This is a genomic window from Priestia koreensis, assembly GCF_001274935.1.
Lineage (GTDB): Bacteria > Bacillota > Bacilli > Bacillales > Bacillaceae_H > Bacillus_AG > Bacillus_AG koreensis.
On record NZ_LILC01000010.1, the window covers coordinates 1 to 57,671 of the forward strand.

Here is a 57,671-nt window from a genome sequence, read left to right on the forward strand (position 1 = left end):
TCGATCGAGGACTTAACCAAATGCTTTTCCTTAACAATTGTTATCTAGTTTTGAAAGAATAACTTTCTTTCAAAAAACACTTGCATTTTTCGTAGAAAAGTGTATAATATATATGTCTGGTGATTATGGCAGAGAGGTCACACCCGTTCCCATACCGAACACGGAAGTTAAGCTCTCGAGCGCCGATGGTAGTTGGGGGCTTCCCCCTGTGAGAGTAGGACATCGCCAGGCGGTATATTCCACAGTAGCTCAGTGGTAGAGCTATCGGCTGTTAACCGATCGGTCGCAGGTTCGAGTCCTGCCTGTGGAGCCATTTGGAGAGCTGTCCGAGTGGCCGAAGGAGCACGATTGGAAATCGTGTAGGCGGTGAACGCCGTCTCAAGGGTTCAAATCCCTTGCTCTCCGCCATATTTGATGGCCCGTTGGTCAAGCGGTTAAGACACCGCCCTTTCACGGCGGTAACACGGGTTCGAATCCCGTACGGGTCACTTTATAAAGAATGCAACAATCGTTTTGGAGGATTAGCTCAGCTGGGAGAGCACCTGCCTTACAAGCAGGGGGTCGGCGGTTCGATCCCGTCATCCTCCACCATGACACTCTTATGTGTCGATCATATTATCGCGGGGTGGAGCAGTCTGGTAGCTCGTCGGGCTCATAACCCGAAGGTCGCAGGTTCAAATCCTGTCCCCGCAACCAAATATACATAATGGTCCCGTGGTGTAGCGGTTAACATGCCTGCCTGTCACGCAGGAGATCGCCGGTTCGATCCCGGTCGGGACCGCCATTTAATTTAATATAGTACATCCTAATATGGCTTGGTAGCTCAGTCGGTAGAGCNTAATATAGTACATCCTAATATGGCTTGGTAGCTCAGTCGGTAGAGCAAAGGACTGAAAATCCTTGTGTCGGCGGTTCGATTCCGTCCCAAGCCACCATTCTAACAAAGCCGGTGTAGCTCAACTGGTAGAGCAACTGACTTGTAATCAGTAGGTTGGGGGTTCAAGTCCTCTTGCCGGCACCAGTTAGATCAGATTTTGTGGAGGGGTAGCGAAGAGGCTAAACGCGGCGGACTGTAAATCCGCTCCCTCAGGGTTCGGCGGTTCGAATCCGTCCCCCTCCACCATTTATAGGGGCATAGTTTAACGGTAGAACAGAGGTCTCCAAAACCTCCGGTGTGGGTTCGATTCCTACTGCCCCTGCCAATTAATTTTAAATTTTTTCTTATAATGGCGGCTGTGGTGAAGTGGTTAACACACCAGATTGTGGCTCTGGCATTCGTGGGTTCGATTCCCATCAGTCGCCCCATATAATTTTATAAAATACGTCAAATGTGATATTGGGCTATAGCCAAGCGGTAAGGCAACGGACTTTGACTCCGTCATTCGTTGGTTCGAATCCAGCTAGCCCAGCCATTGCGGAAGTAGTTCAGTGGTAGAACACCACCTTGCCAAGGTGGGGGTCGCGGGTTCGAATCCCGTCTTCCGCTTTCATTTTTATTTGTCAAGGCGGCATAGCCAAGTGGTAAGGCCAAGGTCTGCAAAACCTTTACTCACCGGTTCGAATCCGGTTGCCGCCTCCATTTATCTGCCCTGCCGGGGTGGTGGAATTGGCAGACACACAGGACTTAAAATCCTGCGGTAGGTGACTACCGTGCCGGTTCAAGTCCGGCCCTCGGCACCATATATATTTCTTGCTTACGCCGGTGTGGCGGAATTGGCAGACGCGCACGACTCAAAATCGTGTTCCTTCTGGAGTGTCGGTTCGACCCCGACCACCGGTATCGAGAAATTTTCTCTAGTATCATCTAACATAATAATTGCGGGTGTAGTTTAATGGTAAAACCTCAGCCTTCCAAGCTGATGTCGTGAGTTCGATTCTCATCACCCGCTCCATACATAATTTTAATCACAACGCAGTGGTTCGTTTAACAAAACGGGTCATTGCGTTTTTTATTTTCACTGCTACTTAAGTAGATTAAATAATTTAAATTTTCAGTTATAATTTAGAGGACTTTTCATCATTAATTAGAATACATATTTCTAGTGTAGGTAAATGGTCGTATACTACTTATCTATGCTTCATTATATTTTATTCTGTGGGGGAATAGCGGATGAGGGTTTTTAGTTTATTCAAGGCAGAAATGGCAGCATTAGTGGCAAAGAAATGGCTGTTAATCTCTGTTATTGTTGCCTTGCTTGTGCCGGTCGTTTATGGGGGAATACTACTATCGCCAAGTTGGGGTCCATACGACAATTTGTCCAACTTGCCAGTAGCAGTAGTGAACAACGATCAGGGAGCAGAGACAGATGGAGAAATGATCAATGCAGGAAAGGATCTAGTTTCAAACTTGCAAGAGGGAAAGAATCTTGGATGGAACTTTGTTGATTCTGATGAAGCGAAAAGTGGTTTAAAAAGCTTGAAGTACTACATGGTCATTGAGATACCAAAAGATTTCTCTAAAAAGGTAACCTCTGTGCTTTCAACAAATCCTCAAAAGCCCGAATTGAAGTATGTACAGAATGAAGGATTAAACTTTATGGCAGCACAGGTAACTAAGAGTGCAACAGAGCAGATTAGAGAAAAGCTCTCCAATCAAATTACAGAGAAATATGTTAAGAACATGTTTGGCAGCTTAAAGGACGTATCTAACGGATTTCAGACGGCCGCTGACGGTTCAGTGAAACTAAATGGAGGAACCGCTGATTTATTCCAAGGCACGACCACAATTTTGGAATCGCTTACAAATAAATCAGGTGAGATTTCCAAGCTTGCTACGGGTACTAAGGAGCTTGAAAAAGGAACAGGACAGATGTATCAGTCCTTGTCTAGTAAACAAAACGATATTACAAAGTTAGCTAATGGTTCTGCACAGCTTAACAATGGTCTTGAGCAAATGTTACAGTCATTGACCGCTAAGCAAGGAGATATCAAAAAGCTTGCTGACGGTACAAGTGAACTTGAAAAAGGAACTGACCAAATGCTGCAGTCATTGACCGCTAAGCAAGAAGATATCAAACGCCTTGCTGACGGCTCACAGGCTCTTAAAAATGGAACAGGAGAGCTCTTAACTTCTCTAAAAGGAGGTTCAGGAAATATCCAAGCGTTAGCCTCAGGGTCTCAAGCAATAAATGAGGGAACGAAATTACTACTTAACTCTTTAAAAGAAAATGAGCAGGGCGTGAATGATTTGGCATCTGGCTCAAAATTGCTGAACGAAAAGGTACCTGCATTAAAAAAAGGAACCTCTGATGTTTTAAAAGGCTTGCAACAAACGCAAGGAGCTCTGAAAGAAAAAGTATTACCTGTAACTCAGCAAGTTGCATCTGGAATTGGTGAGGTTGCCATGCAGTCGCAAGTGCTTGGAGATAATCTAAAACAATTATCCGCGGATCTCCAGGTGTTTTTTAAAGCGCATCCTGAATTGCAGGGAGACCCTAGTTTCCAAAAGATTGTAGGGACAGGGAATGCTTTATCTGTTGCTGCAAATAATCCGGATAACAAAGCAAAGTTAGAAAGATTAAAACAAGGCGCAAATGGTATAGCTGCAGCGCTTACTGAACACGAAGTTCCTAGTGATTCATCAGTTGCAGATGGATTAAAAAAGCTAGTTCAAGGCCAAAAATCAATTGATGATGGTGTGGGGGCTTTGAATGAAAAAATCCCACAACTAACAGCAGGGACTGAAAAAGTTGCAGCCGGTTGGAACACGATGGTAGATAAAGTTGGTGAGCTTCAGTCAGGAACTGCAAAGATCGCGGCTGGAAACGACGTTGTAAATAAAGGCTGGGGGTCGATGGTGGACGGAATGGCAAAGCTTGATTCTGGGGCAGGGCTTGTATCGGCTGGTAATGCATCAGTTAATGAAGGATGGCAAACCTTAAAAGGGGCCACTGCTAAAATTCATGACGGTCAAGTTAAGGTAAGAGATGGAAATGCAGATGTTAATACTGGATGGAAGAAGCTTACGGATGGGACAATTAAGCTTCATGATGGGTCTGGTCAAGTCAGTAATGGAAATGCAGACGTAGCGAAAGGATGGAAAGTACTTACAGAAGGTGCCAACACAATTCATTCGGGAACGATGCAAGTAAGTGAGGGAAATGAAAAAGTAAACAAGGGCTGGGGAGATTTAACTTCAGGTGTCACCCGCTTAAATGATGGTGCCCAAAAACTGAATGATGGTTCATTTGAGCTTGCTTCTGGATTGAAAGATGGAGCAGCGAAAACAAGTAGTCTAAAAGATCTTGATGAGAAGAATTACAATATGTTTGCTTCACCAGTGGAATTAAAAAGCGAAAAGATTTTTAATTTCCCACATTATCGTGATTCAACATCTCCTTATGTATTAACTCTTGCGTTATTTGTAGGCATTTTAATCATGTCAATGTTTATGAATTTTAAAAGACCACAGGGCGTTTCAGTAGCAGCTTGGTTTGGTGCAAAATTTATGAATTTGTCCGTTTTCGCCATTACACAAGCTCTGTTGCTTTCAATTGTTGCTATGGTGTTATCGATAAATGTTGAAAACCCAACAGGATTTGTACTATTCACTATTTTTGTAAGTATTGTATTCTCCGCAATTGTGAGTTTCTTTGCATCACTTGGCATCATCGGAAGATTTCTTGGTCTCGCATTCGTGGTACTTCAGCTTTCCATTACGGGTGCGAACTTGCCAATCGATATGCTCCCAGCCAACATGAGGGCTTTGAGCGAATTCCTTCCATTTACGTACAGTATTGCAGGTTTTAAATCTGTACTTAATTTAGATGCTCCAGGAACCGCATTATATAACGCAAGTGTTCTTGGTATCTACCTTGCCATATTTGCTGTTCTCGCATTGATCGTGATCATGGTAAGTGGCAGACGATATAAGGTAGAAGAAAACGTACCTGGTGAATTCAGAGCATAAAAAGTAATGAAATAGAGCTTCTTATTATTTGAGATTTAAAAATAAATTAAACTGGGATCATGTCTGTTTGAGCGTAGTACTTCATTTCAAATGAGTACTACGCTTTTATATTGTTTTTTATGATTTTCCCCCTCGGGCATTACATAGTGGTTCATTTTATAAAAAGGATCATGGCGGAGAGAGTTGCCCTCAAAGACGAAGAGACATAGGAAGCCGGATGCTCCCTACGTCTCTTTATTCTACGAGCTTATGTGTAGCTTCACCACCATGGATTTGGAGAAACATGTTCTCAAGAGAGGCCGTAAGCTTGTTTGCCTCGTCTCTATCAATAGAGGGAGGTAAATAGAGAATTTGGATTGCGTTCGTAGTTGTATGCTCAACGGGTGATCGATTGGAATCGACATAGGGACTTCCAAAGGCACCAATTTCGTCACGAGAAATAATTTTATTGCTTAGTGTGAGCTCCCGATTATTTAAACCCATATATGAATCACTATCCCCACCAATGTCAATTACAATGTCGCCTTTTAGATTGTTGAGGTCATAGATGCCAATTGGGATTTTGTATTGAAGTGAAAAAAAGTTATTAATGTCAACCGCAGAGTTAACGGTTGGTAGGTACGTTTGTTTTTGAATCCTACGGTATAGAGATTCTATAGAAGGACGATATTTGGATGGATCTGTACCTGATTGTTTAAATAGCTGTCTCCATTCAGCTATCTCTGGTACAGATGTAACGCTTTGGTCTTGAAGTTCAAAGAAGATAGATTCCTGGAATAAGCGTAATCGGCCTTGTATCATTTGTGGAGAAGTAGAAACGGTAATCCCTTGATATCGGATCACAGATACAATAAAATTAGGAATTAGTGTTTTAATATGATTAGTGAGTGAAATTTCCACTATTGAACATTCCTTTCTATTTTTGAAGATAAAGATACGAGTCTTTAAAAGGTAGTTAAGAGATATTATAAATGATTTAAAGAACGAAAACGAGGAAGGAGGTCGTAATATGAATATGTTGCAGTTGAAGCAACAGATTATTGACTACAGTAAGGAAATTGGGATAGATAAAATTGGCTTTGCGAGTGCTTCTCCGTTTATTGAATTGAAAGATCGTCTGTATCAGCAGCAGGAACTAAATTATCAGTCAGGGTTTGAAGAACCGGATATCAAAAAGAGAACTACCCCCGAGCTATTAGTACCAAAAGCGCGCTCTATTATTGCCATTGCACTGGCATACCCATCTAAAATGAAAGATGCACCTCGAAGTACAAAAAGTGAGCGAAGAGGTATTTTTTGTCGTGCTTCTTGGGGACGTGATTATCATGATGTATTAAGGGAGAAGCTAAAGCTGCTAGAAGAGTTTGTACAGGGAATGGTGCCTGATGTTATGACGAAGTCTATGGTAGACACAGGAGAGCTATCAGATCGAGCTGTAGCTGAAAGAGCCGGTATCGGTTGGAGTGCTAAGAATTGCTCGATCATTACTCCAGAGTTTGGTTCTTATGTTTATTTGGGGGAGATTGTAACAAACCTGCCGCTTGAGCCTGACAGCCCGATAGAAGATCGCTGCGGCACGTGTAATAAATGCGTCGAAGCCTGTCCAACTGATGCACTTGTAACCGGGGGTCAATTGAACTCTAATCGATGCATAGCATTTCTAACACAAACGAAAGGAATGCTTGCAGAGGAATTTCGAGATAAATTAGGGAATCGCTTGTATGGCTGTGATACGTGTCAAACTGTTTGTCCAGAAAATAAGGGAAAAGATTTGCATCTTCATCCTGAAATGGAGCCTGATCCTGAAGTTGCAAAGCCACTGTTGAAGCCGCTGCTCACGATTAGTAATCGTGATTTTAAAGAAACATATGGACATGTTTCAGGATCATGGAGAGGGAAAAAGCCGATTCAGCGCAATGCTATTATTGCATTAGCTCATTTTAAAGATGAAACAGCGGTACCTGATCTATTGAACCTTCTGAAAGATGATCCACGTCCCGTTATTAGAGGTACAGCTGCGTGGGCCTTGGCTAAAATTGCGCCTGCTCGTATTGAGGAGAAATTACAAGAAGCGACAGTAAAGGAAACAGACGAAGAGGTATTGCTTGAATTAGAAAAGGCATTAGCACGCTTGGAACAATAATAAAGTGTTAAAAGACAAACGCTTCATCATAGGTTATAAGAAAGCCTATGAAAGTGGTGAAGTCTTTTGCAAACGAAAAAAATTGTCCTGCATACGTTAGTTAGATCACGTGCAGAAGGTTATGTAAATGGCAATCTGCACCGCGATTTTTCGCCTTTTATTGAAAAGCAGGTGGAACAAAAGTGTAATCAAATGTCCAAGCGCGGGGCTGAAATTGTAAAGTGTTCGGCTAAGGGGTATGTTGATCATATTTCGAATGAATATGAGGAAACCACCGTTTACTATCATGTTGAAGTGGAGTCACTTGTAAAACAGCGTAGCTTCTTTTATATAGAAGAAACCGTTGAAAAGCGTAAAGCGTTATTTTACAAAGATACGCTATTGAAAGATGAAGAGATTTATCCTTTTTCTACGTCATTCGATAGTGAAGAGATGGATCGCTATGATTTCGATGAAGATGAGGATCGGTCCTTTAATTATGATCGGCGCGCAGCTGTTCAGTATGCGGAGAGATACTGGAATTCTCATAATCCGAGCTATACAAATTTTGATGTGAACTGCACGAACTACGTCTCGCAGTGTTTGCGAGCTGGTACTGCTCCGATGAGAGGATATCCAAATAAGGGTCAAGGCTGGTGGATGCAGACGAAAAATTGGAGCTATAGCTGGACGGTCGCAAACTCTTTTTACTGGTATTTAAATTCCTCAAAGACAGGATTAACGGCAACTAAGAAAACGGCAGCAAAAGATTTAATGATTGGTGATATCATTTGCTATGATTTTCAAGGAGATGGCAGGTGGGATCATTCAACCATTATTGTTGCCAAGGATGACGATGGTATGCCGCTTGTGAATGCCAATACGTATAATAGTCGCATGAGATATTGGGCATATGAGGACTCATCCGCATACACCCCAAACATGAAGTATGGTTTTTTCCATATTAATGGGTGATGAGAATTCTGTTGTTTTGCGCTGATCGTGATATAATGAAGAGTAGATTGTTTAGTTGAGGTGAAAAAATTGGGAATTCATGTAGTACTATATCAACCAGAAATCCCTGCAAATACGGGTAATATTGCAAGAACTTGTGCAGCAACGGATACGACTTTGCATTTGATTCGTCCGTTAGGCTTTTCAACAGACGATAAAATGTTGAAGAGAGCTGGGCTAGATTACTGGCAATATGTAAATATTCATTACCATGATTCATTAGAAGAAGTGTTTGAGAAGTATGCAGAAGGAAAGTTCTATTTTATTACGAAATTTGGTGAGCAAGCTCATAGCTCTTTCGATTATAGTAATCTAGAGGAAGATTATTTCTTCGTATTCGGTCGCGAAACAAAGGGGTTACCACCTGAAATTATCCAGAACAACATGGACAGATGCCTTCGTTTACCGATGAATGAGAATGTTCGATCACTAAATTTATCAAACACTGCAGCCATTTTAATTTACGAAGCGCTACGCCAACAAAATTATCCTGGCTTGAAATTTACAAATGACTAATAAAAAAAGCATCCAGCTGGATGCTTTTTTTATTTTCTTCCCGGTTTGTCGTTGTACCCTGCTGTGAAGATAGAAGATAAAAATGCAATACATACCCCTAAAAGTATAAGCGTCCTCATACCCATCCTCCTCAGTAAACGTTTCCAAAAAAATACTATAGCTTCATTATAGCGAATAAGAATGGACATGGGAATGATAAATCGTTAAATAACCATCACTATTTTCTAATACGTGAAAAAAATTAAAAAATAAGTTCTAAGTTATTACTTTGAGGAGGAAATATGGATTCTATTTTCTTTTTAGAGCAATAATCCCTTTTAATCCTATAGATTCGTAAGGATAAACAAATATATTTTAGAGGATTTAGGACAGATTTGAAATTAGAAAGCATGTTCACGTCATTTAGCGCATAAATTGTATTAATCTTGGTCGCTAGCATCACTAGTAGGGGGAGGTTCCTAAATGGATATTTTAAAGAAAATTGAACGATACCGTGAAGAAGAACATCGACTAAAATGGGAAGGTACTTTTGCTGAGTACTTAGAAATTGTGAGAGAACAGCCTTTGGTAGCTCAATCTGCACATTCTCGTATATATAATATGATTAATGATGCTGGAATTGAAGAGGTAGATGGTAAGAAGAAATACAATTTCTTTAGTGGCCAGATGTTTGGATTAGAGTCATCGCTAGAAAGACTAGTAGAAGAGTACTTTCATCCTTCAGCGAAACGATTAGATGTCAGAAAGCGTATTTTGCTTTTAATGGGACCTGTAAGTGGAGGGAAATCTACGCTTGTCACAATGATAAAACGAGGGTTAGAGGCATACTCATTAACAGATCGTGGTGCTGTTTTTGCGATCAAGGGCTGCCCAATGCATGAAGATCCACTTCATTTAATTCCGCAACATTTGCGAAGAGATTTTCACGAAGAGTATGGGGTGCGTGTCGAAGGAAACTTATCACCGCTTAACTTGATGCGTTTAGAAAAAGAATACGGCGGACGTATTGAAGATGTCATTGTAGAGCGAATCTTCTTCTCAGAAGATAAGCGAACAGGTATCGGTACGTTTAGTCCATCTGATCCTAAATCACAGGATATTGCGGATCTAACAGGAAGCATTGATTTCTCCACTATTGCTGAATATGGATCAGAATCTGATCCGCGTGCCTACCGTTTTGATGGAGAATTAAATAAAGCAAACCGAGGTCTGATGGAATTCCAAGAGATGCTAAAGTGTGACGAAAAATTCTTATGGCATCTTCTATCTTTAACGCAAGAAGGAAACTTCAAGGCTGGAAGATTTGCCCTTATAAGTGCTGATGAACTTGTTATTGCACATACGAACGAAACGGAGTATCGCTCGTTTATTTCCAATAAGAAAAACGAAGCATTACATTCCCGTATTATTGTTATGCCAGTTCCTTATAACTTAAAGGTAAAAGAAGAAGAGAAAATTTACGAAAAAATGATTCAGGAAAGCGATGTGTCTGGTGTTCATATTGCCCCTCATACGCTCAGAGTTGCTTCCATTTTTACGATTTTATCGAGATTAAAAGAGCCTAAAAAAGGTGATATCGACTTAATTAAGAAAATGAGATTGTACGATGGTGAAACGGTAGAGGGGTATAACACGGCAGACCTTGAAGAGCTGCAAAAGGAATACAATGATGAAGGGATGAGCGGCATTGATCCACGTTATGTCATCAACCGTATCTCTTCAACTATTATTCGAAAAGGCGTTACATCAATTAATGCGTTAGACGTACTTCGTTCCTTAAAAGAAGGATTGGATCAGCATGCATCAATTTCAAATGAAGACCGCGAGCGCTATTTAAACTATATCTCATTAGCACGTAAGGAATACGACGATATTGCGAAAAAAGAAGTTCAAAAAGCGTTTGTCTATTCATACGAAGAGTCTGCTAAAACGCTCATGGATAACTATCTTGATAACGTTGAAGCCTACTGCAACAAAAATAAGCTTCGTGATCCGTTAACAGGTGAAGAGATGAATCCAGATGAGAAACTCATGCGCTCAATTGAAGAACAAATCGGTATTTCAGAAAATGCGAAAAAAGCGTTCCGTGAAGAAATCTTAATTCGTATCTCAGCGTATGCTCGTAAAGGAATGCGTTTTGATTATAATTCACATGAGCGTTTACGTGAAGCAATTCAGAAAAAGCTGTTTGCTGATTTAAAAGATGTGGTTAAAATTACGACATCTACTAAAACACCAGATGAACAGCAGCTGAAAAAGGTAAATGAAGTTGTGGCGCGCTTAATCGATGAGCACGGCTACAATTCAACATCAGCTAATGATCTACTTCGTTATGTAGGAAGCTTATTGAATCGTTAATGATAAAAGTGAAACGGCATGCTCTCTAAAGCCGTTTCCTTTTTTTATCTTAGTGAGCTGTTTTATTTCAAGAAAAAGGGGGAATTTTATCAGTAGAGGTGATAAGGATGGGAAAAGAACGAGAAAAGGTAAACGGATCGATGGCAGAAGATTGGGAAGAGCTAAAAAAGCTAGGAAAAGAGATGGAGAACTTGAAGACGAACCAAGAGCTTCAAGAAGAAGGCGTACAGCCAGATCCAGTTCAGCATAAAGAAAAATGAATGATGTAATGGATGTAAAAAGTCGTTTTGTTTATTCTTGGCCGGAATAAGCATAACGACTTTTTGAATCTAAAGGGGAGCTTGTCCACACAAATAATTGTCAAAATTATTTGTCAATTATTTGGAGTTTGTGCATAGGATAGAGTAACCAACCTTTATTTTAAGAGAAATCGGGAAAATGTCCTTGATAGTATATTCTGTCAGGTAAGAAAAGGTGCCTGTCCAATATAAGTTTAGTAACCAGCACATAATTATAAGGAGGGGAAATAGTATGACTGGGGAAGATAATAATAGTTTTGCAATATCAAAGGAAGATTGGTCCCTCCATCGAAAAGGTCATGATGATCAAAAGCGCCATCAAGAAAAAATTCAGGAAGCCATCAAAAACAACCTGCCTGATTTAATAACGGAAGAAAGCATCGTAATGTCTAACGGAAAAGACGTTGTGAAAATTCCGATCAGATCTTTAGATGAGTATCGTATACGGTACAATTACGATAAAAATAAGCATGTTGGTCAAGGTGACGGTGACAGCAAAGTGGGAGACGTTGTCGCACGAGATGGTTCTTCAGGGCAGCCAGGTGCAGGAAAAGGGTCAGGAGCTGGTGATAAAGCTGGGGAAGATTATTACGAAGCAGAAGTTTCGCTCATGGAGCTTGAAGAAGCGTTGTTTTCACAGTTAGAGTTACCAAAGCTCAAAAGAAAAGAAAGTGATCAAAATATTGTCGAACATATTGAGTTTAATGATATTCGTCGAACGGGTCTGATGGGGAACATTGATAAGAAGCGTACGATGCTATCTGCTTATAAACGCAATGCCATGACAGGGAAAGCAAGTTTCTATCCAATCTATCCAGAAGATTTGAAGTTTAAAACGTGGAATGAAGTCGTCAAGCCGGAGTCAAAAGCTGTTGTTCTTGCAATGATGGATACGAGCGGATCAATGGGGATTTGGGAAAAGTATATGGCGAGAAGCTTTTTCTTTTGGATGACAAGGTTTTTAAGAACAAAATACGAAACGGTCGAAATTGAATTTATTGCTCATCATACAGAGGCAAAAGTCGTTTCAGAAGAAGATTTCTTTTCAAAGGGAGAAAGTGGAGGGACGATCTGTTCATCCGCATATCGAAAAGCGCTTGAAATTATTGATAAAAAATATTCACCAGACCGCTACAACATCTATCCATTCCATTTTTCCGATGGAGACAATTTAACCTCTGATAATGCCCGCTGCGTCAAGCTTGTAAATGAATTGATGAAAGTATCCAATATGTTTGGATACGGTGAAGTTAATCAATACAACAGACACTCAACTCTTATGTCCGCCTATAAAAATATCCAAGATGATCGATTTAGCTATTATATTTTAAAGCAAAAATCAGACGTTTTTAATGCAATGAAGAGCTTCTTCAAGCAAGAAGAAGAGAACGCAAGATTCGCCTAAAAGAAACAGGCACAGGAGACGCATCCTGTGCCTGTTTTATGTGAAAAATTTTTTACAGCAGAAGTAGTTAACTAGATGTCTTTACATGATAAGTAGCTTGTTATGTTTAACCATCATGTTAATTTCCAGTGATTAGGACATGCTTAACCCCCGAAATAATAAACGAATAAAGAGAAACGAAATGAATAGCTTTTTTGAAATGTGGCTCTGTTAAAGGTTAATGTTGATATTTCATTGATTTTTCTCTATCTAACTAATTCATTCAGTCCAATAATAAATCCTTCTTCAATTAACCTGCTCTGTTAGTAGAGGAAGACATTCAACACCAGACATTAAAAGAACCTAAAATATGAAAAATTTGGTGGTAAGTGTTCTTGTGGTAAAAAAAGGGTATAAAACATTGCATTATTACTTGAATTTTTTACATTAAATGGTTCGATCTGTCTATTTCTTTTATAACCAGTAGGGAGCTAATAGATTATTTAAAATGGTAATAAGTTTAAATGCCAGTTAAAGAGAGGGAAAAATGAAGAACTATAAAAGAGTTTTGTATACCTACTTACTTGCATCTATTGTGATGATCTTGGGCGCCTAGAAACGAGAAAAGGAAAAGTTATAGCTATTTTAGAAGAGGACCATGAGCGTGTACAAGTTGCAATCCCTAAAACTGCTACTTATAGAGTTTACGTGTACGCTAAGAAACATGGTGGAAGCGTAAATCTGAAATGGAAAACAATAAAATGATGGGTAAGAGGTGTTAATAGTATCAGCAGGAAAATATATGCGGCAAGCTCTTTGATTACAGCTGGTGAATCAAGGGTGGAAAATCATGAATCATTAAAAAGTCAAATAAGCTCCTTAAAGTCAGCGATGCAAAGAAACACCATAGCAATAAAGCATATAAAGTCCAAAAAGAGACTGAACAAAAAGCGCTGAATGATATTGAGAAAAAGAGAGAAGAAACGAAAGCTTATGTGACAAAAAAACAGCAAGAACAAATGAGATCTCAGGTAGCATACCAAGATTATAGCCCTTACGTAGCTCCTCAGATTCCGGGTAAGAACAATGCTAGTGTTTATAATGCCACTCCACTTCTACATCCCATCCTCTAGGACCGTTTACAAGTGCTCTAAAAGAACACAGTAAAGATACATTTATAATAGAGAACACTGAGGGTCACATTTATGCAAATGCTTTAGGTTTCGAAGTGAAGGTGGAAACATTAGCAGGTGGATCAGTTAAGGGCAGTAAGTCTGAATTTAAAATTCATTTGCCGGTTGATCCAGGTGTTGGATTGGAGATTGGGCTTAAATAAGGAGGAGAATACTTATGGAGAGAATGCTTTTTTGGAAGAGGATGTTAACGATTGTTTTCATTATTGGATATGTGTTAGTAGTATTTTTTAACCTCGTTTCTTCGGATAGCGCCGGCGAAAAAGCTACTCGAATTATTATTTTTACTATTGGTATGCCGATTATGTTTTTTATTCTCTATAAGGTTGGCTCAGCCGTTATTAAGCGTACATAGTAAGGTGAGAGTAGATGGAGGATTTAGCATATCCGTTACCGATTGGTTCAATTGTTAAGTATGAAGACTGGGAGCAACTCTTAATGAACTATGGACGTCACCAAAAAAAGGTGATACGGGGGTTATTTTGGATTACGTTGCTTGTTATTACCCTATTGGTAATATTTCGGATCAGTACAATTTGTTTTTTAACCAAGAGGGTATTTCCGAGGTAGTTTTCCGTGGATATGAAAATGCTCAGGAAAAAGAACTACAGGCTGTGCTTGTTGAGCAAAAAGAGTAAAAATGATCTTAAAGCAATTCATAAAAAGAGCAAGCACATATTATGTGCTTGCTCTTTGTGTATTATAAAGCGACGTTTTTTGATTTGCGAAGCTTTTGAATATCGTTCTTTAGTAAAATGTAAAGCGAAGGAATGATGAAAACTGCTAGAGCGATCATTTCAAGTGCTTCACCGCCACCTTCAAATAGCTTTACTAAGCCTTCTGCAAACAGTTCTCCTCCAAGTAAAATAAGCAGGATACCAAGGCCTTTAAAGATCCAGTTTAAGCGCAATTTTACCGTTGCTTTAACGAATAAATAAGCAACACCGAGTGCTAACACGATGCCAATTATACTTCCAGTTGCAATGGATGGAGCATGATTAGAAATTTGCGTAAGGTTGAAAATAACCAATTCCATTCCTTCACGGAAGACAGAAAGAAAGGATAAAATCAATAGTCCTACACCGCTAGCCGTATTGTTAACAGATGATTTAATGGATGCAGATACGTCACTATTACGATGTAACCATAAAATAAAGTAAGCAATTAAGCCAGCTGCAACGAGCATCATAATACCTTCAAATAATTCTTCCGATCCTTCTTCTAATTCCTTCGCTTCATTAAATGAAACGGTACCAACTACAATACTTACGATTAATCCAAGTGCTGCTCCTATGTATACGAAGCGGGAAAGTGATTTTTTATTCACTTTCGCTAATTGTGTCAAAATAATGCCGATTACTAGAAAGGCTTCTAAGCCTTCTCGAAACGCCAACAATAAGCTAGATGTCATACTGATACACCCCTTTAAGTGATAACGATTATCAATATCATACAGCTTGATTGTAAAAGGGAAAGCGATTTCTGTCAATCCTATTTTGAAAATTAATTGATTAGTCCTGTTGTCAGTAAATTTTCGCTAATAGTTATGGGTGGATAGCTTCCTCCGATTCAATTACTTCTGAATCAAGTGATGATACGCAGATAGCTTACAACCGATTTTTAGAAAGTCACAGTTTACACCAGGGACTTCTAAATAGGGTGAACGTCACGTGAAGAGAATGTAGCGCTTAAAATCTCTTTTTAATCTCTACTCTTGAATGGAGTGGTTACAACGTTATAGAAAACATTGATTTTGAGATTAAATGTGTTTACCTTCTATTGTGTTTCAGTTAAAGCAATATAAAGAACGGAGAGGCTCTTGTCTTGTTCAGAAATGATCGTTCAAATAGACTGAATTGTTTCACGAGGAACAAGAGAGTGCATTTCGTCTGTTCATGACAACTATCACGTGATGACAGGGGCATATATTTTTAGATTCGGGCAGTTGTTCTATACCTTTTTGACTACTAAAGAATATAGATAACATAAGAGAATCTATTAAAACAATTAGCAGAGAAAACCCATATTATTTCATGTAAATAACCATGAAGGATACTAGAAAAGGCTATAAAATGATAGAAGAAGGAAGGTTGTATCATGAGTACGGAAATGATTCTCGCAATTAGTGTTTTTTTGATTACAACTCTCATTATTTTTTGGAGGCCGGGAAATTTAAATGAAGCTTGGCCGGCGACTGGTGGAGCAGCCGTAATCATTCTTTTGGGAATGGTTTCAGGGAGTGATATTGCAGATATTATTGACAAAATTGGCGGTGCGACCATTACGATTATTGCTACGATTGTCATGGCGGTGATTTTAGAATCATTCGGATTCTTTCACTGGTCCGCTGCAAGACTTGTTCAGTTATCAAAAGGATCTGGATATCGATTGTATTGGTATATCCAGCTGTTCTGCTTTTCAATGACGCTACTTTTTAATAACGATGGCAGTATCTTAATTACGACGCCTATTTTAATCTTAATTCTTAAAAATCTTCGTCTTAAGCCACACCAACAAATCCCCTATCTGTTAAGCGGAGCGTTAATTGCTACAGCTTCTAGTGCACCTATTGGCGTTAGCAACGTAGTGAATTTAATTGCCCTTAAAATTGTGCATATGTCCCTGTATATGCATACGGCGATGATGTTTGTACCTGCATCATTAGGACTAGCTTTTATGTCGCTACTAATGTTTCTCATTCTAAAAAAGAAGCTGCCTAAAAAGCTTCCAATGTTATCAACGAATATGGAAGAAGTGTTTTTCGTGAAGCATTTTCACCCATTAAAAGGTGAAATCTCAGTGGAAACAAAGAGCCAACGAACAAAATTTATGTTAAAAATCTTGTTGTTTGTCTTTTTAATGCGCTGTTTACTTTTTGTCGCCTCTTATTTCGATATTCCTATTCAAATTGTCGCAATCGTTGGATCATTAGTGTTGTTAGGATGGCGTTGGTACTATTTTCGAACGAATCCAGTCGATATTCTAAAAAAGACGCCGTGGCAGATTTTCGTGTTTGCTTTTTCCATGTACATTATTATTTACGGATTAAATAATGCGGGGCTATCGGAGTTTTTAGTCAAGATTTGTGAGCCGATTGTGAATGAAGGACTATTTTTCGCAAGCTTCATTATGGGGGGACTAGTTTCCATTTTATCCAACCTATTTAATAATCATCCGGCTTTAATGATCGGAACAATAACCCTTACAGACATGAATTTAGATCCAATCACTTTAAAAACGATTTACCTTGCTAATATTATCGGCAGTGATATTGGATCACTCCTTTTACCAATCGGAACACTAGCATCGCTTATGTGGATGCATATTTTACGTGAAAACAAAGTGAAAGTAAAATGGCGAGATTATTTAAACGTTTCGTTTGTTGTTATTCCTCCTACATTAATTGTGACATTGTTTTTGCTGTATTATTGGGTGCAAACCGTTTTTTATTAAACTTTGATCAAAACGGGTAAAGCAATAGAGGGATGTTCACGAGAATAGATGTGAAAAAAGTTGAGAAAATAAAGGGGATAAAACCTCTTGAAATTTCTCGGCTTTTTTACCATAATGAATATATGAGCATATATTCATATAAGGAGGAGAAAGAATATGGCACATTCGCACGGACACGGTCATAGTCATGGCCATCACCACGGATCTAACAATAAAAAAGCGCTAGGATTTTCATTTATCCTCATTGCTGCCTACATGATTATTGAAGTAATCGGAGGGATTTGGACGAATAGTTTAGCGCTGTTATCAGATGCCGGGCACATGCTTAGTGACGCGGTAGCACTCGGGCTAAGCTATATGGCCATCAAATTTGGTGAAAAAAAAGCGACAAACAGCAAGACGTACGGATATAAACGCTTTGAAATTTTAGCAGCATTTTTAAACGGAATTGCCTTAATCGTCATTGCCATTTTTATTTTTATTGAATCTTATCACCGCTTTACAAATCCGCCTGATGTTATAAGTTCAGGTATGTTAACTATTTCAATCATTGGACTCCTCATTAATATTGCTACTGCGTATATTTTGATGAGAGGGGATAAAGACGAAAATCTCAATGTTAAAAGTGCTTTTTTACACGTAATCGGAGATATGCTAGGATCGATCGGAGCTATTGTGGCGGCACTTCTAATCATGTTCTTTAACTGGGGAATTGCTGACCCACTTGCTAGCGTAATTGTGGCTATTTTAATACTCGTAAGCGGCTTTCGAGTAACGAAAGAATCCGTTCATATTTTAATGGAGGGGGCACCGCCAGGACTAGATGTAGATGATATCAAAAAAACGCTATTAGCACTTCCCGCTGTTTCAGATGTGCATGACCTTCATGTTTGGTCGATTACTTCTGATTTTCCAGCTTTGAGCTGTCACGTAGTAGTAAGGGATCAAACGGAACAGGCAAGCATTCTAAAGATGGTGAATAACGTCCTTCATGATGAGTACGGACTTCATCATACGACCATCCAGGTAGATTGCTCGGATTCATTCTGCAACAAGGAAGATCGTTGTAACTAAAAAAGAGGCGATTATTGCGTTTGGACAATAATCGTCTCTTTTTAGTGGTGAAGAGCGTGCTCAATAGACTGCTTTAATAAGTTAATAACGTGCTGATCATCATGTGAATAATAGAGGGTCGTTCCTTCACGACGAAACTTTACTAATCGCAAATTCTTTAAGAAGCGCAGTTGATGAGAAACCGTTGATTGCAGCAAAGAAAGCTTTTCTGAAATTTCATTCACTGAGTGTTCACCTTCAAATAAAAGGTGAAGAATGCGCAAACGGGTAGGGTCCGATAAGGCTTTGAATGTTTGGGAAACCATAAAAAGTGTTTCTTCATCAAGGCTGAACGCAGACTCTACTTTTTGTTCATCTTTCTCCATCTAGATCACCTCTTTCTGTACTATGTGTATGAAAAGGATTAGTCTGTTTAGACTAATCCTTTTCATAAAATCCAGTCATTTTTAGTTATTAATATAACGCTCAAACACGAAGCCGAAATCTTTTACCGAATATTTTGCTTTCGTTTGTGTTAACCAATTAAACGCTTCTCTGTTAATGGATTTAAACTGCTCTACTAAATCCGTTTCTGTGCTTTGAACACGGCTTAGCGTTGTAGACGCAAGCTCAAGACTTTGCTGCGCGTGGCCGAGGGCAATTTCATTTTCATGCGTAAGCTCTTCAATTTTAATTAATGCCTTGTAAAGGTCCTTTAATTCCTCTAAATGTTTTTTGTGAACATCGATCGAGAATTTTTCAGATCCAATGATAAATTTAATTTCTACGTCTAAGTCAATCGTTCCCGCTGTTTCCAAAAGAACGTGAGAAATTTTGTTTGTGTGGTAGTTATATCGGCGCAGCATACGTTTCTTGCTTGTTGCGCTAGTACCATCTAAATGAATGAGTGCTTTATTTGTAAAACAATATTCATCGGACTTTGATTTAATTAAAAAGAAAATTTTCTCGTTATCCTCGTGCAAAATATAATCATCAGAATCAACCTTATCGTAGTTATCAGGGGTAATGACAGAGCCTACATCACTTAAGCCTAAAACGTCTGCAGCTACTTTTCCAAACATTACATTCATCCTCTCAATACGAAATAAGAATTCAAAAATATTATAGCACAGGTGTTAGGAAAAAAAGTGCATGAGCACGAACGAAACGCAGAAAAAAAGGCCGCTGCGGGCGACCTTTTTTCATGTAATTTATTTTTTAAACAAGTACGGAACTGTCGTAACAATCACATTTTTTCTATACAGTAAATACGTTCGCAAAAGAACACCTGACTGATTGTGTAAAATGTAGTGCCAGCTCTTCTTCGTAATAAACTGCGGAATAAGCACGGTTACCTGATAATTATGTTTATCAGCTTTTTCCTCAATTAAATCAATCACTCGACCCATTGGGCGTATAAGGCTTCGGTACTGAGACACGAATGTGAAAAGACGGAGCTCAGGCTTCCATTTTTTCCATTTCTCCTCCATTTTACGCTCGCTTTCTCGGTCAAATGCAACGTAGATGGCAATGACTTCGTCACCAATAGACTCTGCATATGCAAGAGAATTTTCAACCACTTTTGTAATACCAGCCACTGGCACCACAACAATGTTTCCTTTGATTGGCTGTGATGCTTCACTCTCATAAATGCGAAGTTGATCTCCTACAGCATCATAATGGCTCTTAATTCGTAAAAACATAAGCACAATTAATGGCATAAAGATCAGGACAGGCCATACTTGCGTAAATTTCGTTGTGAAGAGAATAAACACAACTAGAAGCGTGATAAGCGCTCCTAAAAGGTTAATCAGGAAGCGATGTTTCCAACCCTTTGGCTTTTCTCGAATCCATTTCAGAATCATACCTGTTTGAGATAGTGTAAATGGAATAAATACCCCAACTGCATAAAGAGGAATAAGGTTTTCCGTCTTTCCTTGAAAGGCCACAATCAAAATGATCGATAAAACGCTTAGGATGATAATCCCATTTGAATACCCTAGACGATCACCGCGAATCGAAAACATACGCGGTAAATATTTATCTGTTGCTAAGTTAACGGCAAGAAGAGGGAACGCTGAGAACCCTGTGTTTGCTGCTAAAACTAAAATCATCGCTGTTGTAACTTGAATAAAGTAATAGAGCGTACCTCGCCCAAACGTATCAGACGCAATTTGAGAAACAACCGTTTCTTCTCCGCGTGGTGAAATTCCATACCAATACGCTAAAAATGTAATACCTGAGAATAAGATGGCTAATAGCAGCCCCATCATCATGAGCGTCCGAGCTGCATTTTTTGCCGCAGGCTCTTGAAAGTTTGGAATGGCATTTGATACAGCTTCAACCCCTGTTAGAGCTGAACATCCAGATGTAAAAGCTTTAAGTAATAGAAATAAGCTAACTCCGGATACGTACGTACCTACAGGTGGATGAGCATGAGCAGGCGCATGACCTGTTGCGATATTAAAAAGCCCTACTCCAATCATAATGAACAAGCCAAGAACGAATAGATAAACCGGATAAGATAAAATCGTGGCTGATTCAGTAACGCCACGTAAATTCAATACGGTAATAAAAATAACTAATACACAGGCAATTGCTACATTGTGCTGATGCAGGGCAGGAAAAGCAGACGTAATGGCATCTGTTCCTGCGGATACACTAACTGACACGGTTAAAATATAATCGACAAGCAGTGATCCTCCAGCAATTAAACCAAATTTCTCTCCTAAGTTTGTTTTGGAAACGACGTAGGCTCCGCCGCCGTGTGGATAGGCATAAATAATTTGACGATAAGAAAAAATGAGCGCAATTAACAAAATTAAAATTCCTAAAGCAATCGGTAAGGAATACCAAAAAGCGGTAAAGCCGATGGTAGCGAGTACGATGAGTACTTGCTCAGGGCCATATGCTACTGACGACAGAGCATCTGAAGAAAGGATCGCCAAAGCCTTTGATTTGTTCAGGCGTTGTTCACCTAGCTCCCTTGTTTTTAACGGCTTTCCAATTAATAGTCTTTTAAGTGACATATACATATCAAGTTCACCATCCACATTATAATGCAAAGATAAAAACCACTACATAAAAAAACGATAGATAAATATGCCTAATTTATTCACTTTTTTCCAGAAAACAAAACTCATGGAGCAATATCTGTGACGTATCAAAATTTTACTACATGAATTCTTCAGATATAGTAGCAGATTATTTTTAAAAAGTAACTCTTTTTTTGCGACCTTACAAAAATAATAAATATGTTCTATAAAATTGTTGAACATTTTTTAAAAAGGATTATGATAGACGATGGGGATAACGTAACCCCATTTGAAAAATTTGTTTGGATTAACGAATCATATTTGAGCAAACAGTATAAATGAATCATCAACTTGCTATCGCCGAGTTGATTAATGATAAAAGATAGTTTTTATAAAACGAAGGAGCAGTGGCTATGAGTACATTTTACCTTTCAAATGACGGATCAATGAAGACTTCTCTAAGAGGAAAGGACGTTCTTTCTACTCCTATGCTTAATAAAGGGGTAGCTTTTACAGAAGAGGAGAGGGAGGAATTAGGTCTAGACGGAATTTTACCTCCAACAGTACTAACCTTAGAAGAACAGGTAAAACGCGCTTATCGTCAGTTTCATTCACAGCCGAATAACCTGCGTAAAAATGTTTGGCTAAACGACTTACATAACCGTAATATGGTGCTTTTTTATCGCCTGCTAACCGAGCATTTAAGTGAAATGTTACCCATTGTTTATACACCTACAGTTGGGCAAGCGATTCAAGAATATAGTTATGAGTATCATCGTCCTGGAGGCGTTTATTTATCCATTAACGATGTCGATGGTATTGAAAAAGCGTTTAACAACATTGGCGTAGACCCGGACGATATTGATCTACTCGTTGCCACAGACTCAGAAAGTATTTTGGGGATTGGCGACTGGGGAGTTGGCGGTATTAACATTGCAATTGGAAAACTGGCTGTTTATACAGCGGCAGCAGGAATTGATCCTAGCCGCGTTCTTCCTGTTGTTTTGGATGTTGGGACAAACAATGAAAAATTATTAGAAGATCCTCTGTACATCGGAAATAGACATGAACGTATACGAGGAGAAAAGTATGACCAGTTCGTCGATGCTTATGTGGAAAAGGCGGTCGAATTATTTCCGAATGCCCTATTGCACTGGGAGGATTTTGGAAACGTCAATGCCCGAAACATTATCGACAAATATGGGGACAAAATTTTAACGTTTAACGATGACATCCAAGGGACAGGGGCTATCACACTAGCGGCTATTTTATCAGCTGTTCAGGTGACGAATACAGAGCTTAAAGATCATCGAATTGTCATTTTTGGTCCTGGAACAGCGGGTATTGGAAACGCTGATCAAATGAGAAAAGACATGGTCCTAAACGGTCTTTCAGAAGAAGAGGCATATCAACGTTTTTGGGCAATTGACCAAAGAGGTCTTTTAACAGATGATATGGACGATTTGCTTTCTTTCCAAACCCCATATGCGCGTCCAGCTACAGAGGTAAAGGACTGGGAGCGAAATGGAAATGGTATTATTTCATTGCTTGATGTCATAAAGCATGTCAAACCAACAATTCTTATTGGGACATCGGGTGTACCTGGAGCGTTCACGGAAACGATCGTTCGTGAAATGGCAAAACACGTGGAGCGTCCTGTTATTATGCCAATGTCCAATCCGACATCGCTTGCAGAAGCAACGCCGGAAAATATCATTGAGTGGACGGAAGGAAAAGCTCTGATTGCGACGGGAAGTCCGTTTGAACCTGTTGTTTATAAGGGTGTTGAATATGAGATTGGTCAATCAAATAACGCATTCATTTTCCCAGGCCTAGGACTTGGTTCAATCGTTGTAAAAGCAAAATTAATTACAGATGGTATGTTTGCTGCAGCAGCAAAAGCAGTAGCTGATATGGTGGATAGTCGTAAACCTGGTGCATCTCTGCTTCCGAGCGTAAAGGAAATTCGTTCCGTTTCGTTAGCAGTGGCTATTGCGGTGGCGGAAGTGGCGGTTGAAGAAGGAATAGCTCAAGATCCTGTAGAAGATATTGAAAAAGCCGTAAAAGAAGCAATGTGGCATCCAACTTACAAGCGAGTAGAAGCACAATAAAGATTGAAAAAGGGGAGAGCTTTGGCTGATATCCTTCGCTCTCCTTTAATTTTCTACAAGACTAAAAATGAATTTTCGAAGGCAATAATCTGCATAGTGAAACGCATCAATTTCTGTCAAGCGTTCGCTGTATGGGCGATATTTATCTTCTTCAAATGCTGTGGAAAACTCAGTGATTTCTTCTTGCATGACATGGCGCAATTCATGAAAAATGGTTTGAAGAAGTTCATAATAGTCATTGAACGAAAAGATAAAGATAACCCTAATTTCACGCCAGTACATACCGGAAGAAAAAAGGAAAATTTCTGCTTCCTCTTGCCCAAGATCTGCTGCAATTTTATTGGCGTCACACGTGTCACAAAATACAATTGGAACATCAACAAATGTTTCCATGCACTGAAATACTTCGCGTTGCAATATATCTAAATTCCAAGAAAATGAATCTTCTAGTACATACCAATTGTTGTATTCTTGAAAAAATCCCCTTTTATCTAGTACTTCTCGAAGTGTTTTTTTCATCACTAAGCTCCTTTCCCTTCATATTCCCTTCTTTACCCGTAAAATAAAGGTTATTTTACGAAATATTATGAATAAAATAACTTTTTTATGTACAAATTTGGTGCATTGACAATTCTGCTTCAAATATAGTAACTTGATATTAACAACTGAATTATATAAAGCTTAATCTATTAGAGCGGGGGACCCGACCTGGTACTATGTGCCTAGGGGTGAATCCTTTTTGTGAAAAGGTAGGATACTCTCAAATCCGAATCCGACAGCTAACCTCGTATGCTCATTGAGAGAAAGACTGTATTTATTGTACGCAAAAAGACTGTTCTTTCTTTAGGGACCAGTCTTTTTTTATACGCTAATATAGGATTTCCGTTTTTCGCAGAATTAAACTTGAAGAGAAGAGGTAGAGGCACTTGCTGTCACGCCAGGTTAAAATTAGTCCACCACAGTTTTTAATTTTGACGTTTGTCGTTTTTATCATATTGGGTACTATGTTACTCAAGATGCCAATTTCTTCTAATCAGCCTATTAGCTGGCTTGACTCTCTATTTACGATTACATCCGCTATGACCGTGACGGGATTAGTGGTAGTGGATACTGGAACAGCATACAGCTATGTAGGACAGGTCATTATTATGATTTGGATTCAAATTGGCGGACTTGGAATTATGTCTTTCGCTATTTTGTTCTTCATGTTTTTAGGAAAAAAAATTGGATTTCGGGAGCGCGTACTAATTCAACAATCCTTGAATCAGACGACCATTGGAGGAGTTATTCGCCTCGTGCGATCGCTTTTTGCTTTTTCACTTATTATTGAGGGAATTGCGGTTATCTTTCTTTCGATTCGTTGGGTTCCCGAGCTAGGATGGGGAAAAGGGTTGTATTATAGCCTTTTTCACGCGGTCTCTGCTTTCAACAATGCCGGATTTGGACTTTGGCCCGATAATCTGATGAAGTACGTTGGGGATCCGATTGTAAATCTTACGATAAGTGGGCTGTTGATTTTAGGTGGATTGGGCTTTACGGTGATGGCGGATGTTTGGCGAAAGCGGACATTCAGCAAGCTGAGCTTGCATTCAAAATTAATGATTGTGGGTACTATTGTCTTAAACATCGTAGCTATGGTTATCATCCTATTGCTGGAAATGAACAATGCCAAAACGCTTGGTTCACTTCCCTGGTCAGATAAGCTTTGGGCTGCTTATTTTCAAGGAGTCAGTCCCCGAACGGCTGGTTTTAATACGATCGACGTTACCCAAATTAACGATTCTACTGCTTTTTTCACCATTATTTTAATGTTCATCGGGGCAGGTAGCGCGTCAACGGGTGGAGGCATTAAGTTAACAACCTTTTTAATCATCGTTTTAGCCGTTTTTACGTACCTGAAAGGGAAAGAAGAAATCACGACGTTCAAGCGTTCGATTGACAACAAACTCGTTTTTAAATCATTGGCAATCGCGATGATTAGCATCCTATTTGTAATACTCGCTGTCTTCATACTCAGTATTACAGAAAAAGCGCCATTCGTAAAAATCGTTTACGAAGTCGTCTCAGCATTTGGGACTGTTGGATTGTCTATGGGGTTAACGTTTGATCTCACATGGATTGGCAAGATTGTGCTAATTTTTATTATGTTCCTAGGTAAGTTGGGGCCACTAACATTAGCATTTTCGTTAGCACGAAGAGATTCCTCTAAAATCCGCTATCCGAAAGAGGATATTCTCGCAGGGTAGTATCACTAGGAAGTAAGAACCATTTTAGTTTCTTCTATTCTTAAAAGAGGAAAAATTCTGTTAATATGAATAAGAGATAGACAATATTCACCTAGAAAAGTGCTCTCTTCACCATAGAGAAATAGGTAGCGCTTTAATAAGGATAAATTGACAACAACATATGTAGGGGGAGGACATCAATGAAAAAGCTGAGAATAGGAATTGCAACACAGATACTTATTGGTTTAGTACTAGGTGTGGTAGTCGGGGTTATTTGGTATAAAAGTCCAGGAGTGGAAACATATCTAAAACCCTTTGGAGATTTGTTCCTACGCTTAATTAAAATGATCGTTATTCCGATTGTTGTATCAACATTAATCGTTGGTGTAGCAGGAACAGGTAGCGGAAAAAATGTTGGACGATTAGGTGGAAAAACGATTCTTTATTTCGAAATCATCACAACATTTGCCATTATTTTAGGTGTATTACTAGCGAATATTTTCCAAGTTGGACACGGGGTAGATCTGCAAGCAGGTACAAAAGCAGATATTAGTCAATATCAAGAAACAGAAAAAGCGCAAGAACAAAAAACAGTGGCAGAAACGTTCTTGCACATCGTACCAACAAACTTATTCCAATCTCTTGCTGAAGGGGATATCTTAGCAATTATTTTCTTCTCAGTTCTGTTCGGTATTGGAGTAGCTGCAATTGGCGAACGGGGAAAACCAGTTCTACAATTCTTTGAAGCCATGTCACATGCCATGTTCTATGTTGTAAATCTAGTGATGAAATTTGCACCTATCGGAGTGTTTGCTTTAATTGGTGTAACGGTTTCAAAATTTGGCGTAGATTCATTACTATCGTTAGGGAAGCTTGTCATTTTAGTTTATGCTGCTCTTATTTTCTTCCTAATTGTCGTACTAGGATTTGTGGCTAAAATTTGTGGAGTGAATATCTTTAAGTTTTTACGCTACATGAAGGACGAGCTGTTGCTTGCTTTTAGTACGTCAAGCTCTGAGACGGTATTACCACGAGTAATGGAGAAGATGGAAAAGCTGGGATGTCCAAAAGCGATTGTTTCCTTCGTTATTCCAGTAGGTTATTCCTTTAACCTAGATGGTGCCGTGTTGTATCAGGCCATTGCTTCTTTATTCCTTGCGCAAGTGTATGGCATTGATTTAAGTATCGCGCAGCAGCTTACATTGATCTTAATGCTTATGCTTACCTCAAAAGGAATGGCGGCTGTTCCAGGAGCTTCATTAGTTGTACTCCTTGCAACACTTGGTACGATTGGCGTGCCTCCTGAAGGGCTTGCATTTATTGCTGGAGTGGACCGTATTCTTGATATGGGACGTACAGTAGTGAACTTGACAGGTAATGCATTAGCAGCTGTTGTTATGTCAAAATGGGAAGGCGTTTATAATCCTAAAAAAGGAACTGAGATTATGACAAATTCTTATCAAGAAAAAGTATCTTAATAAATAGGAAGAAATCCGTCACGATACGTGACGGATTTTTTTATGATATCGGGTTCGCAATCATTTGAAAATGGCCAGGCAACAGCTTGATTTTACAAGGCGTTTTTAAGACGTGTTCGCCATCTGTATCAATGGAGTGTGGCTGCGGGGTCTGAATATCGATCAATGTTCCTTGGACATGAATAATATTTTCACTAAACTCTTGGTTAAAAATGCGAGAAGAAAAAAATTCTTTCAGCGTTTGAAGATCCGTATTTTTCACCATGAGAATATCAAGTATTCCATCATTATATGACACGTTTGGAATGAAGGAAGACATTCCTCCTATATACTCTCCGTTCCCAATAAGCAACATAACTAATTTCTCATTATATTGCTGTCCATCAATAGTTACGCTCACGTTAAACGTATCAGCCTCTTTTAGCGTTCGAATGGTACTCAAATAATAGCCTAGCTTTCCAAACAGTGATTTTTCATTCGGATCAATATTATTGGAGACCTCCTCAACTAATCCCATTCCTAAGAAATTAAGAAAATAATGCTCATTTGCTTGAGCTACGTCTACGTGCGCTGTATATCCTTGAACAATTGTCTGAACCGCCTGTTTAATGTTCTGTGGAATTCCTAACGTCCGTGAAAAATCATTGCATGTTCCACCAGGAATGATCGCAAGCGTTGGTCGCTTACGCAAGGGAGCCAGTCCGTTCGTGCATTCAAAGACGGTCCCATCACCGCCAAAAACAATCACTGTACTTACATGCTCTCCGTATTGACGACAAAACTCTTTCGCGTCACCTTCTTTTTTGGTATGAAGAATTTTTAAGTCGTTATATTTCATTGATAGATCAGGTAAAATATCCTTTAAAGAATTCACCAAATTACCGTTACCGGCTTGTGGATTAATAATTACAAGGGCTTGATCTGTTTGATTTTCCATCGTTTACAATCCTCCGTGACAGAGTGTGTTAGTTCAAAACGAGCATATATAATCTCGTTTACAGTCGTTTTTTGTCTTTCCCTTTTCGGTGACTTTTAAACTATTGTTCGTATAAGAAATAGAGATGATTACTCATATGAACATGATAAAAGTCAAGACTACCAAGCAATCGAACACAAAGAATCGCTGATTCAAGTGAGGGAAGGATAAGGTGTTTATTTCCTTTCTGAACTTGACCGCTTCTTTCACAACAAAAAGTGATGTATAATTTAAAAGCGGTGCCCGAATTGGGTATACTGATCATACATTAAAGAACAACTTAAAAGAAATGGAGATATATATGAGTACTGAAAAAATGAAAGATCTTATTGATGGACGACGGACGTTTGCGATCATTTCGCATCCTGATGCCGGGAAAACAACGCTTACCGAGAAACTGTTGTTGCTTGGGGGAATGATTCGTTCCGCTGGTACAGTTAAAGCGAAAAAAAGCGGAAAGTATGCAACATCAGATTGGATGGAAATTGAGAAGCAGCGTGGAATTTCCGTTACTTCAAGTGTTATGCAATTCTCTTACAGTGATCATCATATTAATATTGTCGATACACCAGGTCACCAAGATTTCAGTGAGGATACGTACCGTACGCTAACAGCTGTAGATAGCGCAGTAATGGTAATTGACGGAACGAAAGGGATCGAGGAGCAAACGCTTAAGCTATTTAAGGTTTGTCGTATGCGTGGAATTCCTATTTTAACGTTCATTAATAAATTGGATCGTGAAGGAAAAGATCCTCTAGAATTGTTAGAAGAGATTGAAGATGTGTTAGAAATCGAATCATACCCTGTTACATGGCCAATTGGAATGGGAAAACGATTCCAAGGTACGTATGACCGCTTTACGAAAAAAATTGAGATTTATCGCGGAAACGAAGATTCGTTCCATGTAGATTTTGACGGAAAAGAAGCAAGCGATGAAGTCCTTCAAAATGTGACTCCTGAGTATGTAGAAATGCTTAAAGACGAGATTTCTCTTCTAGATGAAGCGGGTAATGATTTCTCGGTTGAAAAAGTGAAAGCTGGAGAGCTTACACCTGTATTCTTCGGGAGCGCGATTGCAAACTTTGGTGTTCAATCATTCTTCGACGCATTTTTAAACTTAACGTCTCCACCACAACCACGTAACTCAAGCATTGGGGAAATTACGCCTGAATATAAAGACTTCTCAGGATTTATCTTTAAAATTCAAGCGAACATGAACCCAGCTCACCGTGACCGTATTGCGTTCGTTCGCGTATGTTCTGGAAAATTTGAGCGTGGAATGAACGTAACGCTAGCTCGCACGGAGCGAAAAATGAAATTGGCGCAATCTCATCAGTTCTTAGCTTCTAGCCGTGAAACGGTCGATGAAGCTTATCCAGGGGACATCATCGGGCTTTATGATGCAGGGAACTATCAAATTGGTGATACAATTATCGGAGAAGGTCAAGTGTTCAAATTTGAACCATTACCGAAATTCCCGCCTGAGCTTTTTGCAAAAGTACGCGTTAAAAATGCAATGAAGCATAAGCATTTTGAAAAGGGGATTACGCAGCTCGTACAAGAAGGAGCTGTACAGCTTTATCGTACGCCTTATTTCAACGATCTGATCCTAGGAGCAGTAGGGGAACTTCAATTCCAAGTATTTGAGCATCGTATGAAAGCTGAATACAATGTTGATATTGAATTCAGCAGAATGCAGCATAGTATTGCACGATGGGTCGATAAAAAGCAACTAAAAGATGGTATGACTGATTCTCGTGTATTACATGTCGAAGATCGCGATGACCATAGCGTATTGCTGTTTGAAAATGAATTTGTTTTCCGTCTTTTCCAAGACAAATATCCAGATGTTAAATTGTTGAATATTTTCGAAGTATAATATTGAAGTTCAGGAGTATTTGCTCCTGGGCTTTTCTTTATTTATTTGAAAATTAAGAATTGATAAATAATAATTATCTCAAAATAGCATTTGACATTTTGGAGCAAACATTATAGAGTAGGACAAGTATTCAAACAAATGCATAAATGAATTCTTCTTATTGAGAGAGACGGAGGGACTGGCCCTACGATGTCTCGGCAGCGGACTTAGAACGAAGTGCTGTGCCAAATCCAGCAGGGATTACCCTGAGAAATAAGAAGAGGATTTCTTATAAATTGTCATAAGGCCTCTTCTTACGTATAAGAAGAGGCTTTTTTCGTGCAAATTAAAAGGAGAGGTGAAGGAACGTATGACGGAAACAAAAAGTAATCCATGGGCGCTTCTGCCGTTATTTATATTTCTTGCTTTATTTATAGGTTCAGGTGTGATTACAGGTGATTTTTATAAGCTTCCGGTTGTCGTTGCGATCTTGATTGCATCGGCTGTCGCGTTAGTAATGAATCGAAAGGATTCATTAACGGTTAAGATGGAGCGTTTTGCTAAAGGAGCAGGACACCCTGATATTATGATTATGGTCTTTATTTATATTTTAGCAGGTGCTTTTGCTGAAACGGCAAAGGGAATGGGAGCAGTAGAGTCGACTGTTAACCTTGCTCTTACAGTAATTCCACAAAACTTGTTAATTGTAGGGTTGTTTGTAATTGGTGTATTCATTTCGCTTGCAATGGGAACATCGATGGGGACGATTACAGCTCTCGCACCTATTGGAGTAGGAATTAGTCATCAGATTGATGTAAATATTGCACTTTGTATGGCTGCAATTGTCGGAGGAGCTATGTTTGGTGATAACCTATCTGTCATTTCAGATACGACAATTGCCGCTGTCAGAACGCAAAAGACAAAGATGACCGATAAATTTAAAATGAATTTTCTGATTGTACTTCCAGCAGCTATTATTACCTGTGTCATCTTATTTTTTGTCGCTTCAGGCTCAAATGCTCCCATCGATGTGAAGGACTATAATTGGATTAAAATTATTCCCTACATTGGTGTATTGGTAGCCGCCTTATTTGGCCTTAACGTACTTGTCATTTTGTCAGCTGGTATTGTCCTAGCAGGCGGAATCGGGTTGGTTGATGGATCATATACGGTTTCTAGCCTGTTTCAGAAAATGACGGCTGGAATTTTTGGAATGTCAGAGCTAATCATTCTAGCTTTACTTATTGGGGGAATGGTCGAGTTAATCAATCATAACGGTGGTATTAAGTATCTCCTTGATGCCTTAACACGAAAAATTCGTTCTCCTAAAGGCGCACAGCTAGGAATTGCAGGGCTTGTAAGCGCGACAGATTTAGCGACGGCGAATAATACGATTTCTATTATTACAGTGGGGCCATTAGCGAAAAAGATTTCGGATCAATATGGAATCGATAATCGAAAGTCTGCGAGTATTTTGGACATTTTCGCATGTAGTATGCAAGGATTAATTCCTTACGGAGCACAGCTACTAACTGTCGCCAAATTTGCATCTATTTCGCCGATAAGCGTATTGCCATATTCGTTTTATCCGATTTTGATTGCGATTTGCGGCCTTATTTCAATTTTTGTAGGTTATCCTAGATTAAAACCTTCTACTAACAAAAATGGAATTTAAAAAGAAGCAGGGCATCCTGCTTCTTTTTTGTTTAAATTATGAAATTTACTGCTATAATTTTGATAAGTAGAAAAGCATGGAGAGGAGATTTGTATTGTTTAAATCGAAACTGCAGTTTTGGACGTTTGAAATCTTACTTATTGTTCTAATTATATTTGTGAGTACACAAATATCCTTTATCTTTAAACCAGTTGGAACATTCGTCAGTACATTGTTTTTTCCTGTTCTTATTTCAGGGTTTTTGTATTTTCTTTTTATTCCCATTGTACGATTGCTTGAAAAAATTAAAATTCCGAAGGCTCTCGCAATTATTATCCTGTATGCCATTTTTGTAGGATTAGTAACGCTTTTAGGAGCACTCGTAGGACCAGCGCTATCAAAACAGGTGACAGACTTAGCGGACAATATGCCACAGTATGTGGACCAAATTCGTACGTTAGTCAATGATTTATCGAATTCAAAAGGATTTAAATGGCTTGTGACACAAGACTACGTTTCCATTGAAAAAGTCGAAAACTCACTAGTTGATTTTTTCTCTAATTTTACGAAAAATATTACATCAAGTCTTGCGACCATTTTTGGTGTGATTACGAATATCACATTAACAATTGTAACGGTTCCGTTCATTCTTTTCTATATGTTAAAGGATGGTCATAAGTTCCCGAAAGCGCTTATTCGTTTCCTCCCTCAAAGCTACCGCAAGCAAGGATTAACGATTATTGATGATACAGGAGAGACGCTTGCAACTTACATTCAAGGTCAAATTATTGTTTGTATTTTCGTTGGTGTATGTACGTATATAGGGTACTTAATCATTGGACTTCCTTACGGTTTGGTGCTTGCTATACTTGGTGCAATTACGAACATCATTCCATATGTAGGGCCATTTATTGGAGCAGCTCCAGCAGTTGTCATTGGGCTTTTCGGCTCTCCAACTCTAGCCATTCTCGTTATTGTGGTAATTGTCGTGGTGCAACAGTTAGATGGAAACTTCATTTCACCGCTTGTAATTGGCAAACGACTAGATTTACACCCGCTTACGATTATTATTATTTTATTAGTAGCAGGTAACTTGGCAGGAATCTTAGGAATGATCTTAGGTGTTCCGGTTTATGCGGTTTCTAAAACGATTGTGTTGAATATTGCGAAGTTTGTTAAGCTACGCTCTCAATACAAAAAAGGACTGCGTAACGAAGATATCGAGCTGTAACAGATGAGGATAGCCAAAATGGCTATCCTCATTTTTTTATTCAAAGACATAGGACAAAGCTTGTAAAGCCTGTGTGGGGGTTTCTACAACGATGTTTGCCTTGTTGGAGAGTTCTTTTAGCGCATGATGAAGTTCTTTCGGTCGAATTAAAATGAGTGGCTTACCGAGGCTTACAGCAGCTGATGCATCCATAGCGGTATTCCACTGCTTATACTTTTCGCCAAATAAAGCTATGACAACATCCGCTTTACTCATCAAGATTGTCGTACGGAAATTATTAAAAGACGAAGCTGCTTCATCTTTTAAGATGGCATTTGGTTGCTTTCCTAAAATCTCTTCGCCGATATTATCGGAACGATCATGGTTTTCCATTGGTCCCACAAAATCAATCGGCAACTTGTGCTCTTTTGCATGATGTTTAAGTTCGTCTCTCCAGTGATCATGAATTTGTCCAGCTAAATAAACGGTTAGCTTCATTTTATTTCCTCCTTTTTATATAGTGTACCTCATAAGACAAGAAGCTTAAACTTATGTCGTAAATGGAAGAAAATATGCGGGTTTAAAATATTTCTAGGGAAATATGTCGAGTAGAAAAGAAGCGTTTTGAAGAGGGGATAGGCCAATGAAAAAAGGACGGAAGAAATCCGTCCTTTTGGTTATTCCATCATTGCTGTTAACTTCTTAGATAGAAGAAGTAGAAGTAATCCGGCTGCGATAACCGCAATACCGATGATTCCAAATACCTCAAAGAATCCTAATGATTCTGTTGTTGAAGCTAATTGACCAGCAACAACGTTTGCTACACCAGAGCTTGATAACCAAACACCCATTAATAGTGAAGCTAATTTAATTGGCGCAATTTTACTTACCATTGATAATCCAACTGGAGAAAGCATTAATTCCCCAACTGTATGGAAGAAGTAAGTCATAACAATAAACAGCATGCTTGCTTTTGATGTCATTTCACCTGCACTGCCACCTGTTTGCATAACCGCAAGTAGTAATACCATGAATCCTACACCTAGGAAAATAAGACCAAACGCCATTTTTGTTGGGATTTTTAAGTCCCCGCGTTTTGAATTCCCTAATTTGAACCATAGCAGTGAGAATAGTGGTGCTAGTACAATGATGAAGAATGGATTTAAAGATTGGAACCAAGAAATTGGAACTTCCCATCCAAAGATTGTACGATCAATAAAGTCTTTCGTATATAGTGTTAACGAAGAACCAGCTTGTTCAAATCCTGCCCAGAAGAAGATAACGAAACAAGCAAGAATTAAGATAACAGCCGTACGCTGTTTTTCTTTTTTCGTTAATGGTTGTTTTTCTTTTGCTACATGCTCAGCTGATTTTTTTGGTTTACCAGTAGGTGTTTTCCCGATGTCACCTAAGAAGCGATTTCCTAGTACATTGAATAGAATTTGACCTACAATCATACCGATACATGCTGCTAGGAATCCATATCTGAATCCGTAGTGAACAACGCCATTAATCGTTGTTTTAAAATATGTTTCAGCTAAGTATCCACATACAAGAGGGGCGAACACCGCTCCCAAGTTAATACCCATATAGAAGATCGTGAAGGCACCGTCACGACGGCTATCATTTGGTCCGTAAAGCTCACCAACGACTGTAGAAATGTTTGGCTTGAAGAATCCGTTACCGACAATCAGTAATGCAAGACCAAGGTAAAACACTTCTTTACTTTGATAAGCGAATAGTACAAAGTTTCCGGCAGCCATTATGATACCACCAATTGTAATCGCTAGACGCTGACCTAAGAAACGGTCTGATAAATATCCACCAATAATTGGTGTTATATATACGGCCCCAGTAAAGAACCCATAAATTTGTAGGGCTGTAGATTCTTTAAATCCAAGTCCTCCGCTAATTAGTTCAGTTGTAAGGTAGAGAACAAGAATGGCTCTCATCCCATAATAACTAAAACGTTCCCACATCTCTGTTAGGAATAATAAATAAAGACCAGGTGGATGCTTTTTCTTTGGCTGTTGTTCTCCAACAGGCGCTTTTTCCACAGCTGCTTCCATATCTTCTGCCTCCTCTATGACGAATGAATTATTTGAATTCACAAAATATTATTCATTAATATAATTATTTAGGAATAATGTTAATGAATATTCTGTAAATAAACACCGAAAAAAATGATTGTCTAAAACCTTTTGATACAAAAGAATAATTCAGACAATTCAAAAAATCAAAAAGCGTTACCTGTAAAATAATTTAGCGCGAATTATTTTATTCGTAAATTAATTATTAATATATCAATATACTTAAAATTCGTCAATACGATGATTATTAAAAAAATGTATTTTTATTTACGTGATCGCGCTAAAGCGTTGATAATAGTAAGGTTAAGGAATAGTTAAGTCTTGAAAATTTTTTAGAAAAAAGTTTATTACACGTTTATGTAAAAATGAATCAAAAAAAATTTCAACATCAAATTGATGATCTGTAGCCATAGTTTGCGCATTTTTGTGGAAGATATGTAAGAAGCAGAAAAGGAAAATGAAGTTGAGTGTTTAACAAAAAAAGGTAGAAGTTCCGCGGATCTTCTACCTTTTTTTGTTTATTTAATATAGGTCGTTAATCAAAATGGAAGGTAGGGATGGTAAGGTTTTTCGAACGTCTAGCTACAAGCAAATAAATGATGCCGATAAACGACCAGATAACTCCTATCAGCAAGGAATGTTTTTCTAAATGAAACCATAAGAAAAGGATGAACAAAAGCCCCAAGCATGGAAATACAGCATGTTGAATAATGGATGTGAACGTATGACGTTTTTGTCGTAAAAAATAATGAGCAAATACAGCAATATTCACTGCGCTAAAAGCGACTAAAGCACCGAAATTAATTAGTGACGTAGCTGATTCCAGTGTTAAAAACAAGGAAATGCATGAAATAACGCCGACAAATAGAATGTTCCAAATGGGCGTTTTTGTCTTCGGATGCACATATCCAAAAATGTTACGTGGCAAATATCCGTCTCTTCCCATCGCAAAGAGAAGACGGGAGGCGCTCATGTGAGAAGCTAATCCAGAAGCGATTGTTGACGTAAGAGCGGCTGCTACAAAGATTGATTGAAATAGCTTCCCGCCTAATGAATAAGCAATCTCAGCAGAAGCTCCCTCTAGATCTTTAAAATGATCTGCAGAAGGAAAAAGTAATTGCGCGAAATAAGACACAGAAATAAACAAAATGCCCCCAATGAGTGCAACAAGCAGGATGCCCTTTGGAACTGTTTTTTTGGCGTCTATGGTTTCCTCTGAGAGTGTAGTGACCGCATCAAACCCTAAAAATGAAAAGCACAAAATCGAAGCACCATTTAATAGAAGAGAAGCAGATAAGTTTCCACTCGCAAAAGGAGCAAATGACCATGAACCATATGATTGAGTGGAGCTTAAAAAAATAAAAACAATCGCGACGATGATTTGAAAAAGTACAAGAATGCCGCCGAACGACACTGCGACCTGAACGCTAAAAATATTCAGCAACGTCATAATGATAATAAATGTAAGAATCCATACGGTCTTCGGAACGTTCGGGAATAACGCTGATAAATAGATATTCGTTAACAGCGCATTAATCATAGGAAGAAACAAATAATCTAACATGGCAGCCCAGCCAACTAAAAATCCCATACTCGGATTGATGGATTGCTGAACATATGTGTAGGATGACCCGGCGTTAGGAAAGGCTCGTACCATTTTTCCATAGCTAAGAGCTGTAAATAAAATGGCAATGAGAGTAAACGTATATGCACCTGAAACGTGTCCCTTCGTCGAATCTGTCACAATTCCGAATGTATCGAAGACGGCCATTGGCGCCATATAACCTAATCCAATCACAACAATGTGCCAAAGCTTAAGTTTTTTTGCAAAGTAATCAGTTGATGACAAAGTGCGTACCTCATTTCATATGAATAATAATAAATTATAAATTATTATTATTCTTTTAAAAAGAATTGTTTTTGTGGATGACTGACTTTTTTCTTGCGTTCTGATCAAACGGGAAGTGGAACATTTAAATATGCTCTAATCCCTTGAGTGATAAAGGGACAAGACACTTCAAACAAACGTTTGTTTAATCATTATTTATGAAAAAATTGACATAAATTCAGCTTAATGTTAACTTTTTTATATATTAGGTTTACATATTATTAAGTACATAAAAAATTAGTTCGATGGGGTGAGGTAGAATGGAGAAAGTAGCGAAGGAGATTAATTGGAATAAATTAGCTGAGGGCGTGATAAATGGGAAGAAGATTTCAAAAGAGGATGCACGGTCCATTTTAACTTCTTCAAACAAAGATATTCTGCAGCTAATGGATGCCGCTTATCAAATACGCCACTATTATTTTAGTAATAAAGTAAAGTTAAACATGATCATTAATACGAAATCAGGTCTTTGCCCTGAAGATTGTGGGTATTGCTCACAGTCTATCGTATCTGAGGCGCCTATCGATAAATATGCCTGGTTGACGAAGGAGAAAATCGTAGAAGGAGCATACGAAGCAAAACGGCGAAAAGCAGGTACGTACTGTATTGTAGCATCAGGTAGGAAGCCAACAGATCGCGAAGTCAATCATGTTATTGGAGCGGTCAAAGAGATCAGAGAACAAACGGATTTAAAAATATGCTGTTGTCTTGGATTTTTAAATGAGAATCAAGCTTCACGTTTGGCAGAGGCAGGTGTTCATCGCTACAACCATAATTTGAATACACATGCTGATCACTACGAAAGTATTTGTTCTACTCATACATATGAAGATCGGGTGGAGACGGTTAATCATGCAAAAGATGCTGGTATCTCACCATGCTCCGGCGCCATATTTGGAATGGGTGAGACGCTTGACCAAGTCGTTGACATTGCATTTGAATTAAACCGACTGGATGCTGACTCCATTCCATGTAATTTTTTAGTAGCAGTCGAGAAGACCCCATTAGAAGGAACAAAAGAATTAACCCCCCTACAGTGCTTGAAAATTCTTGCAATGATGCGGTTTGTAAACCCAACTAAAGAAATTCGAATTTCAGGCGGACGGGAAGTAAATCTAAGGGGATTACAGCCGCTAGGGTTATATGCAGCTAATTCAATTTTTGTCGGCGATTATTTAACAACAGAAGGGCAAGAGCCTACAGATGATTGGCAGTTAATAGAAGACTTAGGATTTGAAATTGAGGAATGTGCATTATAAAAGGAGACGGTCACGAGACCGATGCCACTGAAAAACTTCGAATTTTTTAGATGATCAGTAGAACGTAAGACAAAAAAGCTGGATCCATTCCGTTCCTTGGGATGGATCCAGCTTTTTCTTCATTAACTTTAACATACTTTTTAGGTTGACGGCGAAAATGCCCCTTGCTCTTTGCATTTCCATGCCAACGATACCCGATGACTACATCATACCCTTGTCTATGCTTTCATTCGCTATTCTTCGCGTCAATTTTAGAACGTTCCTTGGATTTCTCCTTGAAGTATATTCCATTGACTTCAATAAAACGGAATAATTGGAACAACCCTTTTAATTAAATAAATGGATTTTCTTCATTATAGAGCAGAAAACGGCCAAGTTCCTTTCAAAATGGAAACTTGGCCACTACATCTGATGCAATCGCTCTAGGTTGTTTGGAACGGAAGGTGCGAAACTCCTGCGGGATTAGCGTGACAGGTGAGACCCCGCAGAGCAGCGAGGAGGCTCACCGCACGCCCCGCGGAAAGCAAAGCAACCTGGGAGTGGAAATCAACCGACTCCGTTATGAACGCAATCTTTTAAGGATTTTTTCAGTGGTCTCCACGAGACCGTCTCCTACATTATTTTGTTTTTTCTGGGTAACGAAACTTTAATGTGTCAGCAGAATGAAGTAATTGAGCTTGTTCTTTCTCGCTTAATGATAGTTCTATAATGCGCTGAATCCCGTCCTTATTTATAACAGCAGGAACTCCGATGTAGACATTATTTATACCGTACTGTCCTTCTAAGAGTGTAGAAACGGTTAGAATGGATTGTTCATTATTTAAAATCGCTCTTGTCAGACGAACGAGTCCCATTGCGATGCCGTAATAGGTAGCCCCTTTACGATTAATGATTTGATAGGCTGCATCTCTCACATTAACGAAGAGCCGTTGCATATCTGGATGAAGGGGTGCTTCTACCCCATTTAAAAATTTCTGAACGGGCACGCCGCCAATTTGAGCATGACTCCAAACGGGCAGTTCTGTATCACCATGCTCGCCCATAATATAGGCGTGAACGTTTCGAGGGTCGATGTGAAAATAATCACTTAGTAAATAGCGAAACCTTGCTGTGTCTAATATTGTTCCAGAACCAATGACTCTTTCTTTCGGTAAGCCAGATAGCTGCCACGTAATGTAGGATAGAATGTCGACAGGGTTCGTTGCGACCATCAGAATTCCTGTAAATCCACTTTCCATGATGGCAGGGACAATTTTTTTAAAAATGTCGATATTTTTCTCTGCTAAATCCAAACGAGTTTCTCCAGGAGCTTGATTAGCGCCTGCAGTAATGACAACGACGTCTGCGTTTTTGCAATCTGCATAGTCACCAGCTGAAATGGTGAGAGGATCTCCAAAGGGAACAGCGTGATTCAGGTCAAGAGCTTCTCCGAGCGCTTTTTCCTTATTGGCGTCAATTAGCACAAGTTCATTTACTAATCCTTGATTGACAAGCGAAAATGCATAGCTTGATCCGACGAATCCGGCACCGATCACAACCACTTTTCGAGTTTTAGAAAGATATTGCTTCTCCATAAGTTATCACCCTTCTGTGCGCCTCATTTTAACTACATATTGATTATAACATTGGTAAATAAAGTATTTTGTTACAAAAAATATACGAAATTCATACAAATTATTGAACATGTTTTGAAATAGCGTTTGACAGATCCACATATCTTACATATAATAATCTTTGTTTCGAGATATTTTATTTCGAGATATGAGCCAAAGTAAACACATTGAACTCTAGGTATTTTTAATTATTTTTCATTCGTAAATCTTGAGATAACAATAATTTAATTGAAAATATAGTAAATGATAGGATATCATAGTAAAGGTTTACTCATTCGAGTTGATATGTATTTATTTGGAATTATTTATTTTTAGGAGGAAACTATGAACAAACGTTACGAAGTAGCAGGTTTATTTATTCGAATCGTGCTAGGAATTACCTTTTTTATTCACGGTTTAACGAAATTCCAGGACGGAATTAGCAATACGGTAGGTTTTTTCAACAGTGTCGGAATTCCAGGATCTTTAGCGTATGTAGTAGCTATTATTGAATTAGTAGGAGGCTTACTATTAATTCTAGGTCTAGGCACACGTTGGGTATCAGCGTTACTATTCATTGTAATGCTTGGCGCAATGATTACGGTGAAGTTCTCAGCAGGATTCGTTGGGGGCTACGAGCTTGACTTGGCTCTATTAGCAATGGCGCTTTATCTTGTTATCTCAGGTAGCAAGGTATTATCAATCGATAAACTATTTACAAAAGAATCTACTTATTAATAGGGAAAAAGAGCATGGAGATTCATTTCTCCATGCTCTTTTTGTGTATAAAAGTGGGGGAGGAGACGAAATCATTCGCTTTCTCCCTCCACTTTGTTTATTTGATTCGAATGGAGCTCTTTTCATCTACAGGAATGTTAACGTAAAGAATATCATTCTTGTTATCATAGAAGTATGAGCGAGATTTCTTCTGGTTTTCTGCTAATGTTTGAACGGCTGTGTACTTTTGGTTGCCTGCTTGTACTTTTACCGGCTTATTCACTGTGTGTAGCTTTAGCGTATATTGCTTAAGTTTTGATTCGTATCCTTTTGCCATCTTCTGTTGCGTAAACACTATATTTTTACCTTGACGTAGTACACTCAGATTTGTCTGATTGAATTTTCCTTGTTTATATTGATAAGTCTTTCCATCATCTTCATAGAATGTGTAAGATGCTTTTTGATCCAAATAAGTGTCTAAGGTAAGGTTTGTTAATGGCTTTTCATCTGTATATTGCTGAACGTCACGCGTTGGGATCATCGAATTCTTTTTCACGAAGATTGGTAAATCACCTAAAGCAACGTTTTGTGAAATCGTTTGTCCACCGTTGTATTCTTGACCAGTCCAGTAGTTGACCCATTTCGTACCACGAGGTAAATAAATGTCGCGCTGTGTTTGGCCTTCTTTTACAACTGGAGCTAACATCATTGAATCTCCAAACATGTATTGGTCACTGATGTTATATGTCTTTTCATCATTTTGGAATTGATATACAAGCGGCTGTTGTACTGGTTTTCCAGTATCTGCTGCTTCTTTAAATTCATTATATAAGTACGGAAGTAATTGATAGCGCATTTCAATATACTTTTTACTGATTTTTTCAATCTCTGGACCGAATGCCCATGGTTCTTGACCTTGTTTTACGGCTGCTTTTGCGTCACTATCGTAGTGAATACGAGAGAATGGTAGGAAAGCGCCAACTTCGATCCAACGCGCATACATTTCTGGTGTTGGACGTTGTGCAAATCCACCGATATCATTTCCAACAAACGCGACACCAGAAAGACCAATGTTCATATTCATCGGAAGAGACATTTGTAGATGTTCCCAAGTTGAAGCGTTGTCTCCTGTCCATAAAGCGGCCCAGCGTTGAGATCCTGCATACATATCACGCGTCAGAACAAATGGACGTGTTCCAGGTTTATTTACCTTAAACGCATCGTACGTCGCTTCGTTTTCATCATGTCCATACTGATTGTGATATTCCGTATGCGGAATTTTGTGGTCTTCTGGACCGAAATAGGCGTCTAGTGGCATTGTATGATGCTGCGTGTCGTTATCAACGAATACAGCAGGCTCGTTCATATCGTTCCACATTCCGTCAATACCTTCATTTAAAAGTACGCTATGTTTTTTGGACCACCAGTCACGTACTTCTTTTTTAGAGAAATCAGGGAAGACGGAGTCGCCAGCCCAAACTGGACCGACAAACGGTGTACCGTCTGCGTTTTTAGCCCAATAATCTTTTGCGGTACCTTCTTTGTATACGTCGTAGTTTTCATCAACTTTAACACCAGGATCATTGATTGCAATTGCTTTAAATCCAGGCATTGCTTTTAAGTCTTTTAGCGCTTTTTTATAATTTTCATCCCATGTGAATACACGGTGTTCGTTCATGTAATCGATGTCGAAGTGCATTGTGTCTAGCGGGATTTTTTTATCGCGATATGTTTTGGCTACATTCACGATTTCTTCAGGAGTATAACCCCATTTACTTTGATGTAGACCTAGCGTCCATTCCGCTGGAACTTCCATTTTACCGGTTAATTGCGTGTAGCGATCTAATACGTCACTAATTTGCGGACCGTAAGCGAAGTAATAGGTTAAGCTCCCACCGTTCGCATAGAAGTAGTAATAATCATCTGATTCACTTGCCATCTCATAATAAGAGCGATGAGTGTTGTCGAAGAAAATTCCGTATGCTTTTTTATCCTTTAAGCCCATAAAGAAGGGGATAGTTGTGTAGACATATTTCGTATCTTTTGTGTATGAATAAGCGTCCGTGTTCCACATTCCTAAGCTTTTTCCACGTTTATTTAAATCAAGGCCAGCTTGTTCACCAAATCCGTAAAAGTTCTCGCCTTTTTGTGTTTTCTTAAATACATACGGCTTTCCGTCTTCATATCCAGACGTCGAACCGTTACCCATGTAATCTTCGTTAATGACATTTCCTTGCTTGTCCATAAACTTTATGCCGAACGGCTTCGTTTTAATAGATACGTTCAGCTCTTCCGTTGAAAGGATGAGGTCAGTTCCCTTATTCTTCAGCGAGAATTTAGGAGTTTTCCAATTCGTTTTAGCAATTCCGCGAGAAGTAGGATCTTTTTCCCCTTTTTTAACGACGGAAACCTTTACTAAATCCTTTGCAAATACACGTATGTAAGCATCATTTGTACCAAGATCAAGCTTTACGCCGTTAGGAAGCTTCTGTATGCCCTTTACAGAAAGCTTTTGAAGATGATCTTTTTGTAGAAGAGTATCTGCTTCTGGCTGCGTTACAGCAAGCGCTGAAGGAAGTGCTGCGGATACTGAAATGCTTGTTGCAACAGCCAGCGATGCAAAAACTTTGAGCGCTTTGTTCTTTGTTGAAATGCCCATTCTGTCACCTCTAAGTATAATAAGTTTTGTTGAACCCGTGATTACTATAGCCACCGCTTAAAAAGCTGTCAACACAGCATTCTCTATTAGAAAACAATAACGCAATAGACCTACTGAGGTGATAAGGTCAACGATGAAAGCGAGATACTTTTTAGTGGAACCGGTTTTTTTCTGAAAGTTAAAATAAATACCTTTACCTAGTCATTTACAAATTATCAAGTTAAGTAGGTGTAAAGCATGATGAATTGCAACACTTCGTAATAATAGTGGTTAATTTTACAAACAATAACGTTTGATTTGCTTTTTTATAGGGTACATTTTCACTTATTAAGGCAAAGCAAATTATTTTGTGAAAAGAATGAGATGTGCAAAAATAATAAAGACAACGATTACTGAGGAGGTTTTTTTACATGGTTAAAAGTTTAACAGATACAACAACGCTACATAACGGCGTGAAAATGCCTTGGTTTGGATTAGGGGTATTTAAAGTTGAAGAGGGACAAGAAGTTGTTGACTCTGTAAAATACGCGCTTAAAGCTGGGTATCGTAGCATTGATACAGCAGCTGTATACGGCAATGAAGAGGGCGTTGGACAAGCACTTAAGGAAGCCAATGTTGCAAGAGAAGACCTATTTATTACAACAAAAGTTTGGAATGCTGATCAAGGATATGAATCAACTCTAGAAGCATTTGAAACAAGCATCAATAAATTGGGATTAGAGTACATTGATCTATACCTTATTCACTGGCCTGTTGAAGGGAAGTATAAAGAGACATGGAAAGCGTTAGAAAAGCTTTACAAAGACGGTCGTGTTCGTGCAATTGGTGTAAGTAACTTCCACGTACACCATTTACAAGATCTATTAGAAGGTGCAGAAATTAAACCGATGGTGAACCAAGTTGAGTACCACCCATGTTTGTCTCAAAATGAACTACGTAGCTTCTGTAAAGCACAAGAAATTCAGCTTGAAGCATGGTCTCCGTTAATGCAAGGAGAACTATTAGACAACGAAGTACTTGAAGAAATCGCTAAAAAGCACAACAAGTCTGTAGCGCAAGTTATTTTACGTTGGGATCTACAAACAGAAGTAGTGACTATTCCTAAGTCTGTAAAAGAGCAACGCATTATTCAAAACGCAGATATCTTTGATTTTGAATTATCACAGGATGATATGAGTAAGATCGAGGCGTTAAATGAAGACCGACGCGTAGGTCCAGATCCGGACAATTTTGATTTTTAATGCAATGAAAAAGCAGGCCGAGGCCTGCTTTTTTTTATTCAAAAAACTGCTTCTCAATGATCTGGTGATAGGGGAGAAATATCTCATCCGAGGTCGGAGCTAACACGCTAATGCTCTCATTCGTAAATGGATGAGGGAAGGCGAGTTTTATTGCGTGAAGCGCCTGTTGTGTAGTAGATGCATTCTGTTTTCCCCCATACAGTACATCGCCTGCTAGAGGGTGTCCGAGATGACTCAGGTGAACACGAATTTGATGAGTTCGTCCAGTTTCAAGAGACAGTTCTACTAAAGTTTGTTGCCTTTCGTGATCCCGTTTTAACACCTTATAATGAGTGATAGCTTTTACCCCATTCTCTGATACACGTCGTCTAGTAGAATGATGTCGGTCTTTACCGATAGGCTCTTTAATAACGCCTTTATTCGTCTTAATAATTCCTTCTGCAACTGCAATGTAGGTTCGTCTAATTTGTCTCTTCTCAAGCATCCCATCTAAGATCGCGCTAGCAAGGTGATGCTTGGCGAATAAGAGCGCTCCTGAAGTGTCACGATCAAGACGATGAACGTGCCTTGGCTTCAAAGAGAGGCCTTCTGTTAAGAAGTGAAACGCCACCGCATTCGTGAGCGTTTGGTCATCTTCTTCATTAGAAGGGTGCGTGTCCATACCCGCGGGCTTGTTGACGACAAGCAAATGATCATCTTCAAACCGAATATCTAAATCTACATAAAAAGGAGTAATCGAATGATCCTCTTCTGCAAATACCTGAACTTCTAATCTGTCGCCTTTTGAAACTTTCGTTTGCCATGGTACGGTCTCTCCGTTTAAGCGAACGGACTTTTCCATGCGCCATTTATGTAAAAGTTTTTTCGGAACAGGCCACGTTTTTTTCAACCATTCTTCAATTGTTACCTCATTGGTCGTTGAAAGAATAATCTCCAACCAATTACCTTTTCTATTCATAATGAAACCACCTATCTAAAATTCTAATCATTTTTCTAGTATAACCGATATAGTAGATGAATACATTGTTAGCATTATGTTAGTTACTTTCCTAAATCTAACAGAGATCGGGAAAGAATAGCTAAAAAGGCAATAAGATTAGGTGTAGGAAGTGGTTTATAAACCATTTAAAATAGTAGGAAATAACTACCTACGTTCTAGAGTGAGGTTTTATGATATCCTATACCTACTTACAGAAAAAGTAATTTAAAAGGGTGATTACATTGAAAATTGCGCTCGCTGCACCTCCGGAAATAGAGGCATACATAGGTGAATTGACAGAATATATAAAATATACAATTATGCCTTCCTATCTAACTTCAGATGAATGCACATATTTTCTTAGCATGAACGTATTAGATCCACAAGCTAGTCCTGTAAACAGATATAATGGGCTCCTTGAGGAAGCGTTACATATTGTTAGCAGTTTACAAGTTCTAATTAGCGTGATTGAGTCTCTTCGTTCGCAAAATGTCGATGACCGTGCACGTCTGCTTTTTGAGCATAACAGTCAAAAATTAAAGGAATACGGTTTTTTCTTTCCATTAACCATTGAATATTTTGTAAGTGATCGTCTTCATTATGATTATGGGGACTCATATTCGTATCACTATGCGATTAATTAAGAGCTATGTTGAGCGCCGTTTCGCTCGACACAGCTCTTTTTGTCGAAAAGTGAACACGTATTTTTTGTTTATTTGGATTATTTTGTCTTATTTGATCAAAACGCTTCTTTTACTAAATAATGTCGTTTATAATCGATATATTAAAATGCTTTTCGAATGTTCATAGACTAGAGATGAGAGCGATAGAGAGGCATTAAACTTCTAGGCAGTATAACAGATGAAGCTTCAAAAGATAGTGTCAACTAATCGAATAGCTAGGGGGATCAAGAAGATGAAGAAGCTGTTTGTCAGTTTACTAGCTTTGGTACTGCTTGTGTTAAGTGTTGGAGGCATGCAATCTAAGGCAGCCACCTCTAATCAGTGGCTTATTATTAATAAGTCTACGAACAAGCTCGCGTTTTTTGAGAATGGAAAGCTTGTAAAAGAATTTAATGTTGCCACAGGTAGAAGTCCGAGTTATACGCCAGAAGGAACGTTTAATATCGTAAATAAAATTAAAAACCGCCCTTATTATAGCAAAAATATTCCTGGGGGAAGCCCTAAAAATCCATTAGGAGACCGTTGGTTCGGAATTGAAGCACGCGGTACATATGGTAATACGTACGGTATTCATGGGACGAATAATGAAAGTTCAATCGGGAAATACGCAAGCTCTGGCTGTGTACGTATGCATAACAAAGATGTAAGATGGTTGTTTGAACGAGTAAAAGTTCCAACAAAGGTAACCATCGGCTATTTTAAAGCGCAAAGCTTTGAGGACATTTCAAAGAAAAGCGGCTATGCTGTTGCTTCTTCCTGCAAAGGGGTTTGTTATGACGGAAAGCCAGTTAAGAAGGGACAGGTAGGGTTTGTTACATTAAAACAAAACGCTGTGCTTAAGCAGGTCGGCAAAGACGGTAAAGTAGTTGTTGTTAAAACGTTAGGAAAAAGCGGTGTGTTTGGCCTTTATAAAGTAGATCGTACTAGCAATCCAACGAAATTATTTATATCAGGAACTGCTTATGTTGAATATTCACCGAATCAAGTGGCCGTTCAGTATATACCAGGAAGTATTTTAGCAAAAGTAAAGTAAATTCTTTTTCATATCTAACATCATTTCATGAATCCTATTGCTCGCTACGAATGGCGAATAAGGGGTTCTTTTTTTATGTATGCCTCTTAATGACAAAAGTTTAAAGTTCAGAAAATAGGGAAATATACATTACGATGTTAACGAAAGGAATGTTTCATTATGTCGACAATTGACCTGTCTAGATTCGAAAAGAAAATGATTATCCGAAACATTAAACGTGAAGATATTGACGAAATTTTAGCTCTCCAAAAAATCTGTTTTCCGGGCATGGTGCCATGGAAACGAGATCATTTAGAAAGTCATTTACATATATTCCCTGAGGGGCAGTTTTGTGCAGAGTACGACGGAAAAATCATCGGATCGTGCTCAAGCTTAGTAATCAACTTCGATGAATACGACGATCAACACACGTGGGACGACATTACAGACGAGGGATACATCACCAACCATAACCCAGATGGCTATAATATGTATGGAATTGAAGTGATGGTTCACCCAGATTACCGTGGAATGAAAATTGGTCGCCGTTTATATGAAGCAAGAAAAGATTTAGCAAGGCAGCTCAACTTAAAAAGCATCATTATTGGGGGAAGAATTCCAAAGTTCCATAAGCATTCAGAAGAGTTATCTCCAAGAGAGTATGTCGATCAAGTCATGCACCACAACATTTATGATCCAGTTCTGTCTTTTCAATTGATGAATGGATTTACGTTAATGCGGATCAACCCGAACTATTTGCCAGATGACTTAGCTTCTAACAAGTATGCCACCTTGATGGAGTGGAACAACGTTGAATACGTGCCTAAAACGAAGAGACATTTTAAAACGTCATTTCCAGTGCGAATTTGTGTTGTGCAATACATGATGAAGCAAATTAGTTCGTTCGAAGAATTTGCTAAACAAGTGGAATACTATACAGATGTCGCTTACGATGCGCGCGCAGATTTTTGTGTATTCCCCGAAATTTTCACAACGCAGCTCATGTCCTTCCTTGATGAAAAAGTTCCAAGTCAGGCTGTGCGAAGAGTGACGGAGTTTACAGAAGAATATATTGGGCTTTTTACAAATTTAGCGATTAAGTACAATGTCAATATTATCGGAGGCTCTCACTTTGTTGAAGAGGATGAAGAGATTTATAACATTGGTTACCTCTTCCGCCGTGATGGGACAATTGAACAGCAATATAAAATTCATATTACGCCAAATGAGCGAAAATGGTGGGGAATTAGCCCAGGAGATAAAGTAGAAGTATTTGATACGGACTGTGGAAAAATTGCCATTCAAATTTGTTATGATATTGAATTTCCCGAGTTGGCTCGCATTGCAGCTGAAAAAGGAGCTAACATCATTTTTACACCTTTTAATACGGAGGATCGCCAAGGCTATCTTCGCGTTCGTTATTGTGCACAAGCTAGGGCCGTTGAAAACCAGATCTATACGGTAATCGCAGGAACGGTTGGGAACCTCCCTCAGGTAGAGAATATGGACATTCAATATGCTCAATCAGCCATTTTTGCACCGTCTGACTTTGAGTATGCACGTGATGGAATTGTAGGAGAATGTAATCCAAATATCGAGATGGTTGTCATCGGAGACGTGGATTTAGAAATTCTCCGTCGCCAGCGTCAATCAGGTACTGTTAGACAGCTGAAAGACAGACGTCATGACGTCTATAACGTTCAGTACAAAAAATAACTTTCTGTTTGTGGAATAAAAAAGAGAAAGAAACCAAAAAAATAGCGGTTTCTTTCTCTTTTATCATAATAACTGCGCCATTTAATGATAATATGTAGAGAAGCGTTTTAAGAGGTTTTGCTAAAATTGGAGTGATAGTAAATGGTTTTTCATGATCAGCATATTTTACCTGCTGTACGTGACATGAAGCAGTTTGAACGATTTTTAAAAAGTCAGTTTGAATATGGTGTTCTTTTAGATAGTCAGCTCGGTCAGCTAAAAGGCATCATGCGAGAAGCAAAAGCGCATGGAAAAAAACTTATGCTTCACGTAGACCTTATTCATGGGATTAAACATGATGAGCATGCGGTTGATTATTTATGTCAGGAGTTAAAGCCTGCAGGGTTAATCTCGACAAGAAGCTCGGTTATTGTTCGTGCTAAGCAAAAAGGTGTTTATGCAATTCAGCGTGTGTTCCTATTAGACACAACGGCATTGGAAAAAAGCTACTCCTTGTTGAAAAAAGTTCAGCCAGATTATATTGAGCTTTTACCTGGAGTTATTCCCTCTTTTATTGAAGAAGTCGCAAAAGAAACAGGTATTCCTGTTTTAGCCGGGGGGTTGATTCGCACAGAAGAGGAAGTGAGAAGTGCGCTTTCTTCAGGTGCGAGTGCTGTGACGACATCAAACAAAGAATTGTGGGACGTGACATTGAATTGACTTTTCCTCACAGGTCTGAATGGCAAAAAACGGTATAGGTCAAATTTCCTTAAAAGGTTTGACACCGCTTTCAATATCTAGTATTCTATGTTCATAAGTTAATACATGTGACGGAGAAACTGGAGATCCACAATATGTTAGCGTATTAGTATTAGCAGTACTATATATGTGAAGAGATATTGTGGATTTTTGTTTTTCTAGTCCAGCATTTTTTATAATTAGGACTGTAACCGTTTACAGACAGGGGGAAATAACATGAGTCCATTTTGGGGAGAAGTCGTAGGAACAATGATTCTAATTATACTAGGTGGGGGGGTTTGTGCAGGTACAGCACTGAAAAAATCCTTCGCTGAAAATTCTGGTTGGATTGTTATTACATTTGGTTGGGGCTTAGGGGTAGCGATGGCTGCTTATGCTGTTGGAGGCATTAGTGGAGCACATTTGAATCCAGCACTAACAATTGGTCTTGCAATTGCTGGAGATTTTGCTTGGGATAAAGTTCCTATGTATATTCTAGGGCAGTTTTTAGGGGCGTTTTTAGGAGCATGTCTTGTGTATCTTCAATATTTACCTCACTGGAGAGCAACAGAAGATCCAGGAGCGAAGCTAGGTGTGTTTTCTACAGGACCAGCTATTCCAAATCCATTTGCAAACTTACTAAGTGAAATTATCGGTACATTTGTTTTAGTTTTAGGCATCATGGCAATCGGAGCAAATAAATTTACAGAGGGTTTAAACCCATTAGTAGTCGGATTTTTAATCATAAGTATCGGTCTTTCTTTAGGTGGTACGACAGGTTATGCGATCAACCCAGCAAGGGATTTAGGCCCGCGTATCGCACATGCATTGCTACCGATTGCGGGTAAAGGTGGATCCAACTGGGGGTATGCGTTAATCCCAGTCATCGGACCAATCTTGGGCGGAGCATTCGCAGCCGTATTTTATCAAGCCGTATTCAAAGAAAATATGACTACTTATTTCTGGCCAGTTGTTATTATAATGGTAGTAGTTTTAGGGATTGCGTTTGCTCTTACAAAAAGTAAAGAGACAACAAAAGCTATCGCAAAATAAACCAACTAATAAATAATGATTAAATTCTAAAATTGGGGGAATTAAAATGGAAAAATACATTTTATCACTTGACCAAGGTACAACTAGCTCACGTGCGATTTTATTCAACAAGCAAGGAGAAATTGTGCATACAGCTCAAAAAGAGTTCAAGCAATATTTTCCTAAGTCTGGTTGGGTAGAGCACAATGCGAACGAAATATGGGGTTCTATTTTATCTGTTATTGCATCTTGTTTATCTGAATCAGGTACAACTCCTGAACAGATTGCAGGAATTGGGATTACAAATCAACGTGAAACAACGGTAGTATGGGAAAAAGAAACAGGTCGTCCGGTGCATAATGCAATTGTTTGGCAGTCTCGTCAAACAGCAGGAATTTGCGAGGAATTAAAACAGCAGGGACATGAGAATACTATCCGTGAGAAAACAGGTTTGTTAATTGACGCTTATTTTTCAGGAACAAAAGTAAAATGGATCCTTGACAATGTAGAGGGCGCTAGAGAGAAAGCGGAGAACGGTGAGCTATTATTTGGAACAATTGATACATGGCTCATTTGGAAGCTTTCAGGTGGAAAAGCGCACGTAACAGATTATTCGAATGCATCACGTACGTTAATGTTCAACATCTATGATTTAAAATGGGATGATGAGCTATTAGAGATTCTAGGTGTTCCGAAATCGATGCTTCCAGAAGTGAAACCGTCTTCAGAAGTATATGGTGAAACAACGGAATATCATTTCTTTGGTCGCAATATTCCAATTGCAGGAGCAGCTGGCGATCAGCAAGCAGCGCTATTTGGTCAAGCTTGTTACGAAGAAGGAATGGCTAAAAACACGTACGGAACAGGGTGCTTTATGTTGATGAATACGGGAGAAAAAGCCGTAAAATCTGAGCATGGCCTTTTAACAACGATTGCGTGGGGCATTGATGGGAAAGTTGAATATGCTTTAGAAGGAAGTATCTTCGTGGCAGGTTCAGCTATTCAATGGCTGCGTGATGGTCTAAGAATGTTCAAAGATGCGAAAGAATCTGAGCGCTATGCAGAGCGTGTCGAGTCAACAGAAGGCGTTTATTTAGTACCTGCCTTTGTTGGACTTGGAACACCTTACTGGGATAGTGACGTGCGCGGTGCAATGTTTGGAATTACACGCGGCACGAAAAAGGAACACTTCGTTCGTGCTACACTTGAATCTCTTGCGTATCAAACAAAAGATGTATTAGCCGCAATGGAAGCGGACTCAGGTATTAGTTTAAAAACACTGCGTGTTGATGGTGGAGCGGTGAAGAATAACTTCCTCGTTCAGTTCCAAAGCGATTTATTAAACGTTCCAGTTGAACGTCCAGTCGTAAATGAAACAACGGCTCTTGGGGCAGCTTATCTTGCTGGTTTAGCTGTAGGCTACTGGAAAGATAAAGAAGAAATCGCTAAGCAATGGAACATGGAAAAATCATTTGATCCAGACATGGAAGAAGAAAAACGTGAAGAGCTATATAGCGGATGGAAAAAAGCTGTCCAAGCGACAATGGCGTTTAAATAAGAACGGGTAAAAAACCTTTGCAAGTAGGAATGAATATGGTAAGATAAAAACAAGTTAATAACTGGTTGGAGAACAGGGAGAGACCATGAGTCCTTATCGCATTTATTGCATAGGGGACTTGTGGTCTCTTTTTATTTCGAAAGGAGCAGGATAAAAATGGAATTTTCAAGTCGTAAACGAGTTAACATATTAGATCAATTAGCAGGAGAACAGCTTGACGTGTTAGTTATTGGAGGAGGAATCACTGGATCAGGAATTGCTCTTGATGCAACGACACGAGGACTTAAAGTAGGATTAGTGGAAATGCAGGACTTTGCAGCTGGAACATCTAGCCGTTCAACTAAACTTGTTCATGGTGGACTTCGTTATTTAAAACAGTTTGAAGTGAAAATGGTGGCAGAGGTAGGAAAAGAGCGTGCGATTGTATATGAGAACGGTCCACACGTTACCACTCCTGAGTGGATGGTGCTTCCATTCTATGAAGGCGGAACATTCGGTAAATTTTCTACTTCCATTGGGCTAAGAGTATATGACTTTTTAGCTGGGGTAAAACGTAATGAACGTCGTAAAATGTTAAGCGTAGAAGAAACATTAAAACGTGAACCGTTACTAAAATCAAAAGGTTTAAAAGGTGGCGGGTACTACGTTGAGTACAAAACGGATGATGCTCGTTTAACAATTGAGGTTGCAAAGGAAGCAGCAAAACGCGGTGCGCTATTAGAAAACTACGCAAAAGTTGAAGAGTTTATTTATGAAAATGGCAAGGCTGTTGGAGCCGTTGTAGTCGATCAAATTCAGGGCAAAAGCTACAAAGTATATGCGAAGAAAATTGTAAATGCAGCAGGACCATGGGTAGATACACTACGTGAAAAAGATAATTCAAAAAAAGGAAAACAGCTTCAGTTAACAAAAGGTATTCACCTTGTTATTGATCAAAGCCGTTTCCCGTTAAAACAAGCGATTTATTTTGATACACCAGACGGACGCATGGTGTTTGCGATTCCTCGTGATGGCAAAGCTTACGTAGGAACAACGGATACTGTATACAAAGCAGATCAAACTCATCCACAGATGACAGTAGCAGATCGTAAATACGTGATTGATGCTATTAATTTCATTTTCCCGGATGCGAAAATTACAGAAGCAGATGTAGAATCCAGCTGGGCTGGTGTTCGTCCGTTAATTCATGAAGAAGGAAAAGATCCATCTGAAATCTCTCGTAAGGATGAAATTTGGACATCCGACTCAGGACTTATCACAATCGCTGGCGGTAAGCTGACAGGATACCGTAAAATGGCTGAAATCGTTGTTGATTTAGTAGCAAAACGTCTAGGTGAAGAAATCGGCAAAACGTTCCCTGCTGCTCAAACGAAGCATATGAGCATTTCTGGGGGAGATGTTGGAGGATCTAAAAACTTCCCTTCATTTGTAAATGCGAAAACAAAAGAAGGTATGCAACTTGGTTTATCACAAAGCGCGGCTGAAAAGCTTGTAAGACGATATGGTTCAAACATCGATACCGTTTTTGGCTACATCCGCACGCAAGGGGAAGAATTGACTCGCAGTCAGTTACCAATTGAAGTGTTCCTACAAATTTTCTACGGCATGGAAGAAGAAATGGTAACAAAACCAATTGACTTCTTCATTCGCCGCACAGGTGCTGTGTACTTTGATATTAATTGGGCACGCCAATTTAAAGAGCCTGTCGTTCGCTATATGGCTCAACGACTAGGATGGAATGAACAACAAACGGCTCTATACACGAAGGAAGTTGAAAAACACATTCACGATGCGGTTGTTCCACTTGATGAGTCAGCTCAAAAAATTAGCTAATTAACAGGCTCTCGCTCGAAATTTGTCAAAATTTCCATTATGATGATAGAAGGAAACGCAGCTTAAAATGTAGAAGTTAATGAAAACAAGGATGGAAAAGACGAGGAGGAGAACGATGGGCTGGAGAGAGACTTATGCAACGTGGCAAGAAAGTCAGCGCTTAGATGCTGAGATGAGGGGAATTCTAGAAGACCTTAAAGATGATGAGAAGCAGTTGGAAGACTGTTTTTATAAAAATTTGGAATTTGGTACAGGTGGTATGCGTGGCGAAATAGGTGTGGGAACCAATCGTATGAATACTTATACGGTTCGTAAAGCATCTGCAGGATTTGCTCAGTACATCAAAGCCAATGGTGAAGAAGCGATGAATCGTGGTGTCGTGATTGCCTATGATTCAAGACATAAGTCACCTGAATTTGCGATGGAAGCAGCAAAAACGCTCGCAACAAACGGGATCAAAACATATGTATTTAGCGAGTTGCGTCCAACGCCTGAGCTATCATTCGCAGTGCGTCACTTGAATGCATTTGGTGGGATTGTGATCACAGCAAGTCACAATCCTCCTGAATACAATGGATATAAAGTGTATGGACCTGATGGAGCACAGCTACCACCTCATGAGGCAGATGAGCTTATTCAATACGTATATGAGTTCAAGGATGAACTAGGCATTGAGGTAGAAGATGAAGCTTCTTTAAAGCAACAAGGACTCATTACGATCATTGACCGTGAAGTAGATGAAGCATATCAAGCTGAGCTAAAAACCATTTTGCTACACCCTGAGCTTGCACAGGAGCTTGGCGATGACTTAAAAATTGTTTTTACTCCTCTACATGGTACGGCGAATAAACCAGTGACAGAAGCTCTACAAGCGATAGGATATCAGAATGTAACGGTGATTGCAGAGCAAGCTGTTCCAGATCCAAATTTCTCGACTGTAAAATCACCAAATCCTGAAGACCCTGCCGCGTTTCAATATGCGATTGCGGAAGGCAAAAGAACGAATGCAGATATTTTAATTGCAACAGACCCTGATGCAGATCGACTTGGTATTGCGGTTAAAAACGAACAAGATGAGTACGTACTGTTAACTGGAAACCAAACGGGCGCACTTCTTCTTCACTATCTATTAAAAGAAAAGAAAGAAAAGCAGCTACTTCCTAGCAACGGCGTCGTATTAAAAACGATTGTGACCTCTGAACTTGGTGGTAAAATCGCTAAATCTTTCGGATTAGAAGTTGTAGATACGTTAACAGGATTTAAGTTTATCGGTGAAAAAATTAAGCAGTACGAGCAAACGGGTGAGTACACGTTCCAATTTGGCTATGAGGAAAGCTATGGCTATTTGATCGGCGATTTCGCTCGTGATAAGGATGCTGTTCAAGCTGTACTTGTAGCAGTAGAAGCGTGTGGCTACTACAAAAAACAAGGTCACACCTTGTATCAAGCCCTACAGCAAATTTTCAAAGAGTATGGTTACTACCAAGAAGGACTAGAATCTTTAACGTTAAAAGGAAAAGAAGGAGCAGAGCATATCAATCAGCTCCTTACAAGCTTCCGAGCAAACCCGCCACAGCAGATCGCTGGCAAAAAAGTGGTGACGTTAGAGGACTATTCTACAGGTGAGCGCCACCATATTTTAGATAATCTTAACGAGCCGATTACTCTTCCTAAATCAAATGTACTAAAATTTTATTTAGAAGATGGCTCTTGGTTCTGCCTCCGTCCATCCGGTACGGAGCCAAAGGTGAAATTCTATTTCGGAGTGGTTGGTGCTACTGAATCAGAGAGCTCAGAAAGCCTACAGCAAATTAAAGCTGATCTAATGAATCGCGTTCATGAATCATTGAACCAGCTTCAAAACGCATAAGAAAAAGAGCGGATTTTTCCGCTCTTTTTTTTATGCTGACATTTATACAAACGTTTGATTGAATGTCTAGAAACCTTTGTCCACCAAGACGTTAAGGCTTTTTAAATAAACGTTTGTTTAAAAAGCCCTTCTACAACTTTAGTCGTAGAAAAGTTCAATCCAAAATATGACACGAAAACGTTGTGCATATTGATATAATGTAAGTACTACAAAATTAACGGCGAGGGATAGACATGACGAATGATGAATTGAAGGTGCACGAGCTTCGAACGTTAAAAGCCATTGCTGAAACGTTGAACTCCGCGAATGATATTCATACGATGCTAAATGACGTATTAAAGGAAGTTCTTTCTTTAACAAAACTTGAAGCAGGATGGATTTATTTAATTGATGAAAAAGGAAACTATTCGCTAGCAGCAGATTACAAGCTTCCTGAAGCATTATGCATCGAGTCTAAAAAGCCCATGTGCGAAGGTGGATGCTGGTGTTTGGATCGTTACAATGACGGTCGGCTGAAACGAGCTGCAAATATTATTGAGTGCAAACGACTCGAGGACGCGGTGGAGTTTGAGTGGGGGGATACACGAGATATTACTCATCATGCTACAGTTCCACTTTTAGCAGGAGATGAGCGCTTTGGGCTACTAAACGTAGCGTCTCCTCATAAAAATCGTTTCGTGGAAAAAGAGCTTGCGTTATTAGAAGGAATTGCTTATCAAATCGGAACAGCCTTAAAGCGCATTGCTTTAACTCAAAAAGAGCAGGAATCAGCTCTTTTAGCAGAGCGAAACCGTCTTGCAAAAGATCTTCACGACTCGGTGAATCAGCTTCTTTTCTCCATTTCGCTAACAGCAGGAGGAACAAAAGAAATGACGGAGGACGTACAGGTAAAAGAAATGTTGGACTATATTCAGGGTCTTTCAAAAGAAGCTCTTAGTGAAATGAGATCGCTCATTTGGCAACTTCGTCCTCAAGGTCTAGAAGAGGGAGTAGGAACCGCGTTAGCCAACTACGGAAAGGTATTAGGATTAACGGTTCAAGTAGATGTAAAAGGTGTTCTACAGCTTTCGTTCTCTACAGAAGAAGCACTCTGGCGTATTGGACAAGAGGCCTTAAATAATTGCAGCAAGCACTCTGAGACAGAAGAAATAGCCATCGTGATTACAGGCAACCCATCTTATGTGTCACTCGAAATTCATGACGACGGAAAAGGATTTCAATACAATGAGGATCAGCCAAGATTGACGTTTGGACTAACGAGTATGAAAGAGCGTGCTGAGAGCCTAAATGGAACGTTTCAAGTAACATCAGCCGCAAATCAAGGAACAACAATCTACATACAAATTCCATTAAAGAGGGAGGGAATGTAAATGAGAATTTTAATTGCAGATGATCACCATGTTGTGAGAAGAGGACTCGTCTTTTTTCTCCGTACACAATCTGACATTGAGATTGTTGGAGAAGCAAAAAATGGCTATGAAGCCGTGGAGCTAGCACAGTCCTTAAAGCCGGACCTTGTCCTAATGGACTTAGTTATGCCAGAAATGGATGGGATTGAGGCAACGAAAAAGCTGACACAGGTGATGCCCGATATTAAAATTTTAATCCTTACCAGCTTTTCAGATCAAGACTATGTAATTCCTGCTATTCGCGCAGGGGCATCCGGTTATCAATTGAAAGACGTAGAACCTGATCAGCTTGTAAAAGCAATACGTGCCGTCTACAACGGAGAAAATCAACTTCATCCAAAAGTGATGAACCATGTGCTCACTCACGTTACAAATCCTCCTGTTTCTGAAACGAACAAATTGTTGGATCTAACGAAAAGAGAAACAGAAGTGTTAACAGAAATTGCGAAAGGAAAAAGCAACAAGGAAATTGCGTCTGATCTCGTCATTACGGAGAAAACGGTCAAAACACACGTTTCCAACATTTTAGCTAAACTGGACGTAGCCGATCGCACACAGGCAGCTTTAT

The 57,671-nt window shown here is 39.1% G+C and carries 43 protein-coding genes, 17 tRNA genes, 1 rRNA gene, 1 pseudogene and 2 riboswitches (1 of these 64 running past the window's edge); of the genes and pseudogenes, 49 read left to right on the forward strand and 13 right to left on the reverse strand.

Features of this window, described 5'->3' with window-relative positions; all coding sequences use genetic code 11:
• Positions 1–115: 115 nt before the first annotated feature.
• From rrf to AMD01_RS06785, 19 genes are all read left to right on the forward strand, one after another.
• A 5S ribosomal RNA gene (gene rrf / locus AMD01_RS06695) occupies positions 116–231 on the forward strand.
• Positions 232–238: 7 nt separating this feature from the next.
• Positions 239–313: transfer RNA gene (locus AMD01_RS06700), tRNA-Asn, on the forward strand.
• Between the two features lie 3 nt (positions 314–316).
• Positions 317–408 (forward strand) — tRNA-Ser (locus tag AMD01_RS06705).
• 8 nt (positions 409–416) lie between these two features.
• A tRNA-Glu gene (locus AMD01_RS06710) sits at positions 417–488 on the forward strand.
• Between the two features lie 27 nt (positions 489–515).
• Positions 516–591: transfer RNA gene (locus tag AMD01_RS06715), tRNA-Val, on the forward strand.
• A gap of 28 nt (positions 592–619) precedes the next feature.
• A tRNA-Met gene (locus tag AMD01_RS06720) sits at positions 620–696 on the forward strand.
• 12 nt (positions 697–708) lie between these two features.
• Positions 709–784 (forward strand) — tRNA-Asp (locus AMD01_RS06725).
• Positions 785–859: 75 nt separating this feature from the next.
• A tRNA-Phe gene (locus tag AMD01_RS06730) sits at positions 860–935 on the forward strand.
• Between the two features lie 10 nt (positions 936–945).
• Positions 946–1,021, forward strand: a tRNA-Thr gene (locus tag AMD01_RS06735).
• Positions 1,022–1,038: 17 nt separating this feature from the next.
• Positions 1,039–1,123, forward strand: a tRNA-Tyr gene (locus tag AMD01_RS06740).
• Positions 1,124–1,128: 5 nt separating this feature from the next.
• Positions 1,129–1,202: transfer RNA gene (locus AMD01_RS06745), tRNA-Trp, on the forward strand.
• A 27-nt stretch (positions 1,203–1,229) separates the two neighbouring features.
• Positions 1,230–1,305 (forward strand) — tRNA-His (locus tag AMD01_RS06750).
• Between the two features lie 32 nt (positions 1,306–1,337).
• A tRNA-Gln gene (locus tag AMD01_RS06755) sits at positions 1,338–1,412 on the forward strand.
• A 2-nt stretch (positions 1,413–1,414) separates the two neighbouring features.
• Positions 1,415–1,486 (forward strand) — tRNA-Gly (locus AMD01_RS06760).
• Positions 1,487–1,504: 18 nt separating this feature from the next.
• Positions 1,505–1,579 (forward strand) — tRNA-Cys (locus tag AMD01_RS06765).
• Positions 1,580–1,591: 12 nt separating this feature from the next.
• Positions 1,592–1,680 (forward strand) — tRNA-Leu (locus AMD01_RS06770).
• Between the two features lie 18 nt (positions 1,681–1,698).
• Positions 1,699–1,780, forward strand: a tRNA-Leu gene (locus tag AMD01_RS06775).
• 38 nt (positions 1,781–1,818) lie between these two features.
• Positions 1,819–1,892 (forward strand) — tRNA-Gly (locus AMD01_RS06780).
• 218 nt (positions 1,893–2,110) lie between these two features.
• The gene (locus tag AMD01_RS06785) at positions 2,111–4,909 is read left to right on the forward strand and encodes a YhgE/Pip domain-containing protein (protein WP_053400648.1); all 2,799 of its coding nucleotides are present in this window, start codon (positions 2,111–2,113) and stop codon (positions 4,907–4,909) included.
• Between the two features lie 234 nt (positions 4,910–5,143).
• On the opposite strand, the gene AMD01_RS06790 is transcribed toward AMD01_RS06785, so the two are convergent.
• Complete coding sequence (locus AMD01_RS06790; RefSeq protein WP_053400649.1) at positions 5,144–5,809, reverse strand: B3/B4 domain-containing protein; 666 nt, start codon at positions 5,807–5,809, stop codon at positions 5,144–5,146.
• Between the two features lie 109 nt (positions 5,810–5,918).
• Between AMD01_RS06790 and queG the strand changes: the two genes are divergently transcribed.
• The 8 genes and pseudogenes from queG to AMD01_RS06825 all read left to right on the forward strand — a co-directional run bounded on the left by queG (position 5,919) and on the right by AMD01_RS06825 (position 14,433).
• Positions 5,919–7,052 (forward strand): tRNA epoxyqueuosine(34) reductase QueG, encoded by a 1,134-nt coding sequence (queG, locus tag AMD01_RS06795; protein WP_053400650.1) that lies wholly within the window; start codon positions 5,919–5,921, stop codon positions 7,050–7,052.
• 66 nt (positions 7,053–7,118) lie between these two features.
• A complete protein-coding gene (locus tag AMD01_RS06800; RefSeq protein WP_053400651.1) occupies positions 7,119–8,006 on the forward strand; it encodes an amidase domain-containing protein in 888 nt (295 codons plus the stop codon).
• A 69-nt stretch (positions 8,007–8,075) separates the two neighbouring features.
• Positions 8,076–8,561 (forward strand): tRNA (uridine(34)/cytosine(34)/5-carboxymethylaminomethyluridine(34)-2'-O)-methyltransferase TrmL, encoded by a 486-nt coding sequence (gene trmL, locus AMD01_RS06805; RefSeq protein WP_053400652.1) that lies wholly within the window; start codon positions 8,076–8,078, stop codon positions 8,559–8,561.
• Between the two features lie 462 nt (positions 8,562–9,023).
• Positions 9,024–10,919 carry a PrkA family serine protein kinase gene (locus AMD01_RS06810; protein WP_053400653.1) on the forward strand — a complete coding sequence of 632 codons (1,896 nt, stop codon included), beginning with the start codon at positions 9,024–9,026 and terminating at the stop codon, positions 10,917–10,919.
• A gap of 107 nt (positions 10,920–11,026) precedes the next feature.
• Positions 11,027–11,179: a hypothetical protein gene (locus AMD01_RS24440; RefSeq protein ID WP_169775940.1), complete on the forward strand. Its 153-nt coding sequence runs from the start codon at positions 11,027–11,029 to the stop codon at positions 11,177–11,179.
• 271 nt (positions 11,180–11,450) lie between these two features.
• Positions 11,451–12,623, forward strand: coding sequence for a sporulation protein YhbH (gene yhbH, locus AMD01_RS06815; protein WP_053400654.1), 1,173 nt, complete (start codon positions 11,451–11,453; stop codon positions 12,621–12,623).
• Positions 12,624–13,952: 1,329 nt separating this feature from the next.
• A complete protein-coding gene (locus AMD01_RS06820) occupies positions 13,953–14,150 on the forward strand; it encodes a hypothetical protein (RefSeq protein WP_053400655.1) in 198 nt (65 codons plus the stop codon).
• A gap of 14 nt (positions 14,151–14,164) precedes the next feature.
• Positions 14,165–14,433 (forward strand): annotated as a pseudogene (locus AMD01_RS06825) (DUF4176 domain-containing protein).
• 62 nt (positions 14,434–14,495) lie between these two features.
• On the opposite strand, the gene AMD01_RS06830 reads toward AMD01_RS06825, so the two are convergent.
• Entirely contained in the window at positions 14,496–15,206 is a 711-nt protein-coding gene (locus tag AMD01_RS06830; protein WP_053400656.1) for an FTR1 family iron permease, read from the reverse strand.
• Between the two features lie 686 nt (positions 15,207–15,892).
• Between AMD01_RS06830 and AMD01_RS06835 the strand changes: the two genes are divergently transcribed.
• Both AMD01_RS06835 and AMD01_RS06840 read left to right on the forward strand, forming a co-directional pair.
• A complete protein-coding gene (locus AMD01_RS06835) occupies positions 15,893–17,248 on the forward strand; it encodes an arsenic transporter (RefSeq protein WP_053400657.1) in 1,356 nt (451 codons plus the stop codon).
• Positions 17,249–17,404: 156 nt separating this feature from the next.
• A complete protein-coding gene (locus tag AMD01_RS06840) occupies positions 17,405–18,322 on the forward strand; it encodes a cation diffusion facilitator family transporter (protein WP_053400658.1) in 918 nt (305 codons plus the stop codon).
• A 41-nt stretch (positions 18,323–18,363) separates the two neighbouring features.
• Here the strand turns inward: AMD01_RS06840 and AMD01_RS06845 are convergent, their stop codons facing one another.
• The 3 genes from AMD01_RS06845 to AMD01_RS06855 form a co-directional block, all read right to left on the reverse strand.
• A complete protein-coding gene (locus AMD01_RS06845) occupies positions 18,364–18,687 on the reverse strand; it encodes an ArsR/SmtB family transcription factor (protein ID WP_053400659.1) in 324 nt (107 codons plus the stop codon).
• Positions 18,688–18,768: 81 nt separating this feature from the next.
• On the reverse strand, positions 18,769–19,383 hold the full coding sequence (locus AMD01_RS06850) for a PH domain-containing protein (RefSeq protein ID WP_053400660.1): 615 nt from the start codon (positions 19,381–19,383) through the stop codon (positions 18,769–18,771).
• Positions 19,384–19,512: 129 nt separating this feature from the next.
• A complete protein-coding gene (locus tag AMD01_RS06855) occupies positions 19,513–21,336 on the reverse strand; it encodes an APC family permease (RefSeq protein ID WP_053400661.1) in 1,824 nt (607 codons plus the stop codon).
• 413 nt (positions 21,337–21,749) lie between these two features.
• On the opposite strand from AMD01_RS06855, the gene AMD01_RS06860 reads away from it, so the two are divergent.
• On the forward strand, positions 21,750–23,447 hold the full coding sequence (locus AMD01_RS06860) for an NAD-dependent malic enzyme (protein WP_053400662.1): 1,698 nt from the start codon (positions 21,750–21,752) through the stop codon (positions 23,445–23,447).
• A 45-nt stretch (positions 23,448–23,492) separates the two neighbouring features.
• Here AMD01_RS06860 and AMD01_RS06865 read toward each other — a convergent pair whose 3' ends face one another.
• The gene (locus tag AMD01_RS06865) at positions 23,493–23,966 is read right to left on the reverse strand and encodes a DUF3920 family protein (RefSeq protein WP_053400663.1); all 474 of its coding nucleotides are present in this window, start codon (positions 23,964–23,966) and stop codon (positions 23,493–23,495) included.
• Positions 23,967–24,115: 149 nt separating this feature from the next.
• Positions 24,116–24,255: riboswitch (cyclic di-AMP (ydaO/yuaA leader) on the forward strand.
• A 118-nt stretch (positions 24,256–24,373) separates the two neighbouring features.
• Between AMD01_RS06865 and AMD01_RS06870 the strand changes: the two genes are divergently transcribed.
• On the forward strand, positions 24,374–25,693 hold the full coding sequence (locus AMD01_RS06870) for a TrkH family potassium uptake protein (protein ID WP_157052651.1): 1,320 nt from the start codon (positions 24,374–24,376) through the stop codon (positions 25,691–25,693).
• Positions 25,694–25,872: 179 nt separating this feature from the next.
• Entirely contained in the window at positions 25,873–27,150 is a 1,278-nt protein-coding gene (locus AMD01_RS06875; RefSeq protein ID WP_053400664.1) for a glutamate/proton symporter GltT, read from the forward strand.
• Positions 27,151–27,190: 40 nt separating this feature from the next.
• Here the strand turns inward: AMD01_RS06875 and AMD01_RS06880 are convergent, their stop codons facing one another.
• The gene (locus AMD01_RS06880; protein ID WP_053400665.1) at positions 27,191–28,087 is read right to left on the reverse strand and encodes a diacylglycerol/lipid kinase family protein; all 897 of its coding nucleotides are present in this window, start codon (positions 28,085–28,087) and stop codon (positions 27,191–27,193) included.
• Between the two features lie 340 nt (positions 28,088–28,427).
• Between AMD01_RS06880 and AMD01_RS06885 the strand changes: the two genes are divergently transcribed.
• From AMD01_RS06885 to AMD01_RS06895, 3 genes are all read left to right on the forward strand, one after another.
• Complete coding sequence (locus AMD01_RS06885; protein ID WP_053400666.1) at positions 28,428–30,005, forward strand: peptide chain release factor 3; 1,578 nt, start codon at positions 28,428–28,430, stop codon at positions 30,003–30,005.
• Positions 30,006–30,159: 154 nt separating this feature from the next.
• Positions 30,160–30,264, forward strand: a riboswitch (SAM riboswitch).
• A gap of 90 nt (positions 30,265–30,354) precedes the next feature.
• Positions 30,355–31,659 (forward strand): Na+/H+ antiporter NhaC family protein, encoded by a 1,305-nt coding sequence (locus AMD01_RS06890; RefSeq protein ID WP_053400667.1) that lies wholly within the window; start codon positions 30,355–30,357, stop codon positions 31,657–31,659.
• 94 nt (positions 31,660–31,753) lie between these two features.
• Positions 31,754–32,869 carry an AI-2E family transporter gene (locus AMD01_RS06895; RefSeq protein ID WP_053400668.1) on the forward strand — a complete coding sequence of 372 codons (1,116 nt, stop codon included), beginning with the start codon at positions 31,754–31,756 and terminating at the stop codon, positions 32,867–32,869.
• Between the two features lie 36 nt (positions 32,870–32,905).
• Here the strand turns inward: AMD01_RS06895 and AMD01_RS06900 are convergent, their stop codons facing one another.
• The 3 genes from AMD01_RS06900 to AMD01_RS06910 form a co-directional block, all read right to left on the reverse strand.
• On the reverse strand, positions 32,906–33,346 hold the full coding sequence (locus AMD01_RS06900) for a YtoQ family protein (RefSeq protein ID WP_053400669.1): 441 nt from the start codon (positions 33,344–33,346) through the stop codon (positions 32,906–32,908).
• Positions 33,347–33,525: 179 nt separating this feature from the next.
• A complete protein-coding gene (locus tag AMD01_RS06905) occupies positions 33,526–34,917 on the reverse strand; it encodes a peptide MFS transporter (protein WP_053400670.1) in 1,392 nt (463 codons plus the stop codon).
• Positions 34,918–35,473: 556 nt separating this feature from the next.
• Entirely contained in the window at positions 35,474–36,787 is a 1,314-nt protein-coding gene (locus AMD01_RS06910) for an APC family permease (protein ID WP_053400671.1), read from the reverse strand.
• A 299-nt stretch (positions 36,788–37,086) separates the two neighbouring features.
• Between AMD01_RS06910 and bioB the strand changes: the two genes are divergently transcribed.
• Positions 37,087–38,085: a biotin synthase BioB gene (gene bioB / locus AMD01_RS06915; protein ID WP_053400672.1), complete on the forward strand. Its 999-nt coding sequence runs from the start codon at positions 37,087–37,089 to the stop codon at positions 38,083–38,085.
• Between the two features lie 395 nt (positions 38,086–38,480).
• Positions 38,481–38,735, forward strand: a complete 255-nt coding sequence (locus tag AMD01_RS23960) for a hypothetical protein (RefSeq protein WP_157052652.1) — start codon at positions 38,481–38,483, stop codon at positions 38,733–38,735.
• Here the strand turns inward: AMD01_RS23960 and AMD01_RS06920 are convergent.
• Positions 38,703–39,659: an L-lactate dehydrogenase gene (locus AMD01_RS06920; RefSeq protein ID WP_053400673.1), complete on the reverse strand. Its 957-nt coding sequence runs from the start codon at positions 39,657–39,659 to the stop codon at positions 38,703–38,705. The two genes, AMD01_RS23960 and AMD01_RS06920, sit on opposite strands and share 33 nt — an antisense overlap.
• A 363-nt stretch (positions 39,660–40,022) precedes the next feature.
• On the opposite strand from AMD01_RS06920, the gene AMD01_RS06925 reads away from it, so the two are divergent.
• A complete protein-coding gene (locus AMD01_RS06925) occupies positions 40,023–40,415 on the forward strand; it encodes a DoxX family protein (protein WP_053400674.1) in 393 nt (130 codons plus the stop codon).
• 97 nt (positions 40,416–40,512) lie between these two features.
• On the opposite strand, the gene AMD01_RS06930 is transcribed toward AMD01_RS06925, so the two are convergent.
• The gene (locus AMD01_RS06930) at positions 40,513–43,053 is read right to left on the reverse strand and encodes a glycoside hydrolase family 31 protein (protein WP_245638911.1); all 2,541 of its coding nucleotides are present in this window, start codon (positions 43,051–43,053) and stop codon (positions 40,513–40,515) included.
• Between the two features lie 410 nt (positions 43,054–43,463).
• Here AMD01_RS06930 and AMD01_RS06935 point away from each other — a divergent pair, with 410 nt between their 5' ends.
• Complete coding sequence (locus AMD01_RS06935) at positions 43,464–44,294, forward strand: aldo/keto reductase (RefSeq protein WP_053400675.1); 831 nt, start codon at positions 43,464–43,466, stop codon at positions 44,292–44,294.
• A gap of 34 nt (positions 44,295–44,328) precedes the next feature.
• Here the strand turns inward: AMD01_RS06935 and AMD01_RS06940 are convergent, their stop codons facing one another.
• The gene (locus AMD01_RS06940; RefSeq protein WP_157052653.1) at positions 44,329–45,255 is read right to left on the reverse strand and encodes an RluA family pseudouridine synthase; all 927 of its coding nucleotides are present in this window, start codon (positions 45,253–45,255) and stop codon (positions 44,329–44,331) included.
• A gap of 251 nt (positions 45,256–45,506) precedes the next feature.
• On the opposite strand from AMD01_RS06940, the gene AMD01_RS06945 reads away from it, so the two are divergent.
• The 10 genes from AMD01_RS06945 to AMD01_RS06990 form a co-directional block, all read left to right on the forward strand.
• On the forward strand, positions 45,507–45,917 hold the full coding sequence (locus AMD01_RS06945; protein ID WP_157052654.1) for a DUF5365 family protein: 411 nt from the start codon (positions 45,507–45,509) through the stop codon (positions 45,915–45,917).
• Positions 45,918–46,188: 271 nt separating this feature from the next.
• Positions 46,189–46,989 carry a L,D-transpeptidase gene (locus tag AMD01_RS06950; protein ID WP_053400678.1) on the forward strand — a complete coding sequence of 267 codons (801 nt, stop codon included), beginning with the start codon at positions 46,189–46,191 and terminating at the stop codon, positions 46,987–46,989.
• Positions 46,990–47,148: 159 nt separating this feature from the next.
• The gene (locus AMD01_RS06955; RefSeq protein ID WP_053400679.1) at positions 47,149–48,684 is read left to right on the forward strand and encodes a bifunctional GNAT family N-acetyltransferase/carbon-nitrogen hydrolase family protein; all 1,536 of its coding nucleotides are present in this window, start codon (positions 47,149–47,151) and stop codon (positions 48,682–48,684) included.
• 141 nt (positions 48,685–48,825) lie between these two features.
• Positions 48,826–49,383, forward strand: a complete 558-nt coding sequence (locus AMD01_RS06960; protein ID WP_053400680.1) for a glycerol-3-phosphate responsive antiterminator — start codon at positions 48,826–48,828, stop codon at positions 49,381–49,383.
• A gap of 255 nt (positions 49,384–49,638) precedes the next feature.
• Positions 49,639–50,454 (forward strand): MIP/aquaporin family protein, encoded by an 816-nt coding sequence (locus tag AMD01_RS06965; RefSeq protein ID WP_053400681.1) that lies wholly within the window; start codon positions 49,639–49,641, stop codon positions 50,452–50,454.
• A gap of 46 nt (positions 50,455–50,500) precedes the next feature.
• Positions 50,501–51,991 carry a glycerol kinase GlpK gene (gene glpK / locus AMD01_RS06970; protein ID WP_053400682.1) on the forward strand — a complete coding sequence of 497 codons (1,491 nt, stop codon included), beginning with the start codon at positions 50,501–50,503 and terminating at the stop codon, positions 51,989–51,991.
• Positions 51,992–52,147: 156 nt separating this feature from the next.
• Positions 52,148–53,824, forward strand: coding sequence for a glycerol-3-phosphate dehydrogenase/oxidase (locus AMD01_RS06975; RefSeq protein ID WP_053400683.1), 1,677 nt, complete (start codon positions 52,148–52,150; stop codon positions 53,822–53,824).
• A 115-nt stretch (positions 53,825–53,939) separates the two neighbouring features.
• On the forward strand, positions 53,940–55,694 hold the full coding sequence (locus AMD01_RS06980) for a phospho-sugar mutase (RefSeq protein WP_053400684.1): 1,755 nt from the start codon (positions 53,940–53,942) through the stop codon (positions 55,692–55,694).
• A gap of 233 nt (positions 55,695–55,927) precedes the next feature.
• Positions 55,928–57,064 (forward strand): GAF domain-containing sensor histidine kinase, encoded by a 1,137-nt coding sequence (locus AMD01_RS06985; RefSeq protein ID WP_053400685.1) that lies wholly within the window; start codon positions 55,928–55,930, stop codon positions 57,062–57,064.
• Positions 57,065–57,671: the 5' portion of a response regulator gene (locus AMD01_RS06990; protein WP_053400686.1), read on the forward strand. 26 nt of this gene lie beyond the right edge of the window; the window shows 607 of its 633 coding nt (coding positions 1–607); the start codon lies at positions 57,065–57,067; its stop codon lies off the right edge, out of view.

Bases quoted from the DNA above. Each gene is read 5' to 3' on its own strand.
- AMD01_RS06920 (WP_053400673.1), bottom strand. From the start codon at position 39,659: ATGGAGAAGCAATATCTTTCTAAAACTCGAAAAGTGGTTGTGATCGGT.
- AMD01_RS06875 (WP_053400664.1), top strand. From the start codon at position 25,873: ATGAAAAAGCTGAGAATAGGAATTGCAACACAGATACTTATTGGTTTA.
- queG (WP_053400650.1), top strand. From the start codon at position 5,919: ATGAATATGTTGCAGTTGAAGCAACAGATTATTGACTACAGTAAGGAA.
- AMD01_RS06955 (WP_053400679.1), top strand. From the start codon at position 47,149: ATGTCGACAATTGACCTGTCTAGATTCGAAAAGAAAATGATTATCCGA.
- AMD01_RS06890 (WP_053400667.1), top strand. From the start codon at position 30,355: ATGACGGAAACAAAAAGTAATCCATGGGCGCTTCTGCCGTTATTTATA.
- AMD01_RS06980 (WP_053400684.1), top strand. From the start codon at position 53,940: ATGGGCTGGAGAGAGACTTATGCAACGTGGCAAGAAAGTCAGCGCTTA.
- AMD01_RS06845 (WP_053400659.1), bottom strand. From the start codon at position 18,687: ATGGAGAAAGATGAACAAAAAGTAGAGTCTGCGTTCAGCCTTGATGAA.
- AMD01_RS06855 (WP_053400661.1), bottom strand. From the start codon at position 21,336: ATGTATATGTCACTTAAAAGACTATTAATTGGAAAGCCGTTAAAAACA.
- AMD01_RS06985 (WP_053400685.1), top strand. From the start codon at position 55,928: ATGACGAATGATGAATTGAAGGTGCACGAGCTTCGAACGTTAAAAGCC.
- AMD01_RS06925 (WP_053400674.1), top strand. From the start codon at position 40,023: ATGAACAAACGTTACGAAGTAGCAGGTTTATTTATTCGAATCGTGCTA.
- AMD01_RS24440 (WP_169775940.1), top strand. From the start codon at position 11,027: ATGGGAAAAGAACGAGAAAAGGTAAACGGATCGATGGCAGAAGATTGG.
- AMD01_RS06960 (WP_053400680.1), top strand. From the start codon at position 48,826: ATGGTTTTTCATGATCAGCATATTTTACCTGCTGTACGTGACATGAAG.
- AMD01_RS06840 (WP_053400658.1), top strand. From the start codon at position 17,405: ATGGCACATTCGCACGGACACGGTCATAGTCATGGCCATCACCACGGA.
- AMD01_RS06965 (WP_053400681.1), top strand. From the start codon at position 49,639: ATGAGTCCATTTTGGGGAGAAGTCGTAGGAACAATGATTCTAATTATA.
- AMD01_RS06810 (WP_053400653.1), top strand. From the start codon at position 9,024: ATGGATATTTTAAAGAAAATTGAACGATACCGTGAAGAAGAACATCGA.
- AMD01_RS06930 (WP_245638911.1), bottom strand. From the start codon at position 43,053: ATGGGCATTTCAACAAAGAACAAAGCGCTCAAAGTTTTTGCATCGCTG.
- yhbH (WP_053400654.1), top strand. From the start codon at position 11,451: ATGACTGGGGAAGATAATAATAGTTTTGCAATATCAAAGGAAGATTGG.
- AMD01_RS06905 (WP_053400670.1), bottom strand. From the start codon at position 34,917: ATGGAAGCAGCTGTGGAAAAAGCGCCTGTTGGAGAACAACAGCCAAAG.
- AMD01_RS06935 (WP_053400675.1), top strand. From the start codon at position 43,464: ATGGTTAAAAGTTTAACAGATACAACAACGCTACATAACGGCGTGAAA.
- AMD01_RS06975 (WP_053400683.1), top strand. From the start codon at position 52,148: ATGGAATTTTCAAGTCGTAAACGAGTTAACATATTAGATCAATTAGCA.
- AMD01_RS06785 (WP_053400648.1), top strand. From the start codon at position 2,111: ATGAGGGTTTTTAGTTTATTCAAGGCAGAAATGGCAGCATTAGTGGCA.
- AMD01_RS06850 (WP_053400660.1), bottom strand. From the start codon at position 19,383: ATGTTTGGAAAAGTAGCTGCAGACGTTTTAGGCTTAAGTGATGTAGGC.
- glpK (WP_053400682.1), top strand. From the start codon at position 50,501: ATGGAAAAATACATTTTATCACTTGACCAAGGTACAACTAGCTCACGT.
- AMD01_RS06885 (WP_053400666.1), top strand. From the start codon at position 28,428: ATGAGTACTGAAAAAATGAAAGATCTTATTGATGGACGACGGACGTTT.
- AMD01_RS06900 (WP_053400669.1), bottom strand. From the start codon at position 33,346: ATGAAGCTAACCGTTTATTTAGCTGGACAAATTCATGATCACTGGAGA.
- AMD01_RS06835 (WP_053400657.1), top strand. From the start codon at position 15,893: ATGAGTACGGAAATGATTCTCGCAATTAGTGTTTTTTTGATTACAACT.
- AMD01_RS06950 (WP_053400678.1), top strand. From the start codon at position 46,189: ATGAAGAAGCTGTTTGTCAGTTTACTAGCTTTGGTACTGCTTGTGTTA.
- AMD01_RS06880 (WP_053400665.1), bottom strand. From the start codon at position 28,087: ATGGAAAATCAAACAGATCAAGCCCTTGTAATTATTAATCCACAAGCC.
- AMD01_RS06820 (WP_053400655.1), top strand. From the start codon at position 13,953: ATGGAGAGAATGCTTTTTTGGAAGAGGATGTTAACGATTGTTTTCATT.
- bioB (WP_053400672.1), top strand. From the start codon at position 37,087: ATGGAGAAAGTAGCGAAGGAGATTAATTGGAATAAATTAGCTGAGGGC.
- AMD01_RS06865 (WP_053400663.1), bottom strand. From the start codon at position 23,966: ATGAAAAAAACACTTCGAGAAGTACTAGATAAAAGGGGATTTTTTCAA.
- AMD01_RS06830 (WP_053400656.1), bottom strand. From the start codon at position 15,206: ATGACATCTAGCTTATTGTTGGCGTTTCGAGAAGGCTTAGAAGCCTTT.
- AMD01_RS06860 (WP_053400662.1), top strand. From the start codon at position 21,750: ATGAGTACATTTTACCTTTCAAATGACGGATCAATGAAGACTTCTCTA.